The organism is Paenibacillus sp. cl6col (assembly GCF_900102125.1).
GTDB classification, from domain to species: Bacteria; Bacillota; Bacilli; order Paenibacillales; family Paenibacillaceae; genus Paenibacillus_B; species Paenibacillus_B suaedae.
In genome coordinates this window covers 115,344-173,014 of record NZ_FNAZ01000009.1, presented here as the reverse complement: position 1 = coordinate 173,014, position 57,671 = coordinate 115,344, and the positions used below count along the sequence as shown (strand labels likewise).

55 protein-coding genes and 2 riboswitches (2 of these 57 cut by a window edge) are annotated in these 57,671 nt (G+C 46.4%); of the genes, 18 read left to right on the top strand and 37 right to left on the bottom strand.

Annotated elements, in window-relative coordinates; translation table 11 throughout:
* Nucleotides 1–376, bottom strand: the beginning of a protein-coding gene (locus BLS15_RS22030) for an alpha/beta fold hydrolase (protein WP_090513738.1). The gene continues 449 nt to the left of window position 1, outside the view; 376 of the gene's 825 nt are visible here — the first part of the coding sequence; its start codon is at nt 374–376; the stop codon falls past the left edge of the window.
* A gap of 14 nt (nt 377–390) precedes the next feature.
* A complete protein-coding gene (locus BLS15_RS22025; RefSeq protein ID WP_051613985.1) occupies nt 391–870 on the bottom strand; it encodes a GbsR/MarR family transcriptional regulator in 480 nt (159 codons plus the stop codon).
* 266 nt (nt 871–1,136) lie between these two features.
* Here BLS15_RS22025 and BLS15_RS30080 point away from each other — a divergent pair, with 266 nt between their 5' ends.
* Nucleotides 1,137–1,478 carry an MFS transporter gene (locus BLS15_RS30080; RefSeq protein WP_368087138.1) on the top strand — a complete coding sequence of 114 codons (342 nt, stop codon included), beginning with the start codon at nt 1,137–1,139 and terminating at the stop codon, nt 1,476–1,478.
* On the top strand, nt 1,364–2,323 hold the full coding sequence (locus BLS15_RS22015) for an MFS transporter (RefSeq protein ID WP_139170709.1): 960 nt from the start codon (nt 1,364–1,366) through the stop codon (nt 2,321–2,323). The genes BLS15_RS30080 and BLS15_RS22015 overlap by 115 nt, the downstream gene beginning before the upstream one ends.
* A 64-nt stretch (nt 2,324–2,387) precedes the next feature.
* Here BLS15_RS22015 and BLS15_RS22010 read toward each other — a convergent pair whose 3' ends face one another.
* Nucleotides 2,388–3,308, bottom strand: coding sequence for a VanW family protein (locus tag BLS15_RS22010; RefSeq protein ID WP_028531470.1), 921 nt, complete (start codon nt 3,306–3,308; stop codon nt 2,388–2,390).
* A 256-nt stretch (nt 3,309–3,564) separates the two neighbouring features.
* Here BLS15_RS22010 and BLS15_RS22005 point away from each other — a divergent pair, with 256 nt between their 5' ends.
* Complete coding sequence (locus tag BLS15_RS22005; protein WP_021253633.1) at nt 3,565–4,431, top strand: YitT family protein; 867 nt, start codon at nt 3,565–3,567, stop codon at nt 4,429–4,431.
* Between the two features lie 69 nt (nt 4,432–4,500).
* On the opposite strand, the gene BLS15_RS22000 is transcribed toward BLS15_RS22005, so the two are convergent.
* The 6 genes from BLS15_RS22000 to nrdI all read right to left on the bottom strand — a co-directional run bounded on the left by BLS15_RS22000 (nt 4,501) and on the right by nrdI (nt 11,646).
* A complete protein-coding gene (locus BLS15_RS22000) occupies nt 4,501–5,538 on the bottom strand; it encodes a glycoside hydrolase family 18 protein (RefSeq protein WP_021253634.1) in 1,038 nt (345 codons plus the stop codon).
* A gap of 46 nt (nt 5,539–5,584) precedes the next feature.
* The gene (locus BLS15_RS21995; protein ID WP_090513735.1) at nt 5,585–6,874 is read right to left on the bottom strand and encodes an alpha-L-fucosidase; all 1,290 of its coding nucleotides are present in this window, start codon (nt 6,872–6,874) and stop codon (nt 5,585–5,587) included.
* A 161-nt stretch (nt 6,875–7,035) separates the two neighbouring features.
* Nucleotides 7,036–7,872, bottom strand: a complete 837-nt coding sequence (locus BLS15_RS21990) for a YitT family protein (RefSeq protein WP_021260296.1) — start codon at nt 7,870–7,872, stop codon at nt 7,036–7,038.
* Between the two features lie 216 nt (nt 7,873–8,088).
* Complete coding sequence (nrdF, locus tag BLS15_RS21985) at nt 8,089–9,087, bottom strand: class 1b ribonucleoside-diphosphate reductase subunit beta (RefSeq protein ID WP_028531471.1); 999 nt, start codon at nt 9,085–9,087, stop codon at nt 8,089–8,091.
* A gap of 122 nt (nt 9,088–9,209) precedes the next feature.
* A complete protein-coding gene (gene nrdE / locus BLS15_RS21980; RefSeq protein WP_036590950.1) occupies nt 9,210–11,306 on the bottom strand; it encodes a class 1b ribonucleoside-diphosphate reductase subunit alpha in 2,097 nt (698 codons plus the stop codon).
* A complete protein-coding gene (gene nrdI, locus BLS15_RS21975; protein WP_021253639.1) occupies nt 11,275–11,646 on the bottom strand; it encodes a class Ib ribonucleoside-diphosphate reductase assembly flavoprotein NrdI in 372 nt (123 codons plus the stop codon). The genes nrdE and nrdI overlap by 32 nt, the downstream gene beginning before the upstream one ends.
* A gap of 615 nt (nt 11,647–12,261) precedes the next feature.
* On the opposite strand from nrdI, the gene BLS15_RS21970 reads away from it, so the two are divergent.
* Nucleotides 12,262–12,543 (top strand): hypothetical protein, encoded by a 282-nt coding sequence (locus tag BLS15_RS21970; protein WP_051613988.1) that lies wholly within the window; start codon nt 12,262–12,264, stop codon nt 12,541–12,543.
* A gap of 109 nt (nt 12,544–12,652) precedes the next feature.
* Here BLS15_RS21970 and BLS15_RS21965 read toward each other — a convergent pair whose 3' ends face one another.
* The 8 genes from BLS15_RS21965 to BLS15_RS21925 all read right to left on the bottom strand — a co-directional run bounded on the left by BLS15_RS21965 (nt 12,653) and on the right by BLS15_RS21925 (nt 20,735).
* Nucleotides 12,653–13,417 (bottom strand): alpha/beta fold hydrolase, encoded by a 765-nt coding sequence (locus BLS15_RS21965; protein WP_028531473.1) that lies wholly within the window; start codon nt 13,415–13,417, stop codon nt 12,653–12,655.
* Between the two features lie 533 nt (nt 13,418–13,950).
* Complete coding sequence (locus tag BLS15_RS21955) at nt 13,951–14,685, bottom strand: ABC transporter permease (protein ID WP_028531475.1); 735 nt, start codon at nt 14,683–14,685, stop codon at nt 13,951–13,953.
* On the bottom strand, nt 14,678–15,598 hold the full coding sequence (locus tag BLS15_RS21950) for an ABC transporter ATP-binding protein (protein ID WP_021253643.1): 921 nt from the start codon (nt 15,596–15,598) through the stop codon (nt 14,678–14,680). Before BLS15_RS21950 ends, BLS15_RS21955 begins: the two co-directional genes overlap by 8 nt.
* A gap of 75 nt (nt 15,599–15,673) precedes the next feature.
* The gene (locus BLS15_RS21945) at nt 15,674–16,714 is read right to left on the bottom strand and encodes a sensor histidine kinase (RefSeq protein ID WP_036590954.1); all 1,041 of its coding nucleotides are present in this window, start codon (nt 16,712–16,714) and stop codon (nt 15,674–15,676) included.
* Nucleotides 16,704–17,426 (bottom strand): response regulator transcription factor, encoded by a 723-nt coding sequence (locus BLS15_RS21940; RefSeq protein WP_090513732.1) that lies wholly within the window; start codon nt 17,424–17,426, stop codon nt 16,704–16,706. Before BLS15_RS21940 ends, BLS15_RS21945 begins: the two co-directional genes overlap by 11 nt.
* 202 nt (nt 17,427–17,628) lie before the next feature.
* Nucleotides 17,629–18,504, bottom strand: coding sequence for a metallophosphoesterase (locus BLS15_RS21935; protein WP_021253646.1), 876 nt, complete (start codon nt 18,502–18,504; stop codon nt 17,629–17,631).
* Nucleotides 18,505–18,688: 184 nt separating this feature from the next.
* Entirely contained in the window at nt 18,689–20,089 is a 1,401-nt protein-coding gene (locus BLS15_RS21930) for a sensor histidine kinase (RefSeq protein ID WP_028531477.1), read from the bottom strand.
* Nucleotides 20,082–20,735, bottom strand: coding sequence for a response regulator transcription factor (locus BLS15_RS21925; protein ID WP_021253648.1), 654 nt, complete (start codon nt 20,733–20,735; stop codon nt 20,082–20,084). The genes BLS15_RS21930 and BLS15_RS21925 overlap by 8 nt, the downstream gene beginning before the upstream one ends.
* Before the next feature lie 245 nt (nt 20,736–20,980).
* Between BLS15_RS21925 and BLS15_RS21920 the strand changes: the two genes are divergently transcribed.
* The 4 genes from BLS15_RS21920 (at nt 20,981) to BLS15_RS21905 (ending at nt 25,847) form a co-directional block, all read left to right on the top strand.
* The gene (locus tag BLS15_RS21920; protein ID WP_081676895.1) at nt 20,981–22,396 is read left to right on the top strand and encodes an MFS transporter; all 1,416 of its coding nucleotides are present in this window, start codon (nt 20,981–20,983) and stop codon (nt 22,394–22,396) included.
* 217 nt (nt 22,397–22,613) lie between these two features.
* Nucleotides 22,614–22,727: riboswitch (TPP riboswitch) on the top strand.
* A 90-nt stretch (nt 22,728–22,817) separates the two neighbouring features.
* Nucleotides 22,818–23,414, top strand: a complete 597-nt coding sequence (locus tag BLS15_RS21915) for an ECF transporter S component (protein ID WP_021253650.1) — start codon at nt 22,818–22,820, stop codon at nt 23,412–23,414.
* 64 nt (nt 23,415–23,478) lie between these two features.
* Nucleotides 23,479–25,062, top strand: a complete 1,584-nt coding sequence (locus BLS15_RS21910) for an ABC transporter ATP-binding protein (protein WP_028531479.1) — start codon at nt 23,479–23,481, stop codon at nt 25,060–25,062.
* Entirely contained in the window at nt 25,059–25,847 is a 789-nt protein-coding gene (locus tag BLS15_RS21905; protein WP_021253652.1) for an energy-coupling factor transporter transmembrane component T family protein, read from the top strand. The genes BLS15_RS21910 and BLS15_RS21905 overlap by 4 nt, the downstream gene beginning before the upstream one ends.
* Before the next feature lie 232 nt (nt 25,848–26,079).
* On the opposite strand, the gene BLS15_RS21900 is transcribed toward BLS15_RS21905, so the two are convergent.
* Complete coding sequence (locus BLS15_RS21900) at nt 26,080–27,015, bottom strand: DMT family transporter (protein WP_028531480.1); 936 nt, start codon at nt 27,013–27,015, stop codon at nt 26,080–26,082.
* A 180-nt stretch (nt 27,016–27,195) separates the two neighbouring features.
* Here BLS15_RS21900 and BLS15_RS21895 point away from each other — a divergent pair, with 180 nt between their 5' ends.
* Complete coding sequence (locus tag BLS15_RS21895) at nt 27,196–27,570, top strand: VOC family protein (RefSeq protein WP_028531481.1); 375 nt, start codon at nt 27,196–27,198, stop codon at nt 27,568–27,570.
* A gap of 43 nt (nt 27,571–27,613) precedes the next feature.
* Here the strand turns inward: BLS15_RS21895 and BLS15_RS21890 are convergent, their stop codons facing one another.
* The 3 genes from BLS15_RS21890 to BLS15_RS21880 all read right to left on the bottom strand — a co-directional run bounded on the left by BLS15_RS21890 (nt 27,614) and on the right by BLS15_RS21880 (nt 29,763).
* The gene (locus tag BLS15_RS21890; protein ID WP_021253655.1) at nt 27,614–27,958 is read right to left on the bottom strand and encodes an ArsR/SmtB family transcription factor; all 345 of its coding nucleotides are present in this window, start codon (nt 27,956–27,958) and stop codon (nt 27,614–27,616) included.
* Nucleotides 27,959–28,050: 92 nt separating this feature from the next.
* The gene (locus BLS15_RS21885) at nt 28,051–28,659 is read right to left on the bottom strand and encodes a DUF1697 domain-containing protein (RefSeq protein ID WP_254777387.1); all 609 of its coding nucleotides are present in this window, start codon (nt 28,657–28,659) and stop codon (nt 28,051–28,053) included.
* Nucleotides 28,660–28,692: 33 nt separating this feature from the next.
* Nucleotides 28,693–29,763 carry a hypothetical protein gene (locus BLS15_RS21880; RefSeq protein ID WP_021253657.1) on the bottom strand — a complete coding sequence of 357 codons (1,071 nt, stop codon included), beginning with the start codon at nt 29,761–29,763 and terminating at the stop codon, nt 28,693–28,695.
* Nucleotides 29,764–29,937: 174 nt separating this feature from the next.
* Here BLS15_RS21880 and BLS15_RS21875 point away from each other — a divergent pair, with 174 nt between their 5' ends.
* The gene (locus BLS15_RS21875) at nt 29,938–30,627 is read left to right on the top strand and encodes a DUF421 domain-containing protein (RefSeq protein WP_028531483.1); all 690 of its coding nucleotides are present in this window, start codon (nt 29,938–29,940) and stop codon (nt 30,625–30,627) included.
* 7 nt (nt 30,628–30,634) lie between these two features.
* On the opposite strand, the gene BLS15_RS21870 is transcribed toward BLS15_RS21875, so the two are convergent.
* The 6 genes from BLS15_RS21870 to BLS15_RS21845 form a co-directional block, all read right to left on the bottom strand.
* Nucleotides 30,635–30,937 carry an antibiotic biosynthesis monooxygenase family protein gene (locus BLS15_RS21870; protein WP_021253659.1) on the bottom strand — a complete coding sequence of 101 codons (303 nt, stop codon included), beginning with the start codon at nt 30,935–30,937 and terminating at the stop codon, nt 30,635–30,637.
* A gap of 34 nt (nt 30,938–30,971) precedes the next feature.
* On the bottom strand, nt 30,972–31,481 hold the full coding sequence (locus BLS15_RS21865; protein ID WP_021253660.1) for a hypothetical protein: 510 nt from the start codon (nt 31,479–31,481) through the stop codon (nt 30,972–30,974).
* 213 nt (nt 31,482–31,694) lie between these two features.
* Nucleotides 31,695–32,225: a GNAT family N-acetyltransferase gene (locus BLS15_RS21860; protein ID WP_021253661.1), complete on the bottom strand. Its 531-nt coding sequence runs from the start codon at nt 32,223–32,225 to the stop codon at nt 31,695–31,697.
* A gap of 166 nt (nt 32,226–32,391) precedes the next feature.
* Nucleotides 32,392–33,744, bottom strand: coding sequence for a branched-chain amino acid transport system II carrier protein (gene brnQ / locus BLS15_RS21855; protein WP_090513729.1), 1,353 nt, complete (start codon nt 33,742–33,744; stop codon nt 32,392–32,394).
* A gap of 105 nt (nt 33,745–33,849) precedes the next feature.
* Nucleotides 33,850–35,199 carry a TldD/PmbA family protein gene (locus BLS15_RS21850; protein ID WP_021253663.1) on the bottom strand — a complete coding sequence of 450 codons (1,350 nt, stop codon included), beginning with the start codon at nt 35,197–35,199 and terminating at the stop codon, nt 33,850–33,852.
* A gap of 3 nt (nt 35,200–35,202) precedes the next feature.
* A complete protein-coding gene (locus tag BLS15_RS21845) occupies nt 35,203–36,591 on the bottom strand; it encodes a TldD/PmbA family protein (protein ID WP_028531487.1) in 1,389 nt (462 codons plus the stop codon).
* A gap of 410 nt (nt 36,592–37,001) precedes the next feature.
* On the opposite strand from BLS15_RS21845, the gene BLS15_RS21840 reads away from it, so the two are divergent.
* The 3 genes from BLS15_RS21840 to BLS15_RS21830 all read left to right on the top strand — a co-directional run bounded on the left by BLS15_RS21840 (nt 37,002) and on the right by BLS15_RS21830 (nt 41,328).
* Nucleotides 37,002–39,092 carry a serine hydrolase domain-containing protein gene (locus tag BLS15_RS21840; RefSeq protein ID WP_021253665.1) on the top strand — a complete coding sequence of 697 codons (2,091 nt, stop codon included), beginning with the start codon at nt 37,002–37,004 and terminating at the stop codon, nt 39,090–39,092.
* A 126-nt stretch (nt 39,093–39,218) separates the two neighbouring features.
* A complete protein-coding gene (locus BLS15_RS21835; protein WP_021253666.1) occupies nt 39,219–39,908 on the top strand; it encodes a response regulator transcription factor in 690 nt (229 codons plus the stop codon).
* Between the two features lie 16 nt (nt 39,909–39,924).
* Entirely contained in the window at nt 39,925–41,328 is a 1,404-nt protein-coding gene (locus BLS15_RS21830; protein WP_021253667.1) for a sensor histidine kinase, read from the top strand.
* Between the two features lie 58 nt (nt 41,329–41,386).
* Here BLS15_RS21830 and BLS15_RS21825 read toward each other — a convergent pair whose 3' ends face one another.
* From BLS15_RS21825 to aspA, 7 genes are all read right to left on the bottom strand, one after another.
* Entirely contained in the window at nt 41,387–41,866 is a 480-nt protein-coding gene (locus tag BLS15_RS21825) for a C40 family peptidase (protein WP_227774794.1), read from the bottom strand.
* Nucleotides 41,867–42,256: 390 nt separating this feature from the next.
* A complete protein-coding gene (locus BLS15_RS21820; protein WP_028531490.1) occupies nt 42,257–43,402 on the bottom strand; it encodes an AI-2E family transporter in 1,146 nt (381 codons plus the stop codon).
* Between the two features lie 3 nt (nt 43,403–43,405).
* The gene (locus BLS15_RS21815; protein WP_028531491.1) at nt 43,406–43,984 is read right to left on the bottom strand and encodes a hypothetical protein; all 579 of its coding nucleotides are present in this window, start codon (nt 43,982–43,984) and stop codon (nt 43,406–43,408) included.
* 53 nt (nt 43,985–44,037) lie between these two features.
* Nucleotides 44,038–44,295 carry a hypothetical protein gene (locus BLS15_RS28725; RefSeq protein ID WP_139170708.1) on the bottom strand — a complete coding sequence of 86 codons (258 nt, stop codon included), beginning with the start codon at nt 44,293–44,295 and terminating at the stop codon, nt 44,038–44,040.
* A complete protein-coding gene (locus tag BLS15_RS21810; RefSeq protein ID WP_090513726.1) occupies nt 44,235–47,423 on the bottom strand; it encodes a bifunctional cytochrome P450/NADPH--P450 reductase in 3,189 nt (1,062 codons plus the stop codon). Before BLS15_RS21810 ends, BLS15_RS28725 begins: the two co-directional genes overlap by 61 nt.
* A 180-nt stretch (nt 47,424–47,603) precedes the next feature.
* Nucleotides 47,604–47,822, bottom strand: a complete 219-nt coding sequence (locus BLS15_RS21805; RefSeq protein WP_021253672.1) for a cold-inducible protein YdjO-related protein — start codon at nt 47,820–47,822, stop codon at nt 47,604–47,606.
* Between the two features lie 157 nt (nt 47,823–47,979).
* Nucleotides 47,980–49,398: an aspartate ammonia-lyase gene (aspA, locus tag BLS15_RS21800; RefSeq protein ID WP_090513790.1), complete on the bottom strand. Its 1,419-nt coding sequence runs from the start codon at nt 49,396–49,398 to the stop codon at nt 47,980–47,982.
* Nucleotides 49,399–49,616: 218 nt separating this feature from the next.
* On the opposite strand from aspA, the gene BLS15_RS21795 reads away from it, so the two are divergent.
* The gene (locus BLS15_RS21795; protein WP_021253674.1) at nt 49,617–50,261 is read left to right on the top strand and encodes a metal-dependent hydrolase; all 645 of its coding nucleotides are present in this window, start codon (nt 49,617–49,619) and stop codon (nt 50,259–50,261) included.
* 160 nt (nt 50,262–50,421) lie between these two features.
* Here the strand turns inward: BLS15_RS21795 and BLS15_RS21790 are convergent, their stop codons facing one another.
* Nucleotides 50,422–51,300 carry an AraC family transcriptional regulator gene (locus BLS15_RS21790; protein ID WP_021253675.1) on the bottom strand — a complete coding sequence of 293 codons (879 nt, stop codon included), beginning with the start codon at nt 51,298–51,300 and terminating at the stop codon, nt 50,422–50,424.
* A gap of 211 nt (nt 51,301–51,511) precedes the next feature.
* On the opposite strand from BLS15_RS21790, the gene BLS15_RS21785 reads away from it, so the two are divergent.
* Nucleotides 51,512–53,722 carry a GH92 family glycosyl hydrolase gene (locus BLS15_RS21785; RefSeq protein WP_028531494.1) on the top strand — a complete coding sequence of 737 codons (2,211 nt, stop codon included), beginning with the start codon at nt 51,512–51,514 and terminating at the stop codon, nt 53,720–53,722.
* Nucleotides 53,723–53,829: 107 nt separating this feature from the next.
* Here BLS15_RS21785 and BLS15_RS21780 read toward each other — a convergent pair whose 3' ends face one another.
* Nucleotides 53,830–54,504, bottom strand: coding sequence for a DUF1232 domain-containing protein (locus BLS15_RS21780; RefSeq protein ID WP_028531495.1), 675 nt, complete (start codon nt 54,502–54,504; stop codon nt 53,830–53,832).
* A 342-nt stretch (nt 54,505–54,846) separates the two neighbouring features.
* Here BLS15_RS21780 and BLS15_RS30075 point away from each other — a divergent pair, with 342 nt between their 5' ends.
* Together BLS15_RS30075 and ytaF are read left to right on the top strand one after the other, a co-directional pair.
* Nucleotides 54,847–55,059: a DUF3973 domain-containing protein gene (locus tag BLS15_RS30075; RefSeq protein ID WP_021253678.1), complete on the top strand. Its 213-nt coding sequence runs from the start codon at nt 54,847–54,849 to the stop codon at nt 55,057–55,059.
* Between the two features lie 77 nt (nt 55,060–55,136).
* The gene (ytaF, locus tag BLS15_RS21770; protein WP_028531496.1) at nt 55,137–55,778 is read left to right on the top strand and encodes a sporulation membrane protein YtaF; all 642 of its coding nucleotides are present in this window, start codon (nt 55,137–55,139) and stop codon (nt 55,776–55,778) included.
* A 122-nt stretch (nt 55,779–55,900) separates the two neighbouring features.
* Here the strand turns inward: ytaF and BLS15_RS21765 are convergent, their stop codons facing one another.
* Nucleotides 55,901–56,821 (bottom strand): DMT family transporter, encoded by a 921-nt coding sequence (locus BLS15_RS21765; protein WP_028531497.1) that lies wholly within the window; start codon nt 56,819–56,821, stop codon nt 55,901–55,903.
* A gap of 103 nt (nt 56,822–56,924) precedes the next feature.
* Nucleotides 56,925–57,104, bottom strand: a riboswitch (FMN riboswitch).
* Between the two features lie 238 nt (nt 57,105–57,342).
* On the opposite strand from BLS15_RS21765, the gene BLS15_RS21760 reads away from it, so the two are divergent.
* Nucleotides 57,343–57,671, top strand: the start of a protein-coding gene (locus tag BLS15_RS21760; RefSeq protein ID WP_028531498.1) for a GNAT family N-acetyltransferase. 853 nt of this gene lie beyond the right edge of the window; the window shows 329 of its 1,182 coding nt (coding positions 1–329); its start codon is at nt 57,343–57,345; its stop codon lies beyond the right edge, outside the window.

The window sequence follows — 57,671 nt, the reverse complement described above, 5'->3', positions numbered from 1 at the left end:
TCGGCATTTCACTATAGCTGTTCGATATGACTAGCTTATCTATATATTGTGGATACCGGATCGCAAGCAGGGTCGCCAATTGTCCGCCCTGCGAGACACCGATGACATGTACTTTGTTCAGCCCAAGCTCATCCAAGAAACACTTCAAATCTTCAACAATCACGTAATGATCATATTTGCCTTCTGGAAATTCCTTAGTAGAATCGCCATGCCCCCTATAATCCGGCATTATCATGCTGTACCGTGCTGAGAAGGCTTCGAATTGCGGTTCCCACATTCGCCATGATGATCCACTGCCATGTAGGAATAAGACAGGCAAACCCTTCCCCTTACTCTCATAATGCATGAGCATCCCATTCACAGCTGCCTTCGGCATGATGTTGTCTCCCCCTAGTTATGACTGTCCTTATGTTGACGTTGTTCCTGCCACTGAACTAGAATTTGCTTCATTTGGTGGACGACAAAATCAAAAAACTCGATGCTTTCATCCATTTTCATTTTTGCTTGTTCATCCGATGCGATGGACTTCGCCCGCCTCACGTAATTCCCCATCATTCCCCCTTGCGCAATGCTCGTATGCAAAATCGATGTCCAAGCATCCGGATGCAGTTCGTAGTAATCCCGTTTGCTTCCAGGGATACCTACTTTGCGAAATAAGGATACTTGAACCCCTTGACGGACAGATAAGGATGCTGTGCCTTTACTAATCTGCAAGTCCAGCACCATTTGATCAAGCGAACGCGGTTCTCCTGCTAGCAGCAGATAGCCCCATATTTTCCCGAGTGAGCGCGCACCCCCTGATGATTCGATATACGTTCCGAAATCCTCGATCAAAGACTGCTGAGCATCGTTCAACTTGAAATTCCCCATGACAACACCCTCTAATGTTTAATTAATTTAATATATATTAAACACAGAAAACAAAAAAAATTCAATCTTCTTTTTCTTTTTTCGACGTAACAATCATGAGTGAAGAAAATATCTGGTATAATTCATAAAAATAAAGGTGAAACAGTCCATTGCGCGATAAGAACTCAAATTAGATAAATACAAATTAGATAAATAGACTGATTGGGGTGAATGTTATGAAATCCGAACTGTGAGCGATTGATTATTCGCATCCCAATAAGCGCAGTATGGGGTATACCATTTTATTGATTCTATCGTTGTTTCTCGTATCTACAAATTTGCGAGCCGCTATTACGTCCATTTCCCCGCTGCTGGAAGACATTCAGAAAGATTTGGGAATGAACGGGATGTCGGCTAGCCTGCTAACGACCATTCCACTGTTCTGCATGGGAATATTCGCTCCTATGGCGGCCAGCTTGAGCGATCGATTGGGAATGGAAAGAGCGATCACCGTGTGCATCGGACTAATCGGCATCGCGACGGCCGCTCGCTTCTTCGCGTCACCTCCTTCCTGCTCTTGCTTACCGCATTGCTTGCCGGTATCGGGATTGCGGTTGCCGGTCCGCTGATCTCTGGTTTCATCAAGCATCATTTCCCTGCTCACGCCTCATCGATAGTCGGCGTCTATTTAACCGGCATGGGCATCGGCGCTTCGATCAGCTCCGCCTTCGCGATACCGATTGAGCGTGCCGCACACGGATCATGGAGCACGGCGCTTGGCATCTGGTCCATTTTCGCGGTTATCGGGATACTTGCGTGGTGGCCGATTATTCGAAAGCATGCGTCAACTGACCATCACGACGCATCGTCTCGCAAGCAATCGAGCAAGCTTCCGTGGAATAATAAGCAAGCATGGCTATTCCTCATTATTTTTGGACTGCAATCCGGCATCTACTACACCGCTGCTACCTGGCTTGCCCCCCGTGCTCAGGAGATTGGGATGGATGCGGCAACTGCAGGGACGCTAGTAACAGTATATTCGATCATGCAGATGATCGCAGGCTTGGTGACGCCTCTTATGTTGAATCGTACCACTTCTCGCAAGTCATGGCTGTTAGCCTTTTCCATATGCAGTCTGGCAGGATGCAGCGCGCTTTCTTATTTTCCTGCCGAGGTGAATCCATTTCTGTCGGCAGCAGTGATGGGGATTGGAGCGGGCGGCCTGTTCTCGATTGCGTTAATCCTGCCTCTCGATGTAACAAGCACTTCGCGCGACGCAAGTCTATGGACGGCCATGATTCAGTTCGGCGGATATTTGATAGGCGGATTACTCCCCTTGGTTTCCGGAGTCTTTTACGACATCGGCGGAAGCTATCAAGCCTCCTTTCTCACTCTAATCTTCACCAGTCTGATTCTTATCGCGGTATCCGTATTCTACCGCGGCAAGCGGTACACACATTATTCGCAACAATAAGACGGTTGCTCTTCCATCAAGAGGAGCAACCGTCTTATTGTTGATTATCGTACCCTTACCTGCATTATTCTTCCTTGTCCACATCGATATCTTTCACTTCTTCAGGCAGTTCCTTCGAAGCACCAGGTACATCACGTTGCTTGTAGCGAATATCTTCCGATGAGTAAACGCCAATATGTACGGTTCCCCCGTTGGCAAAGGCTCGGATCAATATCGGTTGATTGTAAATATTATGGAAGGTAAAGTCGGGTCCATTCCAGCTTACCGTTGCATCACGACCAGGCGGTACATAGGTTACATTCCTAGAGTGAGAGTAGCGCTTCACAATCTGTAGCCCTGCGCGGTCGACAGCGTTGAACAGGGTGGATGATATCTGACATATGCCGCCCCCTATTCCTTCTGACAATTCCCCCTTCACGATGATAGGCGCACGCACATACCCTCTCTCTTGCGTGCGCTGCCCAACAACTTCATTAAAGGAGAACGTCTCTCCTGGAAATAGGACGTGATTGTTAATCGCCTCTGTAGCAAGCTTTATATTCATAGAACGGTTTTTATTGTTCGTATTATAGAAGGTTGTGTAATGACCAATTTCCTTCTCACGAATATGCGATAGGAGTTCACTGTCTACTTTTGGATAGACAATCTGCATCGGCACCTCTATCCTCATCGAACCGCTGTTGACGATGTATTTATAAAACTGCTCGATAAATGCTTCTCGATCCAGCCTCATTCCATTTTTCTCGGGAATAATCCCACCATAACCATTCAATGCTGCATTAATCGGAGCAATGGCTACTTGGCGATCTATCGCTTTCATCAGCTTGTCTAATTGTTGCTCGTTCACAATAGCAGCACCAGGAAGTAAATAATCCGCACGGTGAGCAGATGCAATTTGTTGGCCATGATGTCCAATAAGGATTGGTTCCGATACGGTTGGCCGTGGGAGCAGCAATAGCACTAACCAGAGAAGTTGCAGATACATATTATTCTCCTTTATGACAATTCCTCATCCTTGAGGCACATCTGAACCCATTCCACTTGCATGAAATAATTGCCGCTACCTTATCCTTTTCTTATTCCAAACGATATATACATGCTCTACCAGTTCGCGCTGAGTTTTGCATTTTATGACTGTTATTTTCATGAGTTTGGTCACTTTATTGTTCATGTTTCATGAAAATGATATGATATACATACGTAAAGTTAGTACTAACCTATAGACAGAGAGGATTTGTTGCATGGCTAGAGTTCATAAGAAAATGTCCGTTCTAGACATCTTGAAGAGATTCATCTTCATCACGTCTGGTGCAATTCTAATGGGGGTCGCGTTGGAATTGTTCCTCGTCCCTAACAGTGTGATCGATGGCGGAATAACAGGTATCTCCATCGTAATATCCAAGCTAACCGGAATTCCGCTAGGCGTGTTCATCTTCCTTATTAACCTTCCGTTTCTCATCATCGGATACAAGCAAATCGGGAAAACATTTGCATTTTCCACCTTGTACGGAATCATTGTCATGTCTGGAACGACATTTTGGCTGCATCCTTACAGCGCATTCACGAATGAGAAAATCTTGGCGGTACTGTTCGGTGGCTTTATTCTCGGTCTCGGTGTTGGTCTCGTTCTTCGCTTTGGCGGATCACTAGATGGTACTGAAATCGTAGCCATTCTCGTGTCCAAGAAGACTCGGGTGCCAGTTGGTCAAATTATTCTCATTATCAACGTATTCATCTTTATCATAGCTGGATTCGCATTCGGCTGGGATTCAGCCATGTACTCCATCTTTACTTTCTATATTGCTTCGAAGGTGATGGATATCGTCGTTGAGGGCTTGAATGAGTCGAAGTCGGTAACCATCATATCGCAGGAATATGAGGAAGTATCAGAAGCAATTCAGAGCCGCTTGGGTCGAAGCACGACCTTCATCTACGGCAGAGGCGGTTACAGCAAGGAAGATACCCAAATTATCTATTGTGTCGTTACCCGTCTGGAGCTAGCGAAGCTGAAGTCTGTTGTCCAAGAGATTGACAGCAAGGCGTTCATCGCGATCGAAAGTGTATCGGATGTACTCGGCGGCAACTTCCAGAAGAACGATATCCACTAATCACAAATCCCCTGCATGTCTCAGCGCTTCGCTGACGTATGCAGGGGATTCTCTATTTTACATCCCTAATTAGCTTGTGTAGGCACGGTACATGGCATCCAGCAACGTATGCGTATGGTCGCAGCTATATTCCCAGAACATAACGCCAGCAATTCCCTGCTCCATCACATACTTGCACTTGTGCGTTAAGGATTCTGGATCGTCATACGTAATAAAGTTATGTCCGTCGTACAAATATGGAGATTTCGCTTCCTCATCCCAATGACGAACGAATCCATTCTTGTTGATATACTCCGCAACCAGCTTCGTATAATCAGGTCCATACCCACCCGATCCAGGCGCCATTTGCAAGTAGCCATTATTCGTATTCGGCACATCCTTCCACATTCTTGAATAGAAGGCAGCACCGATGACAATCTTCTCTCTAGGCACTCCTGCAGCAGCGAATAAACGTACAGATGCATCTACGCTAATGCGGAACAAGTCGCCAGTCGATGTGTACAAGTTCGTGTGATGACCGGTCAAGGTTTGGAAGCCGCCGCGCATATCGTATGTCATGAGCTGAATGAAGTCCAAATACGAATGGATCACATCCATTTCTGTACCATCGATATAGTATTGGTCTGCCCCTGCTGCAATCGTCAGCAGATAGTGTTTTCCGTCTGCTTGCCCCTTGGCGTCAAGCACCTCGCGCAGTTCCTTGAGAAGCAAGGTGAAGTTCTGCTTATCATTCGGGCTGGAAGCAATTCCTGCCTCCGAATAGCATGGGTACTCCCAGTCAAGGTCGATGCCATCGAACGGTGCTGTCTCTAAGACTCGCACTGCAGACTCTGCGAACAGCCGTCTTCCTTCTGCTGTCGACGCAGCCTCAGAGAACCCGCCTGCACTCCATCCGCCCACAGACAGTAGAATGAGCAGCTCAGGGTTGTAAGACTTCAATACTTGCAATTGAGACAAATTCTGCAAATGATCAATCGTAATGCGGTCGTTCTTCACATGACCAAATGCCACGTTCAAATGAGTTAGTTTCTTCGCATCTTCTGCTGTAACATTCGGCAGTACAGGATCACCTGCATAACCCGCTAAAATCAGCTTGTTGCTGCTCATGCTGTCGTCTTCCTCTCTACGTTGTGTTCTCTATGATTGCAACTCCCTAGTTGTGTGTAACCACGGCACCGGAACCGCCGTACATATCCAGTTCGCCTTCCAGTTCAATCTTCAATACCGTTACATTCTCATGCGCATCTTCCTGCGTCATATGTATCCATGTTGTACCCGGAATATTGAACCACGGCACACCGCCTTGAATCTCATAAGTTAATTCCTTGCCAGAATGAAGCACCGTAATCTTTTTAATTTTGTTCGAGAGACCTTTTAAGCAAACGCTTTCTTTCGGATCATCATATACGAACAAATATAACGTCTGACGATCCTTGGACACGGTACTGCCGCCCAAGTAATAACGAGCATGAATGCCTTCATCCGTCTCATAAATAGCCTCTTCATGCGTCCGAATCCAGTTGCCCAGACCAATGAGCGTCTCTTCCTGACGCTGCGGAATTGTTCCGTCCTCCATTGGCCCTACATCCAACAGCATATTCCCGCCCATCGTAATGCAGTCACAGAACATTCGGATAATTTGATTCAATGTTTTATAATAATCATCATCGTGCTGGTAGCCCCAAGAGCTGTTAATGGTCGTGCAGAACTCCCATGGCCCTACTGGTCTTGTAATTGGCAAGCCCTGTTCCGGAGTCTTGTAGTCCCCATGCCCTTGAAGCCTGGAGTTAATGATAAGCTCAGGGTTGAACGATAGCAGGTAATCCTTGAACGCTGGCAAATTCCACTGTTCTGCGCTGCGTTCCCAATCCCCGTCGAACCACAGCAGATCCACCTTGCCATAGTCAGTAAGCAATTCACGCAATTGATTGTTATTGAATTCAAGGAAGCGCTGCCATGCCTCTTCATCCTGTACACCATCGGTCGGACTGCAGAAGCGGTTCACCTTGCTCAAATCCTCAGGCACCTTCCCGCCTTCGTACACACTTGCATAATCCGGATGTGACCAGTCTATCAAGGAATAGTACATACCAAGCTTAATACCGCGATCTGTAAGCGCCTTGGCATACTCTTTGATCAGATCACGCTTGGCAGGCGTCTTCTTCACAACGTTCAAGTCGCTGTACTTCGTATCCCACAATGCAACGCCATCATGATGCTTCGTTGTCAGAACTGCATATTTCGCGCCAGACTTCTCGAAGAGGTCTGCCCACTTGTCTGCATCGAACTTGCTTGCCGTAAACCCATCGAGCTGCTTCATGTAGTCTTCATACGACACTCTTCCATTATAGAAAGACCAGGATTCTGAAATCCCATCGACCGCATAAATGCCATAATGAATGAAAATCCCAAGCTTCGCTTTCTCAAACCACGGTTGTACCATTGTTGTGCCCTCCCATATTCTAGTTGTACAATTCGTATTATCGCACACTTTGGCAGAAAAGTGTTAGCGAAAACATTCCGCGCCACACCTAACTTTTTCACAGTTAGATGTGGCGCGGAATCCAAGTGGCAGACACGCCTTATTTGGTTGTTTAAGCCTGATTATTTCGTAATATCAATAAAGCCTTCTCCGAATACATCCCTAACATCATGAATCGTAATAAATGCATCCTTATCTGTTGCTCGGACGATTTTCTTCAAGGTTGATACTTCCTGCTTACTAATAACAATGTACAGTACTTGCTTCCGATCCTTCGTGTAATAACCATGTCCTTCGAGCACCGTCACTCCACGATCCATGACGACATTCACTTGCTCCGCGATCCGATCATGCTCCTCGGAGATAATCGTAACCGCCTTCTTCGGATTCAATCCTTCGATAATGAAGTCCATCACCTTCGTCCCTACATACAGCATCGCGATAGTTAGCATCAAGCCTTGCGGACCAATGATGAAGAACGACGCGAATGCCACGATGAGGTCGAAGAACAACAATGCGTAACTTACATTCCAATCCAAATACTTGTTCATAATACGTGCCAAAATCGTCGAGCCTGCTGTTGTGCCCCCAACTCGGATGATGAGACCGATCCCGACACCTGCGAAAATACCGCCAAAAATCGCATTGATCATGAGCTCATTGGATGCAATCCTCCAGCTCTCCGTCAAATGCAGGAATAATGAGTTGAACACAACTGCAATGATGGTATAGATCGTCGTATTCTTATCCAAGAATTTGTAGCCAACGACAAGCAATACCGCATTTAAGATCAAGTTCATCAACCCTGGTGACCATTCAAACAGATAGTAGAGAATAATGGTAACCCCTGTTACCCCGCCCTCACCGAAATCATTGGGGATGACAAACAAGTTAACTGCTAATGCAAAAATGAAAGCGCCTGCGATAATGATAGCAATATCCGTAATTCTTTTTTTCATGAAAGCCCGTCCTTTATGTATGAAAATCATCTGTCCGAATTATCTCATCAAACTAAAGCAGTGAAAATTGATTCATGAATATACGGGTGTTCCCCTAGTATGGATATACATGCAGCCGGTACATTAAGTATTCCGCTCTTATGACACGACAATACAAAAACAACTGAGCGTTCCCACTCAGTTGTTCTTGCATCATTCCTAGCAATCCTTATCATCTTATGCAAAGATATCGGATTGTTTGACACGATCGTTCAGCATTGTAAAGTCTTTGTCTTGCAAAGGCTCTACCTTGCCCTTTTGATACCCGCTTCCCTTCGTGGAGAAGAAGTCATGTGTACTTGTTTCGGTACGGATACCGTTCAAGACAACGGGGTTAACATCTTCTTCTGGGAAGTATGGCTCAAAGCCCAAGTTCATGAGCGCTTTGTTGCCGTTGTAACGAATGTACTTCTTAACTTCATGTGTAAGTCCAATTGCATCATATAGCTGCTCAGTGTATTCAAGCTCGTTCTCGTACAATTCAAGCATCAGCTTGTTCACGAATTGGGACAACTCACGCTGCACGTCCGCACTTTGCTTATTGTAAATTTCCTGTGCAAGCAAGCCTACGAACACGCCATGGACGCTCTCGTCGCGGATGATCAGCTTAATGATCTCGCCGCTTGCTACCATCTTGCCTTGTCCAGCCAAGTACAGTGGATAGAAGAAGCCGGAATAGAACAGGAAGCTCTCCAAGAATACCGATGCCACCATCGCTTTGTACAAGCTGATTGGATCGTTGTCTTGAATGCCTTTATATAGGCCGTCAATGATTGCTGTCTTCTTCTGTAGGTGCTTATTGTCTTTTACCCAATCGAATGTCTCATCAATCATTGCTGTGCTAGCAACCGTCGTAAAGATGGTGCTGTAGCTCTTCGCATGAATTTCTTCCATTGCCGCTTGGAAGATCAGAATTGCCTTCTTCTGCTTCCCATCTACATGCTGCGCAATAACTGGCATTCCCACGTTCCCTTGTTCTGTATCCAGCAAGGTCAAGCCGCCAAGCACATGCATATAGGCAAGTTTCTCATCATCGGACATTTTCGTCCAAGACTTCAAGTCTTTCGAGATTGGAATCTCCGTATCAAGCCAGAATTGGGACGTATTTTGCGTCCACAGCATTTCCATATAATCCGATTCAGGTCTGTTCCAGTTAACAGCTTCAAAGTTTCTCATCTACGAATCTCCTTCTAGAGGTAATTCAAAAAGACCGCTTTTTTATCACGAAGTAATATACACAGTGCTCGGTGCTGAAAACCATCCTTTTTGAACTCTCATTTAATGCAGGTTGCGCTCAATTAGACAACGCAGCTTACACACTCATCGATTGTTTTCTTCTTCGTACGTGTATAGTAGAGCGTCTTAAGCCCCTTCTTCTGTGCGTAAATATAATATTTTGCAAGATCACGAGTCGTCAGATCATCCTTAACAAACAGTACCGTTGAGATCGCTTGGTCAATATGAACTTGAACATCCGCAACCAAGTCAATCAGGTTGAACATATCCATGTCATATGCTTCTTTGTAATAGAAGTAGTTCTCATCGTTAATGTAAGGCATTGGATAAATCGTCTTGGAATCTCCGTACTCACGCTCCTCGATGCGCTGAGTAATCGGTGCGATCGAAGCTGTAGACGACTGCAAGTACGAGATAGAGCCTGTAGGTGCGATTGCCAGACGGTATGCATGGTACAAGCCATGCTCCATCACTTGCTCTTTCAAGCGAGCCCAGTCTTCCAATGTAGGCATCGTGTGACCTTCGAACAATTCCTTCACGCGATCTGTCTTCGGAGTGAAGTCCGTGTTCAAGTATCTATCGAAATATGCGCCGCTCGCATATTCACTCTTGTCAAAGTCCGTGAACGTCACGCCGCGCTCTTTCGCAATCAGCATGGAACGTTCCAAGGAATAGAAGTTCAGCATCATGAAGAACGCACGCACGAAGTCTCTTGCTTCCATGGACTCATATGCAATCTTGTTCTTCGCCAAGTAACCGTGCAAGTTCATTGCACCAAGGCCTACCGAATGAAGCTCACGGTTCGCCTTCGCTACGGATGGAACGATGCTGATATTGCTGCGGTCAGATACTTCTGTCAGTGCGTCCATAGAACGATGAACCGTATCACGCATCCGCTTATTCTTCATGACATTAACAATGTTAAGTGAACCCAAGTTACAGGAAATATCGCGGTTAATCTCATCCTCAATGCCGTAATCGTTAATCGTGGACACTTCACTAAGCTGTGCGATCTCACTGCACAGGTTGGAGAATTTAACCTTACCGATTTCTTTCAGGGCATGGTATTCATTCGTATTGTCTACGAACATGATATATGGGTAACCAGATTCCATCTGAATCTGTGCAATTTTCAAAACTAGGTCGCGAGCGACAATTTTCTTTTTGCGTACTTTCGGATTGTCTACGAGCTCATCATACATTTCGGAGAGATCCATATCATCCAAATGCTTGCCATATGCTTGGAATACCGTGTGCGGATAGAACAAGTACATGTCTTTATCCTGCTCAACAAGCTCGAAGAACTTGTTCGGAGCAACGACGCCGAGCGACAAAGTCTTAATGCGGATTTTCTCATCACTGTTGATTTTCTTCGTATCCAGGAATTCATGGATGTCAGCATGGAATACGTTCAAGTATACAACGCCGCTTCCGTCACGCTGTCCCAGTTGGTTCGCGTAAGAGAAAGCATCCTCGAACAATTTCATAACTGGCAGTACGCCGCTTGCTTTACCGTCTAGCCCTTTGATCTGCTCGCCTGCACCGCGAATCTTGCTCAAGTTCAAGCTCACACCGCCGCCAATTTTACTTAACTGAAGTGCGGAGTTGATCGCAAATCCGATCGAGTTCATGGAATCGTTCACTTCGAGCAGGAAGCAGCTGACAAGCTCTCCTCTGCGCTTCTTCCCTGCATTCAGGAAGGTTGGCGTTGCTGGCTGATACTCTTGTGCAATCAACAGATCTGCATATTCGAATGCTTTGTTCATATCTCCGCTCGCTAAGAACAAGGATACAACCGCCAGTCTGTCTTCATAACGTTCCAAGAACTTCGTATCATCATTCGTCTTCATCGCGTAGTTATTGTAGAACTTGAACGCGCTCATGAAGGATGGGAAGCGGAATTTCTTCGAGTACAGGAACTCGTACAATTTCTTAATATCTTTAAATTCATATTGGTCGAAAATCTCTTTCTCATAGTAATCATTTTCGATCAAATAATGAATCTTCTCTTCAAGGTTATGGAAAAACACTGTATTTTGATTGACATAATCGACGAAATAGCTCTTTGCTGCCTCGTGATCCTTGCCAAATTGAAATTTACCGTCCTTCTGAACCATGATTTCATTGTTAAGCTGTATCCATTTTGGTATCAAAGTCATGGACCTCCCGAATAAAGTTGTCTACATCTCGTTTTGTCCCGCTGAGTTCAAACTTCATCAGTACGGGGACGGAGTATTCTCTGGAAATATGGTCAGCTGCAAGCCCATACCGAGTGCCCCAGTTCATGTTGCCGCTGGCCGCGACACCTTGGAGCAAATGACTGTGTTCTTCCAGAAACTCTTGCGTGGACTGTGGAACTTGTCCGAACCCGGTCGTGTACGTAATCAGGATAAAGGGTTCATTAAGCTTGGTGTCAGGCGTGACACGAACACACTCCAAATCCAATTTATCGACGAATCGTTTCACGTTACCCGTCTTCGAATCGTAAGCGATAAGCACGTGATCCCTCCGTTGTTCGACTAGTTTGCAAATGGAACGAACAAAAAATGCTCATTCAAAAACAAGGATCAAAACGATCGACACGTTGCGTACCATTATCGTGTATGCTGTCGCTTTAATCTCTCAATCTCTGAATAGGCATGTCTTAGAATCTGGCGCGTTGCGCCGCTCGATTCCAATTGCTGTCACAATATATAGTGTATGTATCGCATTCAAATAACTATATATAGTTCGCTATAGAATCATATACAATTTTAAGAGAAATGGCAAGGTCCATTTTATGACGCGTTCTCTATCAAATTTCATGTCGACTATTGGCACAAAACATTACTATCGTACCACACCTCAGACGAATATTGGAGATCATTTATTTTGGAATTGTAGAGAAATACATGATAAAAAAATTCGATTATTCCCCTTCTCCGCGACAGGATGGCGATCTCCCCAATCCCAACTCTTTTTAATTAATCCAGACATAGGAGTCAAATCAGCACATTTTTTGATTACCACATACACAATCCAAACATCCGATATGAACAAGCATACGATAATTGGAAGTGATTACTAGAAGTGATTCATGTCAATTCATTTTGAATAGACGGAGGGAAACATCCGATGAGCAAATCTAAAGCACTACGAACATCGAGATCATCTGATGTGGTAAATCAGGTGTATTCAAACCGGGTACTGCGATCTGAGTTTGATCGGAATTGGAGAACGGAAATATCAAGAAGTGGTTATGTCATTTACATTGCAACTGCAAACCGGGCTCAAGTTGAGGTAATACTGTCAGGCGGGATAAACAAGCGATTGGTGTTTCCGAGAGGCGGAAGAGTGATAGTCGGTGGTGGCGGAACATCGCATTATAGCAAACCACATCGCACGATCACGATCTAATGATGATTTGTTAGCTAGACCCGATACGAATACAGAAATAGCGGCAGTACAAGACACCGGAATCGTGTCTAACTGCCGCAGATTCGTGAAATGTCACGGAATTTGTAGCTTACGATTTATCCGCTGCTTCCAAAAAAGATAGAATGTGCGGTGCCATTTCTTGAGGGTGCGTCAATGGGAGCATGTGGTCTGCACCCTCTATTTCGACGAAAGCAATTCGTGGTATCCGCTTGAACTCCTCCGCGATCATGCGCATATCGTCCCACTCCACTGTCCCGTACATAAACAAGGTAGGAACCGCGATTTCCTCCAACTGTTCGATCGCAGGTGGCTGAGGCCATATCACCTCAAAGCTGCGCCACTCTGTGAAGACACGCGTAAAGTATTGGGTGTGCATATCAATAAAGATATCACGCTGACCGCTAGCCATCACCGTACGATAAATAGGCCCCTGCAATGAAAACTGTATCATCTTGCTCACATCCGGAGCGAGTGAATTCAATTGCTGAATCCAGCCCCGATACGTCTCTGAGAAGATGAAACCTGTCAAGGATGGAGCAACAGCGATCAGTCGAGCGACTCTATCTGGAGAGGATAATGTAAAGTTAGTAGCCAATTCTCCGCCTATAGAATGCCCAACTAGGGTCACCTGTTCCAGCTTCAGGTCGTCCAGCAGTTGACGTAAATCTTCGACAAGGTTGAGCGGTACTTGCGGTGCGGGCGATCGTCCCGTACCACGAGCATCAAAGGTAACGACCTCGTGAGTTCTTGCGAGAAGTGGTACTAGCTCCCCCCATGCCCTTGAATCGACGCCTCCGCTGTGAATCAGCACAATCGGCTCTCCTGTTCCATAAATCGAGTAGCTCAGATCCATTCATGCTCCCTCCCATGTGGCTTTCTATTGATTGTTTCACCTCATATATTAGATATGGATCAATATTCAGATCAATGATTTTTTAGTTTTTTCCTTGCCTTATCTTTCACAGAAGCACTGCGATTCCATCCTATTCGATCATCGCCAATAACTAGATGGAGAACCGACCTGATATGGTTCTTTTCCTAACTCAATGGAATTTCCCCGACAACACTTACTCATTTCCCGGGCTCACACTCTCATTTCCCGGGCAACCGCGCGGTTTCGAGCCATTGTGACAGTGAGGTTCAACATAATTACAGAAAAACAGAGTCTGCTCCATGCCGAACATCACTCCTTTTTGTCTCTTCAAGCAGCAATGTGCATAACCATGCAAAGGATGATCCGCTACGGAAATAAGAAATATCATTTTTGCGCTGCCAACCTATTCCCCATCTCATTCATATTAATTGTACATCCATCACCTATAGAGAACATAAAAAAGACCGACCATGAGGCCGATCTGCATCATTTAACTTCCTATATACTTCACTTCATTTAATATCCATTCTGTTGAAATACAGAACGCTTGCAACTAAGCCGAATAGCGAAGTGATACCAACCGCGATAAACGAGTATAGCGGTGGATAATCCGCTACATAACTTTGGGTTACAATTACATGTGCAGCTGACCAAGGGAACAGCGCCTTGTAATCGGAACTGATCACGGTAACATTCCCTAACGTGATCACCGCTGTGAACATGATGGTCGGCACATAATTTTTGAATAAGAAGGTTACCCAAATCGTCGGTGTGGACAACAGGAACATAAGGACAGCACCTAGTACATAGTCACCCAATGAAGACACCAGTACCGCGGCACTTACCCCGTCTGATTTGATAAAAAATCCGAATCCCAATGTAAGCACCCAGGCTACCATCGTCAATAAAAGTATCCATATGAACAGCATGAGCATTTTGCTCGCGATTAGAGCACCTTTTGAAACCGGGATTGTAAGCAGGTTCTTGAGCGTATCCTCCACAAATTCTCGATTGAATAAATATGCAGTAATAACTCCGTACAACAGCACTCCAAGCAGCAGCATCACATTCAGATTCGTGTTATAAAAGGAAATTTCGAATGGGATTACTTCCTCTGGATCACGCTTCATCTGACTCAAATAGGCAATGAACATCATAATCGGTGCGGCAGACGCCCCAATTATACTCACGAGAAACATCTTCGATCGTTTCAGCTTCAATAATTCGGTATAGAGCAAATTAACCAATCGTACCACCGCCAATCCGCTTTACGAAATAATCTTCAAGCGTGTCCTCGTGGAGCGTCATTTTGTACACATCAATGTCGTTCTGAACGAACATCTTATTCAGCTTGTTCTGTTCTCCAATCCGTGAATATACACGTATCAATCCGTCACCATGGATTTCATAATCATGGACGCCCGCTTGCGACTCAAGCAGCATCGCTGCCTTATTGTCATTGGACACACGGAACTCGATATATCTGCGATTTCGTTTATGCAGCTCTCCAATTGAAATTTCCTCAAGCAGCTTCCCCTCATGGATAATTCCAAGCTGGTCGGCAAGCTGTTCAACCTCAGATAAAATATGACTGGATATAAGCACAGTAATGTTTCGTTCTACCGCTAATGACTTAATGAGCTTGCGCATCTCCTTAATGCCAATCGGATCAAGACCATTCGTTGGCTCATCAAGAATAAGCAGCTCTGGATGATGCAGGATCGCTCTGGCAATACCGAGACGCTGCTTCATCCCCATCGAATATTGACCTACCAGCTTCTTCGTCTCTTCCTGCAGCCCCACCGTTTCTAGTGCTTCCTCCAACGCATTTCGTTTGTATACGCCCATCAGCTTCGCATTAATGAGCAAATTTTCATATGCCGTTAAATTCTCATAGAATCCGGGATGCTCCACCATCGAGCCGATTCTGGATAGGATTTCTCTAGGCTTAGCGTTTAATCGCTGCCCGAATAGTTCTATCTCTCCTTCTGTTGGCTTGATTAATCCGAGCAGCATGCGGATAGTCGTTGTTTTGCCAGCGCCATTGCGACCGAGAAAGCCGTATATTTCGCCCTGCTTCACATGCATGTTCAGATCATGAACAGCAATCTGTTCCCCATACTGCTTCGTGAGCCGGGTCGTACGTATGATCGTGCTCATGCAGCACCTCCTGAGTAAGTAAGTCTACTATTATCGTAAGGGGATGATTTTAAATACTGCTTAATGAGTTCTTAACTATCTCTTAATTGGTGGCAATGTCGTTCGAATTGGTATATTGACGATAAAGGCAGTTCGGACATGCGGCTCGCTCAATACGGAGATGTGGCCGCCAAACTTATCGACAAACGCCTTCGTAATTGCTAGTCCTAGCCCGCTACCGCCATGCAGCAAACTCCGTGATCGTTCGGAGCGGTAAGTGCGCTCGAATATCTTCGATAACTCGTCCGCTGGAATGCCCGGCCCTCTATCCCATATCGTTATGGCAATGCTCGACTCATTCCGCTCTAGCTCCACCCCTAACAGCTGACCTTCCTTGCCGTACTGTATCGCGTTTTTGATTAGGTTGTTCAAAATTCGTATGTACCCATAGCGATCCATTGCAACCATGCAGGACTCCTCAGGAATCTGAACCGCTAGATCCATACCGTTCTTCTTCAGCTCCGGCAGAAATGAAATCAACGCTTCCCTCAGCAGCTCTGCAGCATCTAACGACTCCCATCTCATCTCGACTTCATCGGCATCCAGCTTCGCCATCTGGAAGATATGATCAATCAATTCCTTAAGCGCTTGCGCCTTCGCTGAAATAATTGCAACACACTCATCCCTCTCTTGCTCTGAAGAGATATGTTCATCCTGCAATGCATCGACATAACCGATAATCGAAGTAAGCGGTGTCCGTATATCGTGCGAGATATTAGCGAGAAGCCTCTTGCGGGCAGCATCGGATCGAATTGCATTCACTTGAAGCTTCTCCATCTGCTCGATTAATTCATTAATCGAAAAGAGCATCTCATCATACGCCTCAGATTCATTCGCCAGCAGTCTCGTATTGACATTGCCGCGAACAGCACGCTTCACGGCGGCAGCATGGCTCCTAACCTCCGCTATAAACCGAACACGTCTGTAGAGCAGCAGCGCAGCAACGGTGAACAGTACAGCAAACAGCCCCCACCTGTATATACCTAGAGGCTGTATTGTCATACTATCGATGACGAACCATATAGTTAATCCCATTAATAAAACAACAAGCATTAGACTGTTTTTGTCATGCCTCATCTCGTTCACCTGCAAACTTATAGCCAATCCCCCATACCGTCTGAATTAGCTTCGGATCAGAGGGGTCTGTTTCAATTTTCAACCGAAGCTTACGGATATGAACCATAACTGTATTATCGTCCTCAATATATTCTGATCCCCACACCTGTCTAAAAATTTGCGTCTTCGTAAATACCTGCTCAGGATGAGAAGCGAACAATCTCAACAACTCAAATTCCTTGGCGGTCAGACTTATTTCTTGCCCCTCGCGGATAACCATATATTTTCTAGTATCAATTATTAATCCCTTAAATCTCATGGTTGCAGAACTTTCTTCTGCAAGACTGCTGGCTTCACTGCCTAAGATCATGAATCTTCTCAGCAATGCCTTGCTCCTTGCAACCAGTTCATGTATGCTGAAGGGCTTCGTCATATAATCATCAGCCCCGATACTCAGACCTACAATCTTGTCCATCTCTTCGTCTTTCGCCGTCAGCATCAAAATGGGCACATTGCTTCTCTCCCGAATACGACGGCACACCTCTACTCCATCTATGTAAGGCATCATTAAGTCGAGAATGATAAGATTATATTTATGCTGCTCGAACAATCGCAGCGCTTCTTCACCGTGAGCTGCTGTATCTACCGTGTATAATTCCCGCTCTAAGTACTTCTTCAATAAATCTCGAATCTCTCGCTCGTCGTCGGCGACAAGCACGCGAATAGGCTGCATCGTTCCGTTCTCCCCTTATATCTATCGTAGATTACCCATATCTGATTCGCATTCTACAATCCTTCCTTGCAAATGTAAGTGTAACGAATCCAGCAGCCAATTGCACGTGTTTGCCAATTTCTATCCGCTCGTGTCCCTTCATCGGGATGCAAATGGATAAACTAGTGCCCTAGCTGTTCTCCAAGCATTGCTGTGAGAGTTCTCACGAACGCATCAATGTATGAACCGTAATTTCAGGCTTGCTTAGGAAACGGACAGGCAGTTCTGTCGTCCCGATGCCTCGATTGACATAGAGTTTCATTGGCTTGTTCAGGGTAGTTGTTCCCTCGATTTTATACATCCCCTCAACATACTTCTTCGCTAATGGCGGCGTGTATATCGTGCCGTACCACGGCAATTGAACTTGGCCCCCGTGACTGTGTCCAGATAATTGCAAGTCGATCGGATAATCAATGGCTTGATCGGCAACATCCGGCTCATGCACGACGAGCAAATTGAAGTTGTCAGGTTCTAAGTCTTTCAGCGTTCCATGTATATTGGGCGTACCTAACAGGAAATCATCAAGCCCGCTAATGGTGATATATTCATCATGATTCGGGAGATGGATTTGCTTCGTATCGTTAACGAGCACAGTAAAGCCAGCTTTCTCCATATAAGACTGATAAACTCGGCTTCCGCCCCCACCTCGATCATGATTGCCGAATACGGCATACTTGCCTAATGTTGCTTGCAGCTGTCCTAGTATTCGCTGGGAACGGTCTCTCCGATTTCCATACGCATTGAAATTGTCAACCATATCTCCCGTAAACACAATAATATCTGGATGTTCTTGATTAATCCGATCAACAAGTTCAAGCAGCTGAACATCATTGAAATGATCCCCCAAATGAACATCAGAAAAATGTACAATCTTCATCCCATGAAAGCTTGGAGGGATATACCGATTTAGTATCATCTGCCTCGTCACACTTAAGCTGTTCGGTTCCATCTTCATGCCATAAAATAATGCTCCTGCAAGCAGAAACAATACAATCAGAGTCACACGAATCGAATGCTTGCTCCATTTCTTGTCCTTCATGATCTCACCTCAACCCAATCATAGGAGACCAATGTTACGCCAATATGACAAAATGAAAACAGACATCAAGAAGCCTATCTGCGTGAACATGAGCATCTAGATAGCAAGAGCATGGAAGTTATTGCCTACATACAAAAAACTGCCTTTCAGCAATAAAATTGAAAATACCACTTGAAAGGCAGTCTTACATCTGCTCCCCCTGCTTGCATAGAGGAAGCGCAATATGAAATTCGATATCTCCAGTATGCAGTCGCACGCCATAAGCCGCCTTGTGCTTCTGCAGGATCCCCTTCACAATAGCCAGACCAAGCCCTGTACCACTAAGCTGCTTGTTCCGCGAGCTCTCAGCAACGAAGAACGGCTCCCACAATTGCTTCAGCTGCTCTTCAGTCATGGAGAACGTACATCCATTCCGAATGAACAGCACTAATGCATCATCCTTGTTCGTAAGATCAATCTGAATTTTCCGATTCGTCGTGTATTTCATTGCGTTCGATACGAGATTGTTCAGCACCATTTCAAGCTTGACCCTATCAGCCTGGACGCAAAAGCTTTCCGCATTCTGATCATTCAAGGTCAACTCAATCGAATGCTGCTGCAGAGGTAGCTCATATTTCGCAATGACTTGCTCAAGAAGATTAACGACATGAACATTCTCAATGTTCAGCTCTTCCGTCTGCAAGCGAGACCATTCCAACAGCTTCGTAACGAGCTCGGACATATCATCCGTTTGCGACTGTATGACATCCATGTAGGTGCCGTCATCCAGACCATCCTTCACCCCTGCGGAATATGCCTTGATCACGGCAAGCGGTGTCTTCAGTTCATGTGAGATGTCACGAATAAGGACACGCAAGTTCCGGTTCTTCTCCTCCAGCTCCAGATGCGCTTGCTTCAACTTATCACTCATCGTATTAATGCTGTGCGCAAGCTCCTCAATCTCATCTCCTGTTCGGATGTCCACTGTCCGGTATCGTCGTTCGGCGATATCCTCCGCCATATTCTTAAGCTGCTCAATAGGCTTCACCGTTCGCCTGGAAAACCAAGCAGCGAGCAGAAGGGCTAGTGAGAGCGCACCTACCGCAATAATCAAATTGAACTGATTGACGATACGTATCGTCTCGCCTGAATTAGCCACCGATTCGCCTACAGCGAGAATCATTCCTTCTTTCATGACAAACGTAACGAAAACGCTCGACTTCAACTTCTCCTGCTGATACGACTTCGTAACTATCCCGCCGCGCATTAGCTGTGCAAGGCTCTCTTCCGTGAGCCAGAATTTGCTCATCGCAATCCGCTCCCGCGTAAATTGTTCGCGCAGTGTCCAGTTTAAGCGGTCAATGTCATGGTCGTAGGGGGTATGAACGATTGTGAAGTGGTAATCATCCGCCACCCGCTGAACTTCTTCAAGGAGCTGCTTCGACTCTATGCTGCGCAACCTCTCCACCGCTTCCGTCAACGCAGCACGCTTCTGATGGACAAAATAATTTGGCATAAAGAACGTATTCACACAATACGAGAGTCCGAACACTACGACAAGAATAAGTGCAATTTGCACAAACAGCTTGCGACTAAGCTTATTCATGGCTATTCGGATGCTCGAAGCTGTAACCCATACCACGGTGCGTCCGTATCCACTCCTCGCCGATCTTCTCCCGCAAGCGGCGTATATGCGTATCTACCGTACGTTCCTCGCCGAAGTAATCATAGCCCCATACATGATCAAGCAGCGCTTTGCGCGTTAAGACCTGCCCCTTATTCAGAATAAAAAACTTCATCAATTGAAATTCCTTCTTCGTAACCCGCAGATCAATTCCACGCTTGCAAATCTTCTGTCCTTCCATATCTACCTGGATATCCCCAAATAGATATTGTGCCTGCATCTTCAGCAGCTTCTTCGCCCTCGCCAGCAAAACCCGAGGATCGAACGGCTTCCGCATATACTCATCCGCTCCAGAATCAAGAGCTGTCAGCTCATCTTCATGCTCTCCCTTGGCCGTTAGCATGAGCACCTTTAACTTCGAATTCGATTTGATTTCTCGACACAACTCAATCCCGCTCATCTGCGGCATCATCCAATCGAGCACTGCCAAGTCCAGCGGCTGGTTGTAATAGATCTCAAGCGCTTGATGCCCGTTCTCTGCCGTAAAAGTTCGAAAGCCCTCTTTATCAAAATAAGCCGCTAAAATTTTCAACATATGCGGCTCATCGTCTGCAATAAGTACATTCATTTACTTTGTATCTCCTTATTCTTACCCTTGTCTGTCTTGCATTGAGTGCAGTCTATATTATTGCATTTTTAATTGAATAAGGAAAATCCCACTGCTATACTGGAAGCAACAATAATTGGGAGGCGTTAAGATGAAGTGCGTAACATCAATTGGGGCAGGTAATAATCGGGGATAACGCATAACACCCCTGTAAACTGCGCAATTCCCCTTTAGCAAGAGAAAGGGGATTCCTATTCGTGGAACAAATGAACAATGACAACCGCATCGAGGCGGCAGAACAAGAACAACCCGTATATGCCTTTCCCAATGTGAAGAAATCGATCGCGTGGTTAAGCTTTTTAGCATTTTTCAGTGTGTTGAATGAGACTGTGTTCAACGTATCCTTGCCCGACATCGCACACGATTTTAGTATCACTCCGGCCATTGCGAATTGGATCAACACATGCTTCATGATTACCTTCGCGCTCGGTTCCATCATTTATGGCACCCTGTCATCCCAATACGGCATTAAGAAGCCGCTGCTCATCGGTGTGCTCATCTATGGTAGTGGCTCGTTGCTCGGTTTCTTCGCCCATGACTACTTGTCGGCTGTATTGGCAGCCAGATTGATACAAGGTGCCGGGGCTTCGGCTGTGCCCGGACTCATCATGGTTATGGTCACTCGCTACGTTGGAGAACAGCATCGAGGCAAGGCGTTTGGCATGATTGGCTCTATGGTAGCGCTTGGTGAAGGGATTGGCCCAGCTGTAGGCGGTGTACTGGCAGATTATGTGCATTGGTCCTACCTGTTTGTCATTCCGGTAATGACAATAGTCAGTCTCCCCTTCTTCTTGACCGCACTGCCGCAGGAGCCTTCTCGCAATGGGAGAACAGATATCATCGGCATTGCCTTCTTGTCAGCAGGCATTATTCTATTTACCTTGTTTACTACGACATATGTCTGGTTCTATCTGGTCTGCAGTATGATTCTCGTTCTTGGGTTTGCTTTGCATATCCGCCGTATTCGCGAACCGTTTATTGCTCCGTCCCTGTTCGCTAATCGCCCATATGTACTTGGCACGCTTGCTGGTTCCATTTTGCTAGGAACGGTAGCTGGATTTATTTCCATGGTTCCTTACTTCATGCGGGATGTACATCAACTTTCGACCGCTGTTATCGGCAGCGCGATCATTTTCCCAGGGTCACTCAGCGTTATTCTGTTCGGCATACTCGGTGGAACTCTCGTTGATAAGAGAGGAACTTCATTTGTATTTGTCGCTGGAATAGGTCTTGTCACATTCAGTTTCGTCACGCTCCTTGCGTGGGGGAATGATTCTCCATGGCTGATGACGTTCGCCCTCGTGCTCGTGTTCGGAGGGTTGTCATTCATCAAGACAGTTATATCTGCATCCGTTGCAGAATCGCTAGCACCTGACCAAGCAGGAGAAGGAATGAGCATGCTCAGCTTTGCATGCTTTATGGCTGAAGGCATCGGCATCGCTGTAGTCGGCGGTCTGCTTACACATAGTTGGCTGTTGACTTCACTGACACCTACCGTTGCCAAGGAAGCTTCATTTGCCTTATACAGTGGCCTGATTATTCTGCTCATAGCAGTTCTTGCATGCGGAGGGATCGTATACAGCTTGTCATTGAGACGACATTCTACAACTTCACACGATTAACAATTCATGAGGATCAGGACTTCTTCCTGATCCTCATTTTGTTCTATTCTCTCTTCAAATCTCCTAACACGCTCCTTATCTCCTTATTCCTCTCTTCGATGTTGTCTAGCGAACGATTACAATCATTGGCTTCTATCCCTATCCTATTTTTATGTTTTTTGTAAACATTTCGTTGTCAACCTATCATGAATATTGTATGATATGAGCAATTGCATAGTCATACAAATTCGGGGGCTTGAGGAATCAGGCTGAGATTGTAGATGAGTATACCGCTACTGACCGTTAATCTGATCTGGATAATGCCAGCGTAGAGAATCTGTATTTGTCGTGTGATCATGCTCTGCTGTGATCTAGGACTCTTCTACCGTCTGGTTGCCAGACGGTTTTTTTGTATGCTAGCTATACAACAAAGGAGAGGGTTATGTTGCCAGAACAACAGAGAAGCAACAAATTAAAGTTTACGGATATTCTCATTACCGTGATGATCGGGGTCGTATTTGGTGTGATCTTCAAAATGTGGGAGAGCGTCTACAGTCTCGCAAAGCCGTTGTTCCCACAAGCAGGACAATTAACATATGGCATGTGGTTTATGGCTGGCCCATTCGCGTACCTAGTCATTCGCAAGCCCGGCGTCTGCTTCCTTGCAAGTCTTGCTGCCGCTAATTTATCGGCTATTCTTGGCTCTGCTTGGGGACTAGAGACGATTGTGTATGGCTGTGTACAAGGTCTGGCGGCAGAATTGGCATTCGCCTTGACTGGATACCGCAAGCACAGCATCGTCATCGCAGGCATCGCTGGCATTCTGTCCGCAGTCGGCTCATTCATTATCGATCTCGGTTACGGATATGCAGATTACGAGACATGGGTGCTCGTCTTGAAGTACGGACTTCGTGTCATTAGTGCGTTCATCTTCGCTGGCGTATTTGCCGGCTTGCTCGTTCGTGCATTGGAAGTGACAGGGGTAACCAAATCCATACGTCCTGTGTCCAAAGAAGATTACGCGGTACTTAATCAATAGCACGCATAATATGAATAGATAGAATTTGTGCGTACGCCACAAATTCGGAATAAGGTGGTTACACATGCAACAGGAATCTCATGCGAATTCGTCTGCATTTGTTGACCGCTTGCGCCTAACATTTCCAGGAGAGGATTCCTTGCTGTTCAAGGACCTCTCCTTCCACATTTCTACCGGTGAGAAGGTACTGCTCCTCGGGCCAAGCGGTTGCGGCAAATCAACATTGCTGCATGTATTAAGCGGAATTATGCCCCACTCTATCGAAGTGCCGATGAAATACGATCAGATTAAGCTTCCTTCAAGCTGGGGCTTCGTATTCCAAGATCCGGACAGCCAGTTCTGCATGCCATATGTAGATGAAGAGCTCGCCTTTGTACTGGAAAATCTCTCGATCCCCTATGATCAAATGCCAGCATGCATGACAGGCATACTTGAAAGAGTGGGATTGCAGTTCAACAATCTGCATACAGAAATCCATACGCTATCCCAAGGAATGAAGCAGCGGCTCGCGCTTGCGTCCGTCCTGCTGCTAGAACCAGAGGTGTTGTTCCTCGATGAGCCTACAGCGCTTCTTGATCCAGAAGGAACGAAGCAAGTCTGGGACACCGTGAAACAAGCTGCCGATTCCTCCACCATTCTAATCGTGGAGCACAAAATCGAGCATGTTATCGACATTATCAATCGTGTGGTGCTATTCGACAGCACTGGACAAATCATTGCGGACGACGAGCCGAAAAATGTATTTCTACATCATAAAGATAAGCTCATTGAATATGGTATTTGGTATCCCGGTGTATGGCAGGACTACAGTTATTCAGAAGCCTACCAAGCCATAACGCAGCAACGAACGGCGAACGGATATCAACAGCCTCATTGCAAGCAGGACGGCGGGCTCACCTACACGCGTCTGCAAGCCGTGCAGCCACTGCTCTCTTTGCGTGATTTTAGCGGATACTATGAAGAAATTCGTCGCATATCCGTCCCGAGCGTAGATATTTATCCGGGGGAATGGATTACGATTATCGGAGAGAACGGCGCTGGCAAGAGCACACTATTGTTGTCTCTTATGCAAATTCTGCGTACTACAGGCATGTATCTTATTGAGGGTCAAGAGCTGCCAGCACAGGCTCGCAAGCGATGGTTCCCACGATTCAGAAATACGGGAAAGCAGCCTCCAGCCGAACTCGCCTTCGTATTTCAGAATCCTGAGATGCAGTTTCTAACGGATTCGATCTATGATGAGCTTGCTTATGAACCTAGGCAGAACAACTGGGATGAATCGGACATTGCACATAGAGTGGAACAAGTCATGGAATCATTCGATCTGAATATCGGACGGGATCGGCATCCGTATCATTTGTCACTTGGTCAGAAACGCAGATTAAGTGTCGCCACAGCGATGATGCGTAAGCGTCCAATCCTGCTCCTGGATGAGCCAACCTTCGGGCAAGACGCTAAAAATACATTTGCTGTATTGGAAAAGTTGAACCGGCTTCGGACAGAAGGAACCGCCATAGTCATGGTGACACATGACATGAATATCGTGGATCGTTTTGCAGATCGGATATGGCATGTTGACAAAGGCCAACTGATCGAAGTAGAAGCTTCCCCACGTGGACAGACAATGCGGGAGGTGCAGATGAAATGAAGCTGCTCGCTCCCAAATCTGAAACATGGCTTCATCAGGTTAACCCTGCGCTCAAGCTTCTCGTCTTTCTCGCCTTGCTCATTATTGCGCTGCTAACCCGAGAGCTTGATTTTGCATGTTATCAGCTAATCTTCTACACACTGCTGTTGTTTCTATGCAGCGGCCACTCTACGAAGAAGCTGCTGTTCGTGACAACACCGTTCCTTCTCCTGTTCGTCTCGACAGCATCCACGATGATCTTGTTCGGCAAGGGGGAGCATGAATGGTGGTCATGGGGAATAATCCGCATCACCGAGGAGAGCTTCTACCGCGGACTTGTCATCGGAGTGAAAACACTCTGCTTCGGCATGCTTGGCATCACATTCGCCTTCACGACGAAGCCAATATTGTTATTCTATGCGCTGATGCAGCAATTCCGGCTTCCGCCGCAATATGCGTATAGCTTCATCGCCTCCTTGCGGCTGCTCCCTGCGATCTGGGAGGATTACCGAGTTCGCACGCATGCCCTGCAAATCCGCGGCGTTCAATACAGCAAGGGATTAAAAGGGATATATGAGCGTCTACGCATGTACGCCCTGCCACTGCTCGCACAGAGCATTCGCCGTGCGCAGCGAGTCGCTGTCGCAATGGAGGCGAAGCGGTTCCAGATGGGCCAATCACGTACCTACTATTATATTACACGCTGCCATCGGCGCGATGTATGGTTCACTCTGCTTATGGCTGGATTAATTACGCTCGCCTATATGGCCGCACTGCACTTCCCGTTCACCGGCCCGACCGTCTAATTGGCTTCAGATACAATCTGATAGGTAATTTAATTTTTATCATCAAAGAAACTCTCCCAGATCTAATAAGGAGAGTTTCTTCTCTTTCTTCTCTTTCTTCTCTAGCAGGGAGATAAGATTCTCCAATAGTCTTGTTGAACGCTGTCCAAGCTGGCTGATCGCAATCCTTCAGAGTGTTGCATATTCATTATCTACCTTCGATTTACGGTATATGACCACGTCTCATCTTCTATCACTTCACCGATTGACCGATGATTGATGTTCTAGTTCTTCGTCTCGGCTGAATGGTTGCCAGGCATACACCTGCCAGCACGAAGACAAGACCCACAGCAATCGACCACGTCATGCTGTCGCCGTACAGCCATACGGACAATAGTGAGGTTACGATTGGCGTCAAGTTCAAGTATATGCTCGCCTTGCTCGCACCGATTTGCTGCACGCCAAGGTTGAAAATAATATAACCAATAAGTGTACCGCATACGACCATATACGCCATCTCCGTCCAACCTTGCAGAGACATATCGGGAACTTTACCCCAACCCCCTTCAAATAGCGAACTGACTCCCAGAAACAGAGAACCTAACAAGGTCATTACTGTAGTCGTGAACAAGGGAGAGACATCATGCACTACCTTTTTCCCAACAAGACTATATATGACCCCGCACATTAATGCTGCCAGAAACAATAAATCTCCTTCGTTGAAGGACAAGCTAGCTAATCGGTGCCATGAGCCCTTCGTAATTACGATAACCACACCGATGAAGGACAGCACAAGGCTAATCCCAAACTTGCCGCTCCATCGTTCCTTGAAGAATAACATCGCACCAAGCGATACGAACAGCGGCATCGTCGCAATGATGAGTGAACCGTTAATTGCAGACGTATAATGCAGCGCCATAAAGAACAACGCATTGTATCCGAAAATTCCCGTAAGCGATACAATGAGAAGCCCCTTCCAATTATCCCTCCATGCACGGATATTCCACTCTGATCGCATCGTGAGCAGCACCGCTAAGATCATCCCTGCCAATGCAAATCGAATCGTTGCGGCTACGAGTGGAGGAATCTCGGTAATGACATGAGCTGCTGTAGAAAATGATCCACCCCAAAATAACGGCACGAGCAGCATAAGCACATAAATGCTTCGGTTAGACTTTTGATTACTCATGATAATTGTTCACCCTTTAATTAGATAATATGTTTAAACATTTAAACATATTTAGCAAAAAAATAAGCACTTCTTGCACAGAAACACTTTACCCATTGGATCTTACATCTTGATCCTATATAATAGGATTAGGAAATTGAAACTGTGTTCCACAGAATGGAACAACAAAGGAGGTTACTCATGTCCCACATCTTTCTTGGTCTTGACCATATCCAGTTAGCCGCCCCCGTCGAATGTGAATCCGTAGCACGGAAATTCTATCACGAATTATTGGGCTGGGCAGAGATTCCGAAGCCCGAAGCTCTTCAGCAGCGTGGAGGTGTATGGTTCCAATGCGGAAATCACCAAGTCCATATCGGCGTGCAGCAAGACTTCATTCCTGCGACAAAAGCTCATCCCGCCTTCGTTATTACCAATCTTGAATCCTTACAGTCCCATCTCCTGCAGCATCATATTGAAGTGACCGACGACTCCGCCCGGATAGAAGAAGATGTAATTCGCTTCTATGTAAACGATCCATTTGGAAATCGACTTGAATTCATGGAGTACCTGTAACACGATACGCATTCTTCTATCCGAACCAATATGCCTTCATTGGTTATACTCCCGCTTCAATGGACAGCATCAACTCTTTAATCGTCGTCATAAATCCCCCTGCACGCAAGGAATACAGCTTCTCATTCGCCTGCTTGTCGAACGTGATGAGCCCGGCTTGTCTTAAGATTTTCAGATGGTGCGAGACAGCCGGTCTCGATATCTCCATATGTTCGGTGATTTGGTTCACATTCAGAGCGCTATGTTCAAGCAGGAGTATAATGATCTGCTGCCGATTCGTGTCTCCAAGCGCTTGAAAGATGGGTGTCGCCTGCTGGAACTTCTCCAGCACCTGCTCTTTGTTACTGCTGCAATCATATTGTCCGTGCTCAGTCGCGATGATTCTCACCTCGTATGTTTATATGTTTAAACATTACATATTATGATGTGAAAATACCCATTTTGTCAATAGAGTAAATCTCCATCGCACGAACCAATAGATTAATCATTTCCATTGCCATTCTCACGCTGCAGGAAATCATCAAGTTCACCCGCAAGCGCCGCAAGTTTCGTCATGGTATTCCAATTCCGTGTCGTTACATTCGATCCTAACTTTTGAAAATTATTTGCCAGCTTCGAATCTAGGACACTCTGGCGATACAAACAATATATCTCACGGCCTTGTATCTGGAATTCATCAACTTCTTGCATACCCTTAGACAATATACTGGCGGTGTCAGGCGAAGGCTCGTCCTTGCACATTGTAATCTGAATACCCTCTCCTTCCTTCAGCACAGCTGCATCATACGGACATTCAGCTACAATAGCCTTCATTTCCTGGGTCGTCCGCAGCATGACGTTCGGCTTGAAGCCAAATGCATTCCCTATTTCCTCCTGAATTCGTGCTTCTAGCCATTCCCTTGCTTCTGATGAAGCAAATACAACATTGCCGCTCTGCAGCAGCGTTCGTACATGGGTAAGTCCCATATTTTCAAGAAGAAGCTTCAAATCTGCCATTTTTATCTTGTTTTTGCCACCTACGTTAACTCCACGCAGTAACCCGACATACATTTGCATCGGTCCGACCACATCCCTCAGTATCTTCTTCATTTCCATAACTACTTCACACAAAACTTCAAACCACTACTTCAAATAAATGCCGAGCGGTAAATTGGATTCCCCTGCCGTCATCAATTTGCATTGAAAGGTACGAACACCAACAGGAGCCACAACCTTCGCAATCAAGCATACATTCGTGTTGTCCATCATGAGCGGTACACCGATTACTTTTCCATCAACGAATATAGCCCCTGCGAATGCTCCCCCTCGAGGATTTACATAAATGCGAACAACCGCTTCTTCCTCCGTATCATTATGCAGCGGAATATCCACCAAGTAAATAGCACCGAATTGACCGGTATTATCAACCGCACCTTCCCGTAATTCGCTTGCACTTGCGGCAAACAAAAAGTCAGAAGCCATTTCTCCAGTCATCTTCTTTCGGGCACATACACGGTATACACGCTCTGTCCCTATAACATAGGCAGGCATACTAGCATGAACCTCGGCATAAGGCCAGCTTCCTCTAGGATGAGTGCCGTACGGAGTCAACGGATCTGAATGAATGAGTCTTATATCGGCAGTGACGTCCCGACTTGCGACTGTACGGATCGCATACTCCATCTCCCCTGCCCCTGAATCCCGTTCTATCGTGAACTCATAGATGAACCCTGCAAAATAGTTGGTATCCAGCCTTACCGACTCAATCATTGCTGTGCTAGTCACATCTGCGTGTTGGTCTACGGAAGTATAATGATCCAGCGTTCCGCTTAAACAAGACTTTGCAAGACATTGTCCTACTTGAATCATCTGATCTGACACTGGCTGAATATGGATATCCCTGCGGATATGCTGAATGGCTATCCGGGTAGATGTAGACAGGTTTTGTACAGTCACCCCCAGCTGCAGCGGCTGTCCTGTTTCATTGCGATGCCATCCGAATAGGCGATGCGTGACAGATTCCTCATCGGAGCACACGATATCATGCCATAAGGTACACGCTGTCCCCGGGAATGAGGACTCATTTAATATCTCAGGATTATCGCTAACCAGTAAGCGGCGTTGATCACTGGCGAACGCACTTTCTACATCAACAAATACAGAAGTAGGTACATTTATTATATCAACGGTCAAATCTTCTTGTTGACAAGCCATTATGTATATCCCCCTCATCTATAGCAGCTTCAGCAACCCTATATCCTATGTAGATGGATGATCACTTAGCCTTTTGCTGCAAAGAACGTACTCTATGTATCCGTAGTCAGGACTTATATTCGAATAATATCAAAGAGGGTGGGACAAACTCCAATTACAAAGGAGCGTGCATCCGTGGACATCATAGCTCGTACTATATTTGCTTTCATCTCTTTGCTTGCATTTAGCCGATTGCTAGGCAAAAAACAAATGAGCCACATTACTTTATTCAACTACATCACTGGAATCACATTCGGTTCTATCGCTGCGGATATCGCAATTGAGACTCATATTTCCATTGTTGACGGAATCATAAGCTTAACAGTATGGAGCCTGCTGACAATAGGGATCGGTAAGCTGTCCTTAAAGTTCCCACGTATTCGCGTACTCTTAGACGGTGAACCTACCATTGTCATTAAAAAAGGAAAGATTCTCGAAAAAGCAATGGCGTCCATGCATCTCAATATGGACGATATTAGCATGCTGCTTCGCGAAAAGGATGTCTTCTCCATTCAAGATGTTGATTATGCAATTCTGGAACCGCATGGACGAATGAGTGTGCTCAAAAAAGCCGAAAAAGAGTCCCCTACGAAAGAGGACCTGAAAGTGTGCGTGCAGCCTACATTGTATATGCCTACCGAGATTATCGTTGATGGCTCCATCGTCTATAAAAATCTCCTTGACCTTAACCTGACGAAGGAATGGTTAAGCCAAGCGCTGCGTAAAGCAGGATGCTCTCCCGAGCAAATCGAGGAAATCTTCTATGCGGAGATACAACGTGACGGCACGCTGTATATAGACAAAAGAGTAGACAACATGAAATGATAACACACTACTTCAAGTGAACCGGGATTTGCACATAATGCTCCACCTGTGGAGGTGACTCATAATAAGCTTCCAGCAGCGCATTCCATTGTTCATATTGCACGGTATGACGAAAACCAACCGCATGCTCTTTCAAAGAGTGCCACTGCACAATCACCATGTATCGATCGGCTGCCTCTACACATTTATGCAATTCATGTGTGATATACCCTCTTGCAGCTTCCAATATCGAAGATGCATGACGGAAGGCGCTTTCGAAATCATTGCGCATACCAGCCTTAATGGATAATGTTGCAACTTCTCGAATCATTTCAGCGCCTCCTTCCCTAGCATATCCTATCTTGTTAAATCCACGTAATGAAGTATGTTTGCTTCACGGGAACGCCATTGCGTTCCGCCCACTTCAGAAGCTCATCATTTCCACGCTGATCTCCCTTCGTGAAGGAAAAACAACATTTCAACGGAATTATATGCTTCGATTTTAATTGTATACCGATTGCAGGGGAATTGACGCCTTTTATCTTAATGGATTCGATCTCATTTGCATGATACACATTGCCATGCAAGCGAATCGTGTCTGAAGTTGGATGGATTTCGACTGTCCGCTTAACCCATGTCGCGTATGCTCCCGCTATCAATGACATTATGACAATGCCAATAACCGCCATCTGCATGAAGAACAATACAGGAAATGTCCGCTCTGTCATGGCCGCAATTTGCAGCATTCCGGCACTGAATAACAGAGAGCCACCCAATATCGCTTTTGTTCGCGTAGGAACCTTCACCTGATAATTCATTTCATCCGCCCCATTCTGATATGCATGATAGGTTGTATGAAGTTTCTTTGTTGTCATTCCTTATTATACCATTAACGTTAACGGAATTGACACATATTTTTCACATTAAAGACACATTTATGTTCAGGGTCGGTAATTCTACCTTACGAACACATTTATTAGAGCGAATCGAAAACACATGCTTCAACACAAAGGCACTATTTCAGCGCAACAAAAAAAGCCTTCCTTATGAGAAGGAGGCTTCACCTAGCCGTTATGTATCCCTTGCAACTAACGCGAGAACTTATAATACCAAATAATCGCTCTTTCCTTCGCAGTTGCAAAATTCGCATACATCATATTGTCTACTGCGCCAATGACAAAGCCATACTTGGCATATAAGCGACACGCTTGAATGTTCACATCCTGTGTCTCAAGCATAAGACCCGCACAGTTATTTTGCATCGCCCATTCCACAGCCGTCTTCAATAATGCAGTTCCAATTCCCTTATGCCTCCAAGCTGCTGCAACTTGAATATGTTCAATGAGCGCAAATCCATTCCAGTTTGAACAAATTTTCATTTGTCCGACGCAGCTGTCCTCCCCGTAATAGAAGAACACTGCCTTATCTTCGTCCTCTATATAACAGTTATCAAATTCTTCCTCTTCATATTGCTTGAAATACGGCTCATCAAATCGTTCTTCTGTATAAGACCATGTGTCATTTTTATAGGTGGGAACAATCCGACCAATCACAGTAAATCCGTCGTCGTTTGGCTTATTGTAATCATCCCTATTCGAATGTGTCATTTTCACGATCATCGTATCTTGATCCCCTTTCTTACATACTGCCTAAGCAAATGCTCGACAACATATCCTGATTCTATTCGCTCCCCGTTCGTGTATTCCTTCTGCTAATTCATACAGCGAGATGAAAAAAAAGCTTAATCCCCTAACTAAGGAAATTAAGCTTATACTCACTCTACTATTATTCAATTGCTTCCGTTGCTTCCGTTGGCTGACTATCCTGTGATTCCTTGCGAGCAAATGCCCACAAATAGCCGATAAGTGCCCCCGCAATGGCAGGAACGACCCAGCCAAGTCCAGCCGTATACCACGGGAGATGGCTGTACAGTCTCTCCACCGCCCCCATTTCGAAATTCGCCTGCTTCAAGCCATCCGCAATGCTGATTAATGCAGTTGCGAGCAAGCTGCCAATATATACGGCTGAATGTCCATGGAACATGCGATGAAGCAACGCCAAAATGATAAGAACAATGGTAAGTGGGTAAATGGCGGACACGATTGGCGCTGAAAATGAAATAATCTGATCAAGCCCCAAATTGGTTACGGCTACACTTACGACACATAAGATTCCAATCCACTTGTTATACGAAATCCGCGGCATAATGGAATGGAAGTACTCTCCACACGCTGCCAACAGGCCGACCGAAGTCGTTAAGCAAGCAAGAAGGAATACAATCCCAAGCAGTACGGTGCCCCATTTGCCAAATAAGAATAGCACGATTGCAGTCAATATTTGACCGCCATTCGCAGCCCCTTCGATTACAGAATGGCTCGTGGATCCAAGGTACCCGATCATCATGTAAATGATGGCGAGACATACTCCTGCGATCAGCCCAGCCTTAATCGTGATGGCAGACAGCTTCTGTGTGTTCGTAACACCACGCTTGCGTATTGCCGATACGACGACACTACCAAGCAATAGAGCAGACAAGGCATCCATCGTTGAGTAACCATCTATACCACCCTTAAAAGCAGCATATTGTGCATACCCTTCTGCAGGCACACCATAGTCCCCGAGCGGATGGAATAAACTCTGAATGAAGACGATAATAATCATCACCAACAATATCGGTGTCAGTATTTTTCCGATGCGCTCGAACAGCTTCGATGGATTCAAGCACAACCAATAGCTGATGACAAAATAAATCACGGAATACGTCAATAATGACCAACCGCTTGTTCGAAGCGGCTCTGGAAGGAGTGGGATTGTTCCCATCTCAAACGCTACGCTGCCGGCACGCGGAATGACGAGAAACGGCCCTAGCGCTAAATACGTAATAAGCGTAAACACAAACCCAAATCCTGGATGGACGCGATTTGTAAGCGACTGCAAATCACCAGATTTAGCGATTGCTGCAACACCTAGAATCGGCAGTCCTACTGAGGTAATTAAGAACCCTACCATCGCCTGCCATACACTTGAACCTGCCGCATATCCCACCGCAGGTGGGAATATGAGATTACCTGCACCAAAGAATAAAGCAAATAACATTAACCCAAAAACAAACGTTTCTTTTTTTGATAGTTCAGTCATGCTGCATCTCCTGCTGTTATCTACCGACCTTATTATAGAAATTCATTATAGAAAGCGGGCTTCTTTCCTGTCAAATCCAATTCCTGTGTTGCATTTGCTTCAGATTTATGCTCCTGAGATCGTCAAGCCCTTTACCTTCAGTGATGGCGCATTACATCTGCCTGTGAATCGGATATCACTGCCTACAACCTCTATCTGCTTCAACATCTCGAACAAGTTGCCGGATACCGTGATTTGATTGACAGGACGTACGACTCTCCCCTGCTCGATAAGGAAGCCGGTGCAGGATAACGAGAATTCGCCGGATACGGCATTCGTCCCCGCGTGCAGACCTTGGAGTTGTACAATCATTACACCTCTCTCCATGCCTGCAATCATGTCCTCAAGCGCCGTCGAACCTGGAAGTACATACATATTGTGAGGCGCAATACCGATTTTACCGCGGTACCCGCCCTTAGAGGCATGACCTGTCGAGACCAAACCTGCCTTGCTTGCCGTCTTCCCATTATGCAAATAAGTGAGCAGCTTGCCTTCCTTAATCACTTCCGTACATGTGCAGGCATACCCCTCTGCATCGAACGAGCAAGCACCCAGAACGCCATTCATGAGCGGGTCATCCACAAGGGTGACATTACTTCCCGCTATCTGCTCGCCGATCTTATCCTTCAAGCCTGAGAAGCCCTTATTTACCGCCTCTGCTGAGAAGATGGACGTATAGGAACCTAGCAGCTTGCTGGCTGCATCATGGCGGAAGATGACTGGATATTGATCAGACAATATGGTATCCGCCCCCAGCTTCGACACCGCTTCCTCAACTGCCTTGTGAGCAATAGCCTCGAAGTCAATATCCTCGAAGCGTTCCATGGAGTAATCGAACCAATCGCCTGTCGTCGTCTGGCCAGATTGTGTCGCCACAACGGATAGGCTGCCAACTGCAGTGCTGTATGATGCGCTACAATTCAACCCCTCTGTATTAGCGATCATGACCTCATTCTCAGTGAGCGTAACAGAAGAGCTTCTCACTAAGGTAATCCGTTCATCGGATGCTAGCGCGATTCGCTCCATGTCAATTGCTGCATCAATGAGAAGCTGTGGTGCCGTAAGCAGCAGCTCCGCTTCATGGGTTTTGACCTGCTGATAAGTGGGTGCTCCAGGGAACAACTTGTCTATTTCGCTGCTTTCGAGTGCATGCGCATTACTTCTTGCTTCTTCTATCAGAAATGCAATGACATCCGTTTCTAATTTTTCCGAATAGGCATTGCCCATTTTGCCGTTGAATTCGCCGCGAAATGAGACGCCGCCCGTCTCCTTAATTGTAAATGCGTCGATATCTCCCTTAGAGACACGCACAGAAGTTGAACGAGTCTGTTCATAATAGACTTCCATCTTCACGCAGCCTTGTTTACGCCCTTCTTCAAATAGATGCTGTTGAAATGCTGCAATCTCCAATGCCATCGTTTATTCCCCCTTTCTTCCGCCGACCGTCATGCTAGATACACGAAGCATTGGCTGACCGCAATTGACGGGAATACTGCCGCTCAATGAGCCGCACATGCCTTGACCGTGATCTAGATTGTTGCCTACCATATCAATTTTCTGGAGAACATCGATTCCCTTGCCGATGAGCGTTGCACCTTTGACCGGTTCTTCGATCTTTCCGTTGCGCACGATGTAGCCTTCATTGACCGCAAAATTGAATTCACCTGTCGCTGTATTCACGGAGCCTCCGCCCATTGTCTTGGCATACAGGCCATACTCTGTATTGGCAATAATCTCTTCTGGTGTGGAATGACCTGCTGCAATGTACGTGTTATTCATGCGGGAGGTCGGTGCAAATTGATAGGATTGCCGGCGGCCAGATCCCGTTGACGGCATTCCCATCTTGCGGCTGCCCAGCTTATCAATCAGATAGCCCTTCAGCACCCCATTCTCGATGAGCACATTACGCTGTGTTGGCGATCCTTCATCGTCGATATTCAGCGAGCCCCAAGCATTCGGAATCGTCCCGTCATCGATCGCGGTTACAAGTGGAGACGCCACTTGTTCACCGAGCTTGTCGGCGAACACAGAAGCCTTCTTCGCAACAGCTGTCGCCTCAAGTCCATGTCCGCATGCCTCATGGAATAGGACACCACCAAAGGCATTATCGATAATAACCGGCAGCTTGCCGCTCGGCGCATAGCCGGCGCCTACCATCGTAGTCGCGATGCGGGACGCTTCTCTAGCGTACCAATCAATATCCATCGACTCGATTAACTCCAGACCCGCGTGAGCACCAGGAGCGACGTATCCTCCTTGCTTGACGCCCCCCGCTTCAGCAATTGAGTTGAAGCTCATTCTCGTGTAGGTTCTGCGATCTTCCACCAACAGTCCTTCGGAATTGGCAATGCAAATATCTTGTACCCAGTTATTCAGTGCTATCGAGGTTTGCGTAATCGCTGGGCTGTATGCCATGGATGATGCATGCGCACGTCTCATCCATTCTATCTTGCGTCCCTTTCCCACTTCATTCGGTGGAATAAGAACCGGATGATGATCAACGATGCTCGCTCGACGTAAATCAATCACAATATCTCTGGTTTGACCACGGATCGCTTGTGCAGCTGAAGCAGCTACCTTGATCAGATTATCTGCGGTGCAATCATTCGTATACGCATATACCGCGAACACCCCGTTGAATATGCGTATGCCGACGCCATAATCTCGACCGCCAAGTGCATGTTCTACGATCCCACCAATCATCCCCAAGCTAGACGTCGTCTGATCTTCCATAAATACCTCAGCAAAATCCCCGCCAGTTGCTAAAGCGGCGGTAAGCACATTCTCAATTAACGACGGATGAAGCATAAACTGTGCCCTCCTTGTAAGCTAGATTTCTTAGTTGCATATGTATGTATGTCGAAGCAGAGGATATCCCTAACGAACCATTTTCGTAACATCTCCGATGACGCGTAGCCTATTAATTCGTGTAGCTCGACAGGTAACTCGATGAATGCCTCTCTTCTATATGTAAATGATTATACTATGATTTCTATCATAACCAACTCAAACCAACAAAAAAAAGAATGGTTAACCCACATTAACTCCATCTATCTCCTTCATGCAAGTAAGAAAATTTTCAGCATGAGTCTCATATTTATTAAAAGCAGCGCAAATAGATGCTCAGCAATTGAAGTACCGTGCAAGAGTGACACAGTCTCATATGTACTCGCAAGTTCAGTCTCCATTAATCCTTATCCATATTGGAGGAGAGAAACATGCAACCACATTCTTCAGAAAGAACATCTGCCAGCCCTAATCCGAATCATCGTCGTGCTCGGAAGCTGATGATAATACTCTCACTTGCCGTGGCACTCACAACTGTCGCTCCTGCGTATGCGGCTGATTCGAGTACAGAATCTTCCCCGTCCGCAAGCACAGTAGTACGGAACACACAAGCCTCGAACCCATCAATCGTGACTAACGGCCCCTCCGATCCTAAGGAGGTTGAAGCTTTTGCTGACAAGTTATTTTCTTCACCTTCATTGAAGAAGCTTCCGGGAGCTGTCTTTATCGTCGTCAAGGATGGGCAAGTCTTATTAAGCAAAGGGTATGGCTATGCAGATGTAGAAACCAAAAAGTCCATGGATCCCGATCATACGATTCTAAGATTTGCTTCCATAACGAAGCCCTTCGCATCATTGGCCCTGCTTCAGCTCGCCGAGCAGGGTAAGATTGATCTGAAGAAAGACATCAGCGCGTACATGGGGGATGTCGCCATTCCTCGAAAAGTCGAAGGGTCATTAACAGCTGAGCATCTCATGACGCACACGACTGGTTTCGATTACCCTGAAGCTCCGGACGACATGGCAGTCAAGACGAATGCTGAGTATATTCGCAAGTATATGCCAACGGTTGTACGCAAGCCAGGCACTGTATACAGCTATGACAATTTCGCCTTTCGCCTTCAAGGCTATCTCGTTGAGCGCATAACTGGAGCTCCTTTCCATGAATATGGCATGCAGCATATTTTGCAGCCTCTTGGAATGACGAACAGCAGCTTCGTGATGACGCCTGATGCTAAGAAGGATCTAGCGACAAGCTATAAGAAGACAGGTGAAGTTCTTCCTTATTACGAGGTATCTCCCGCAGACGGCCCCGACGGGAGCCTTGTATCAACCGGTGCGGATATGGCTAAATTTATGATCGCGCTTTTAAATGGCGGTACGTACAAGGGGCAGCGAATCTTACAGCCTGAAACCGTACGCGAGATGGTAAAAATCCGTGTATCCGCTCATCCGAAAATTCCGAATACGACATACGGCTTCGAATCCTTGTTTCAAGAAGCCTATCATGGTGAAACCGTCATAAGCAAGGGTGGAAATCTTCCAGGGTTCGGCTCTTGGTTAAGTCTCTTGCCAGAACAAAATGTCGGCTTTTTGGTCGCATACAATTCCAACGAAGACTCTAGTGTAGATTATCGCAACACGGTTTTTCGTTCCTTTATGAATCACTATTATCCGGACAAACGCCCAGCCCCACCGCAAACAGAGCCCTCGCAAGAGATGAAAAGCAAGCTAGTTGGCCACTACCGTAATCTTCGGATGGGCATCCAGGTCGTTCAAATTGCTGAGCAATCTGACAAAAAATTATCCCTTATCGATCCATTCTACGGAACCCATACATTGACTCAGATCGAACCATGGCTGTTCCGTACGGATCATGGAAAGTTAGTTGGCTTCAAACAGGAAGACAATGGGGAAATTTCCTACATGGATAACAGCAACGTAGCATGGTTCGAGAAGCTCACTGTTCCTAAAGTCCTCTATTCAGATATCGACAAGAATCATCCGTATTATGGATACATTCAAGATATCATGATGAGGAGTGGAGTATCCGAACATCAAGGACAGTTCCGTCCCTCCTCTACCATTACGAGGGCTGAATTCGTCTCCATGCTCATGCAGTGCTTGCGCATGCAGCCTTCGTTGAACGCAGTCTCCTTCACCGATATGAAAGGCCACTGGGCTGCCAAAGACGTTCAAACGGCGTATGAGCTGGGGCTTATCACCGGAGCATCAGGTGAGCTCTTCCGACCTGATCAACCCATTCAACGGCAAGAAGCGGCAATGATTGCGTGGCGAATCGCCCAAGCGTTCGGATCTCCAGTGCAAGAAGCGAAACTGGTTGGTGATACTGACGTCTGGGCATTAGACGGTGTCAAGTATGCTGCCGCTATGCACAAATACGGGCCCGAAATTAAAGCTAACGCAGACGGCACTCTGAATTATGAATCCAAACGCAGCATGCTCAAGCAAGAAGCAGCTGCCTTGATCAGCACATTGCTTGCTCAGCCGATTCCGCGCTAACCACAAGATAGCTCTCGTCGAATCTCTACGTTGCGACGAGAGCTATTTCCTTTTCCAGCAGTCTAGAATGCATTCCCAACCCCAAGGTCATACTATAGGAAAACTTTGTGTAAACGTGGTGAACACATGTCAGCCCACTCCATATTACTAGTCGAAGATGAACAAAGTGTATCTCAATTCATCCAGCTTGAACTTGAGCATGAAGGGTACGAGGTACTTGTCGCTGTAGACGGGGAACAAGCATTAGAATTCTTTCAACAAGGCGAGTGGAGCCTCATCCTGCTAGACTGGATGCTGCCCAAGCTGAACGGCCTTGAAGTATGCCGGAGAATTCGGCGCGTCAGTGATGTCCCAATTATCCTCTTATCTGCTCGTGATTATGTTGGAGATATCATTGCTGGTCTCGATACAGGTGCAGATGATTATATTACGAAGCCGTTCGAGATTGAGGAGCTGCTTGCCCGCATACGCACCGCTTTACGACGCCCCAACCATGCCGCTAATCCGGAAGAGAAGGAAGTATACCAGCTCGCCGATCTCATCTTGGATGTGAAGAAAAGAGTTGTAACCCGTGCTGGGGATCGAATCGAATTAACGCAGCGTGAGTTCGAATTACTTCAATACCTAATGGAACATCTCGGTGAAGTGATTGGCCGTGAACAGCTATTGTCCTCTGTGTGGGGTTATGACTTTGTTGGTGAGACGAATGTCGTCGATGTCTATATCCGATATTTGCGCAACAAGCTGGATCGCGGCTATCAGCATAAGTTAATCCAGACCGTTCGCGGTGTCGGATATGTGCTGCGTGAACCATAAGGAATCAGAAATGATCATGTTCAAGTCACTTATCCAGCAGCTTAAGCATTCTGCCAATACGTTAATGTTCCGCTTCACGATCTGGTATGTTCTTAGCCTATTAGCTGTCATTCTGTTAATCGGGATCTCTATTATGGGTGCAGTCACCCATCTGTTGCTCCAAGACTCCAAGCAGGAACTTTTCGCCGTCGAACGCAAACTAAGGGAAAGTATTCAAGATGGCTTTCTGGAGTGGCAATCCCTTCTCGATGAACTGCTATACCCCGATCACGCGAACTATGATGTTCAAATTGTGTCCTCTGATGGACGCATATTAGCACAAACTCGCAACTGGGACGAGGCTTTCCTCGCCGAACAGAAAAATCGATTCCGATGGTTTGATACCGTGCAGTGGAACACCGATTATGGACTGTTCATCAGAGATGAAGTCATATGGAATCAAACCAATGGGCAGGTCGGTCGAATCTATATTCATGTTCAGCTCCACTCCATTGAACGCATCTTGCTCATTATTACTAAAGTACTTGTCATTACTGCACTTGCCAGCTCAACAGCAGGATCGCTGCTTATTTATCAAATAACAAGAAGGAACCTCTCCCCCCTGTTCAGCATAATGAATTCAATTGTTCAGATGAAGAATTCACCGAATTTAAGGCAGAGGGTTCATGTCCCGAAAACGCCGGTGGAGCTAACGAAATTGGCGGAGCGCTTCAATCAGTTGTTAGATGAGCATGAAGAACTGATTGAACGGGAGATGAACTTTATTACAAATGCTTCACACGAGCTCCGTACTCCGCTGACCGCGTTTCGTGGTCATGTGAAGCTGCTGAAGCGCTGGGGGAATCAAAATGCTGAGGTTCTGCAAAAATCACTGGATTCGCTAGACCTAGAGAGCCAGCGCATGCAGCGGCTTATTGTTCAGCTACTGACGTTAGCCCGTTCAGGCAAAAGCCCCTCACCGAAGGAACAAGTGAATCTTACCGACATTGTCCGAGAAGCAATAAAGCAGCTATGGAAATCCGATTCCAAAATTTCCTTGCGTTTGCATCTGAATAAGGCTGCTTATGTACATGGGGATAAGGAACAATTGCGCCAGGTTGCCATTATTCTCATTGAAAATGCCATAAGGTATACCAATGACCTGGGCTGGATCGAAGTTGCCGTCTATCAAGAGAAAGAAAATGCATGCCTTCGAGTATCGGATTCCGGAATTGGCATACCCGAAGAAGAATTAGATAAAATTTTCGATCGATTTTATCGAGTCGATAAGGCTCGCTCTCGCGTAACGGGAGGCACGGGCTTAGGGCTACCCATTGCGAAGGAGCTCGTAGAGCAGCATCATGGCACCATTCGAGTTGAGAGCACGATCGGACAGGGCAGCACATTTATTGTGTGCATACCGTACTCGCACAACGCCTGAGAACATACAACAAGCCTAAAGCAGTACATCGTATTGCTTTAGGCTTGTCCATTATAAACTATTTAATTACACGACGAACTTTCGTCAAGCGGGACTCCCACTTGCTCAAGTTGTCAATTCTTACTCCGCCCTTGCCATAAGTGTGTAAGATTTTTCCATTGCCCATATAGATTCCTACATGATGAACCGGAGAGTAGAAGAACAGGAGATCACCCTTCTTCATATTCTTTTTGCTAACTGCAACCCCAACCTTGGATTGCTGCTTCGATGTGCGTGGAAGCTTGATTCCGTGTTTGCCATATACATATTGTGTGAACGAAGAGCAGTCGAATGCTTTCGTGCTTCCCGACTTGGCACCGAATTTATATTTAACACCTAAGTATTTTTTCCCTGTTGCTATAATTTTGTCTGCCTTGGAGCTTTGCGATGTAGAAGCCGCGCTAGCTGTTTGAACAGGCATTACTGCACCTGCTGACAGTGCAAAGGACAATGTTAATGTTACGCATACAAATATTTTTCCAAACTTCTTTTTATTCAACAATATTCTCATCTCCCAGAAAAATGGATAGTGCTGATGTGCTCACCAGCGACGTTACATACCATAACACATAATTTTTATCCATTATTTTCTAGAGAAGAGCTGAAACATTGCTGTTGTTTACTTTTTTGTAATCTATTAGAGCAACATTATAAATTTCTCATCTCTCTCTTCTTGACAAATAGGTCGTTGTGATCGTCCCTCCTTTGGCAGGATAAAAAATAAATAGATTTGATACTAGATCATCAAAATTTTGCGATGCAGCAACTGCCGTTATCTCAGGATGCAGAATAAGCGATGAACACATGAAACAGCGCCATCTCATCGCATACAAACGTTGAAATGGCGCTGCATATGAATTTTATCAATTGCCCAAGCTGCAGAGTCAACTTACATCGTAAGATGATCGTCATAGAGATTAGAGCGGCGCTTGAACCAGTCAAATAAATGCGTAACAACAACCTTGAGCACTGCATACCCAGGCACAGCCAGAATAATGCCCACTACACCGAACAGGTTGCCGGCTGTCAGGATGACGAAAATGATCGTAATCGGATGAATGCGGAGTGTCTTCCCCATAATTTGTGGCGAAATGAACTTCCCTTCCACCAATTGGACAATCGTCCAGACGATGATCATTTTCAGCAGCATCATCGGTGAAGTGACAAGCGCCACGATCATCGCGGGTGTGATTGCAATTGCAGGGCCCAAATACGGTACAATACTCGTACAAGCTGCAATTACTGCTAGAATTAGTGAATATTCAAGCCCAATGATTAAATAGCCCGCATACAGTAAGATGCCGATGCAGAAGCTTACAATAATCTGACCCCGTATGTAGGAACTGATTTGATTATTCATCTCGGACATCACTTGATGGGATTGCTTGCGCAGCGTAGTCGGCAAAAATGTAAGGATATAATCAGGCAGCCGCCGGCCATCCTTCAGTAAATAGAAAAGAACGAATGGAACGATGACAAGGCCGAGAATCGTTTCGGTGACTGCACCTAGAAATCCACCGATTCCATTGAATGTGTTGTTTAAGAGCGAGGTAGCCCGCTCGGACAAGGAGCTTACGAAGTTGCTGGAATTAATATCGATGCTCTGCTGGATACGGTTGAAGAACTCACTGCCGATCATGTCGCGGAACAACGTCTCAATCTGGGTGCTAAACCCTGGAAAGTTGGCAATCAAGTCCATAACTTGCTTCTTAATGACAGGAATAACAGCAAGAACGACGACCGTAATAATGCCGATAATGAGAATATAGAGAATGAGAATGGATATGAATCGTTTGACTCTCCATTGTTCCAGAAGATCAACGATCGGATTCAGCAAGTAATAGAGCACACCTGCTAAAAGCACTGGAAACAGTACTGTCTTAATGAAAATAATGAATGGAGAAAAGATAAATGAGATTTTCGTGAAAAGTAACACGTTCAAACTAACTAACAACACAATCAACAAAAACGAGATCAATCTATGATTCAAGATGAACGTTAACATTCGGCCTGGCCTTGTTGATCGTTTCTCCATGCATTAGCTCCCCTCAGTGTTGGATGTAATCTTAATCACGAATTGCCCCTTCCCATGCGGAATGATTGTTAAATTCCAATCAAATGCTTGCGCAACCCATCGTACTTGTACATACAGTTGGCCGTCTCGGATGATTGGTCCGCGGTATGACTTCTTCAACACTCTACAGACATCCGAGTTTGGAGCACAATCCTGATCTGGTTGATAAACATGGGTGTAATCTTCGTACTCCTCCTTGCCATTCGGATGTGTGCTGACCCAATATCCACGATAGTCATTCCCCCAAACTTCGACTGTCTTGGTCTTCTGCGGTATAGCGTATACATGATAATCATATAATCCCGGTTGAAAAGCATAGGACATGTCGAGCCCCATAGAACCCGTTATTGTGGATAGTGGAACTAGGATCATCCCATGCTCATTCAATATCTCATTTTGTGGTACCGTTGCATTTCCTAGCTGAACTGCATATTTTGATTTCGCAGCAGCAGCGGTATCATCAATATTGACACTCCATCCCAGCAAAGCAAAAACAAGCAGCACACCAGCAAGAAACTTTCTTTTTATGTGATGTACAGTCAACTCCATTCCTCCTTTTTTCGCTTCTCAATTTCAATTGCACACCTACCCACATATTACCACAAATAATTAATCAGTTGAGAAAGACATTTTGAAGCATTTTCTGCATTAAAAAAGCAATGACATGCAACGACAACATCGTCGTTTTCTCTGTCATTGCTAGTTGTTTCTTTCCTCTGCGCAAATTCCCAACCATCCGATGAAATGGTGTATATCCAGACGACCATAGATGGTGCAGCCTTATGGTCTGATGCTACAAACCAGACCACACATCCTTTGCGAATTTCCCTTCCGCTTGCAAACGTTCCAGCCAATGCTTCGCCTCCTCCTCATGAACACGATGCACGTTCTGAAAAGCTTGCCGCACAGCAGCTTCCACATCAGGCGCCATTTTGCTTCCATCTCCGCAGATATATAAGTGGGCTCCCTTATCCAGTAATTCTACGATTTGTTCCGCATGCTGAGCTATAATGTGCTGGACATACGTTTTAGCCTCACCTTCTTTACGCGAGAAGGCGGTATGCACGGTCACAATTCCATCCTGCACGAATCTCTCCAGTTCCTCACGATATAAGTAATCTGCTTCATTCCGGCAGCCGTAATAGAGGATCGCTTGTCCAAGCGATTTTCCTTCTTGCTGCAGCGCCTGTCTAGCCTGCAAAAAGCCGCGGAAAGGTGCCACCCCGGTTCCAGGTCCAACCATGATGATCGGCGTTGCAGGATCGGCAGGGGGCTGGAATTTGGATTCAGGTGTCCGTACGAACATTAGAATCGAGTCGCCGGCTTCACGCGAAGCCAAATAATTGGAGGCAACTCCACGATATTCTCCCATGCCGCTCCAAGCCGGGCCGAGGACGACCCCGACCGTGATGCTCGCCTGCTTCTCCTGAATGTGAGGTGAACTGGAAATGGAATAGTATCGAGCCTTGAGCGGAGGCAGCAGTTCTAAAAAACGCTCGAACGGCATCTCGCAAGCTTCGTATTTCTCAAGCAAATCAAGCATGGAAACCCGTTTGCGCAGCACTTCAGCTACATACTTATCGTCGTCTAGAAGCGATTCCAACTCACGTCTATGAGGCGGGCATGCTGTATAAGACGCCAATTCACGAAGCTGAGCCCGGGTCGCAGCTTCCTGCAATTCTACACTATGACTAAACAAATCGGACAGGCTAACCGGTTGGCCTGTAGGCAGATGAGCCGCACTGCGTCCGCTTGCATTAACGATCAGATGATCGCTGCCGTTCAGCGCGAATCTTTGCAGCACGCGATTCACCTGAGAAGTATGATTGCGCGGCAGCACTCCCAAATGATCGCCTTCCTCATAGGTGACTCCATCAGGGAGTGCGATCTCGATATGACGGGTACTGCGCCCGCTTCCTGCCTGCTGTAACTCACGATTGCTTACAACCTCGGCATGAACCGCTTCATACGAATTGGCAAGCCTGCTGCCTGCATAATCCTTTACGAATTCCACGGTAAGCGTGCTGCGAACGGCTTCAGATTGCTTGCTCAGCTGTAATCCTAGCGCATTCATCATATCTGGCCACAGCTTGGAACGCCAGCTCTCGACATTCAGCTCAAAGTCGCCGCTCGCATCCCCTTCGCCCCGAATCATCAGCCGTTCAGCACCCTTTTTCTGCATCTGCTCGTCAACGAATCGCGGTACATCTTGATAGGTGCTGGCCCAGTTATGATCCCCACATCCAAATACGGAATAGCGGACACCTTCCAGCTCGCCATCGTCAATCTGCTCGAGCCACTCCACGAATGCCTGTGCATTGCTTGGCGGCCTGCCGTTGTAGGAAGAGGTTACAATGAGGAGGGCCCCCGTCTTCGGGAGCTTGCCTACATAGTCATTTAGTGGAGCGACCTCACTGCGGAATCCCTGGTAGCGTCCCTCATCCGCCAGCTCGCGGGCAATGCCCTCGGCCGTTCCGAGATTGGAGCCGTATAGGACGAGCAGCGGAGTGTCGTGGGCTTCGGCCAATGGAGCCTGTTGTTGAGCACTTTCATGCGATTCTGATTCGCCACCCAGCCCTCCTTTTGCAGACAAAGTCCCTGCCCCCAGTTGTTTCCGCAGCCGAATGCGAATCCGAAAATCGTCAGGCTTCAGCGTCAGTGCTTCCTTCACCTTCAGCTGATAGTTGGTATGATCGATTATCTCAAAATGCTTGAGCACCATGCCCAAAACGAGCGCAGCCTCTTGCAGCGCGAACTGCTGCCCGATACACGCGCGTTGACCATTGCCGAACGGCTTGTAGGCATGATGAGGAATTTGGCTCGGGTCTTCAAAGCGTTCGGGTCGGAATTGCTCTGCATCCTCACCCCATACAGCACGGTCTCGATGAAGCCTCGGTACAAGGACATTCACACTCTCGCCCTTTGCAAGCGGGTATTTGCCAGCCAGCAGTGTATCCTCCTTCGCGAATAGTGAGAAAGCCGGGGCGGTCGGCCATAAGCGAAGTGATTCATTAAGTATCATCCGTATGTATGGCAATTGTCTCACTTGTGCATACGTCGGAACAGGATCCGTCAACACACGATCCACTTCCTTGTAAGCCTTCTGCAAGCATTCGGGATGCTTCAGTAAGTAATAGATTGCGAACGACAGCAGGCCGCTTGTCGTCTCGTGACCCGCGATTAGAAACGTAATAATCTGGTATCGGATATTCTCGTCATCTAATGACTCCCCGGTTGCTGGATCTTTTCCGTTAAGCATATGGCTCAACAAATCCTGACCAGCTTCATCCGGCTGCTCCTTCCGCTCCGCAATGATTTTGTCTACGAGCGAGTACATAAACTGGATGTCATGCCGATACTGCCGCTTCGTGACTACCATGAGCTTATCTTGAATATTGAGGCGCTGAAGCTGATGCATTGCTTCGCTTAACGCGCGAACCATGCTTGTAATAAACGGATGGGGCTGATCGCGATAGAAGCTGTTGAATCGATAATTGAATCCACAGAGACCAATCGTATCGAGTGTCAGACGGGTCATGTCTTCAGGCACATCGATACTTTCATCCGGATTCAGCCTCGACCATTTTTGGATAAGCTGCACCGCAATATCAACCATCATCTCATGGTAACCGCGCATAGCCGATTGGCTAAAGCTCGGCAGCAATATATTGTGCGCCTTCCGCCAGTTCGGCTCTTCTGTTTCGCTTGTGAACAGTCCGTCGCCGGTAAATGCCCGCACACTGCGCAAGGGCGCCCATACGTTTTTATCGAAGCGCGATTCGTCGCACGCATCCTTTACCAACTCATGACCAGAGATAAAAATTTCGCTCCTCCCCGGCAAATCAATGCGAAATATAGGGCCATACTCCTCAGCCAACTGTACCATGGATTGAACTGGAGCTTCTAAGTTCAGCTGCGGCAAATTTCCCAGCAGACCAAATGTCTTCGGCTGAGGAATATGGGATGAATTTGATTCTGACATTGCGGTATCTACTCCTTACTAATAGACATATCAAAGCGTATATCCTTTCAGTCTATTATTTGCAATATCGCATCACTTCATCCCAATAGCAAAAGAGCCACTGCAAAACAATAACGGTTCCCCGAAATTATCTTCACAGAGGCTCTTTTACCTAGAGGCTATAAGTGCAGCTTCGCTTACTTACCACAGCTCTTCTTTCTTTTTCTTAGGCTGACGCTTTATTTTATTCTGAACAGCAGGCAAATGCTTCATGCTTCGAATCATTGGTCCTTTGCAGAGTGGACAAGATTGCTCACCAGAAGCAAACTCGTCTCTTACCCATGCTTTGCATTCCGGATTTCTGCATTTCAGAATTTTTGTGATAATCAATTTCGGTTTGTCGTCTTGACTCGTTGTCACTTTCCAGTACATCCCTTTCCAATCAGCATTCATTTACCATTAGGCCGATAAAATATATCATTACTTAGCGTCACCTGTCAAAGCAAAATGTATGCTGATCCGACTATAGAAAAGAGACATCTCACGTGAGATGTCTCTAACATTCTTCAATATACAATTATTCCCGTTCGAACAAGGCAGCACCAGCAATTCCTGGCTTCGTCATTTCATGTGCATCCAGAATCGTATCCAGCTCTTCTTCCGTCAATACATTGTAGAGCAGGCACAACTCTCGAACGGACTTGCCGTTCTCCGTCGCTTCCCGTGCAATACGGGCTGACACTTCATAACCAAGGTGAGGGCTCAGCGCAGTGATAATGCCGACACTGTTCTCCACTAACTCGCGGCAGTGGTCTTCGTTTGCTTCAATTCCTTCAAGACAGTGCGTCCGGAATACGGTGAACACATTTTGCATCATGCTCAGCGATTGCAGCAGGTTGAATACAAGTACTGGCTCCATGACGTTCAATTCAAGCTGACCCGCTTCCGAGGCAAGACAGATCGTATGATCGTTGCCAATCACTTGGAAAGCTACTTGATTGACAATTTCGCACATAACCGGATTCACCTTGCCCGGCATAATGGATGAACCTGGCTGGCGTGCTGGCAGTCGAATTTCACCAAACCCAGCTCGTGGACCTGAAGCAAGCAAACGCAGGTCATTGGCCATCTTAGACATATTCATCATACATACCTTGAGCGCAGCAGATACTTCCGTATACGCATCCGTATTCTGCGTTGCATCAACAAGATGCTCCGCATGCACGAGCGGCAATTGACTGATATCAGCAAGCAGCTCAACAACACGCTGAATGTATCGCGGATCTGCATTCAAGCCAGTTCCTACAGCCGTTGCGCCCATATTCACTTCATATAAATGCTGCTTCGATTGCTCAATACGGTGCATATCTCTCGCGAGAACACGACTGTATGCTTCGAAGGACTGTCCCAAGCGAATCGGAACTGCATCCTGAAGATGTGTGCGCCCCATCTTAATGACATGATCGAATTGCTTCGCCTTGCTGCAGAATGCGCTGTGAAGCTCCTTCATAACAATGAGCAGCTTATCTACGAGCGTTAAGACAGAAATATGAATTGCAGTAGGAAATGCATCGTTCGTCGATTGCGAACGATTGACGTGATTGTTCGGGCTTAGGCTTGCATAGTCGCCCTTCGCTTTGCCAAGCAATTCAAGCGCTCGGTTCGCAATAACTTCGTTCGCATTCATATTCATCGACGTGCCTGCCCCGCCTTGAATCGGGTCAACGATGAATTGATCATGCCACTGACCGCCAATAATCTCATCAGCGGCTTGTACGATTGCATTGCAAGTGTCTGTTTGAAGCTGCTTCACCTCCATGTTGGCTAGGGCAGCAGCCTTCTTGACGATAGCCAAGCCACGAATCAATTCTTTGTTCATCCGCGTGCCCGATATTGGAAAATTCTCTACGGCACGAAGTGTTTGAATGCCATAGTAGGCTTCGGCTGGTACTTCTTTTTCCCCTAAAAAGTCTTTTTCGATACGAGTCGGGTTCATAATCATTGGATTCCCTTTCCTTCTCTCATGAGTAGTAGGTTCATGTATAAGACAGAAAAAGCAACGCTCGCTTTGATTGTAATACTGTTTCACTAAATGTTCAATTTCTCATTTGGAAAATCATTATATTTAATTTTTTTATTATTCGCTATATAATAGATTAGCAAACATATGTTTGTATGTATGTGTACCATGTGCACGTATAGAAAGGAGATTGTATGAAAGGTTCAACACACCTTAGTATCGGTGTGGCTATCGGAGCCGCAGCTGCGGCGCATTACCCGTTCTCCATTCAGAATGCGTCCATCTACCTCGCAGTTGCTGCGTTATCTGCGCTAAGCGCGGATCTTGATGGCCCAAGCATACTAAGCAGACGAATTGGCAAGGCTGCCAAACGGGTACATACTCTATTGATGTGGCTTGGCGTATGCTGTGCTGCAGGTGCCATCTATCAATATGGAGCGAATGGTTCGTTAAGCCAAGAGGCCATCGTTCTTACAATTGTCGTGCTTCTGCTCGGATTTGTAGCGAAGGAAGGGTTAATTCGCAACATCATGGTCAGCTGTGTCGGTGGGAGCATGCTCATAGGCGGCATCCTGCTTGGATGGAGCTGGCTCATCGGCCTGGGCGTATTCGTTGCCTGGGTGCCATGGCTGAATCATCGGGGATTATCCCACACCATTTGGGCTGCTCTTTTATGGGGAGCTATTGGCTGGGGATTAGAACAACACTTGGAGCTCGAAGGAATTGCGCTCGTATCCTTACTTGGCTACGGTTCCCATCTCATTGCAGATACCTTAACCCCTCGTGGTGTGAAGTGGTTTTATCCACTATATAAGCGGTCGATTAAGCTGCGTCTGTAATGGCGCTGTCTCTTAGACGGTCAACCCGTTCCGTATCATGACAATGATGTGATGTCCCATGCAACTATGTTAATAGACATCCATAGCCTTCATCATTAACTAGGCGAGGAGCCTCTAAGCGGTTGTACAATAGTACTTATCGCGATAGAGGCTCCTTTTCTCATGATTTTAGTAATGCGATATGATTTTGTTGTCGGTACTTCGTTGGACTCGTCTCCATTCGATTCTGGAATACCCGATTGAAGGTCGGATATGAACGAAACCCTGCCTCAAATCCTATTTCCGTTATCTTCATATCCGTACTGATTAACAAGTTGCAAGCATGTGCCACTCGTATCCGCTCTAAGAAGGAGTAGTAGTTCTCTCCGACCATTTGCTTGAAGGCCGTGCTAATATAGGACGAGCTGTAATTATACTTTTGCGCTAAGGACTCAAGCGTAATCTCTTCTTTGAAATTTTGGTATACATAGTAGACAACCTCCCACATTCCCCTTCGCAAATGATCCTCGCCAGTATGGGCGCCCTCATGAAGGTGGGAGATACGATATCGGTCGAACCACACGAATAGCTCGGTAAGCTTCGCAAGATAGATCATCCGGCTCCAAGGCTTATGCTCCTGCATTTCCTCAAACATGTCTTGAAGCAGCAGATGAATGCGCTCAGCGGTGCTTGGATCCAGATGGTATGTCGTATTGCTGTCGCCCTCTGCGCCTTTGAGCAAGCTGTGAAGCGCAAGCAGAGATTCTCCAGCCCCAAAGAAGGCCTTCAGCCCAATTGCCCCAACATACAGCTTCAGCTCCTCACCTTCCCGTATATCCAACTCGTGAACCTGATGTGGGAATACAAGGGTGAAGGTTCCTGGAGTGAGCTCCTTCTCTACCCCATTGATTAGCTCCTTGCCTGAACCCTCTATGACGTATGTAAACTCAATAAAATGATGCACATGTGCGGGAACTGATGCTTCAAGATGATGGATCTTCAATGTGAACGGAAAGTCTCCGTATATCTCCTCATCCCCCTGTAAATTGTATGGATACATCCGCTCACCACCTCTTATCTCTTCGATTGTTTGTCATGATTATTGTATCATAAAAATTGAGAGTTTTTTTAAATTAATGATAGGAGATAAAAATGATTATGTCATATAATACATTGTGTAAGTCATATTTGATATAACATTTCACAAGTTGTGTCTGATGGGAGTATCCATTGCTCCTCCAGCGCAACTGTCTACAAAGGAGCGAACACCGATGAGCTTGCTATCTCACGTAAACCCACTACAAGGTACGGATTCGATATATCCTTATTCCAACGGGAACACATTGCCGCTTATTTCCCTGCCATTTGCTATGAATGCATGGAGTCCACAGACGACTGAAGCTGGTGGCGGCTGGTTCTTCAACCCGAATCACAATCGATTTGAAGGCATTCGACTTACCCACCAGCCGAGCCCTTGGATTGGAGATTACGGACATATGACATTTATGCCGCAATCCGGACCATTGAAAGCTTGGGCACCTGAGCGTTCTTCCTCTTTCCGCAGACAGGACATGATCGTGCGTCCTGACTATTTCAAGGTTCGGATGCTGCGCTATCAGGCTACATTGGAATTGACGCCAACGACGCGCTGCGCAAGCATGCGTCTGACCTTTGACCGTCCTGAGCAGTCTCGTCTAATCCTGTCTCCATTCCCTGGTGAATCTTCGATGAAGATTGATCCGAAGAACGGTACACTGACAGGCTACACGACGGCTAAGGCTGGAGGAACCCCTGACAATTATCGCATGTACTTCGTTGTGAAGTTCGACTGCGCAATCGATGCAGATGCAAGCGGATTGACAAACCATGAATCCAAGCCGGTTGCTGGCTTGTCTGGTACAGATGAGCGCCTCGGTGCATATGTAGGACTGCACGTGCCAGCCAACCGTATTGTTCACGTCCAGGTAAGTACTTCTTTCATCAGTGAAGAACAGGCCTTCATCAACCTCAATCGCGAAATCGGCGAGCGCAGCTTCGATGAAGTACAGAAGCTGGCTGCAGATGTATGGGAGAAGCAGCTAGGCGTCATTCAGGTCGAGAGTGATGACAAGGACAAGCTGGATACGTTCTATACTTGTCTGTATCGGACTTCCCTGTTCCCACATCAAATCCATGAATTTGATGCGAATGATAAGCAAATCCACTTCAGCCCGTACAATGGAAAGATTGAAGATGGCCCTCTCTTCGCAGATATTGGATTCTGGGATACGTACCGTACTTCGTTCCCGCTGTACAACCTGCTCTATCCGTCCTTCATGAATGAAATGATGCAGGGCTGGGTGAATGCTTATAAGGAAGGCGGATGGATGCCGAAATGGGCTTCCCCAGGTGAGCGCAGCATGATGCCTGGTACGTTGATCGACGTCAGCTTCGCAGATTCCGTAGCCAAAGGCGTTACTGGTTTTGATGTTGCCACTGCCTTCGAAGGTTTGTTGAAACATGCGATGACTGTAGCGGATGATCATCGTGTAGGACGCAAAGGAATGCAGGAGTACTTGAAGCATGGCTTCTTGCCTGCTGACATCCATACCCATGAGAGTGTCTGCAATACACTGGATTATGTGTACGGTGACTTCTGTATTGCACAAATTGCGAAGCATCTGGGACGTGATGCGGAGTATGCGCAATTGATGGAACGTGCCCGCAACTACAAGCACCTGTATGATCCAACAATCGGTTTCATGCGCGGTAAACTCGAAGACGGAAGCTGGCTGGAGCCGTTCGACGCTACAGAATGGGGTGGCCCTTATACGGAAGGTGGAGCATGGCAGAGCAGCTGGGCTGTGCAGCATGACCTTCTTGGATTGGCAGACCTGATTGGCGGACGCGAGAAGTTGAAGGAGCGATTGGATGCCTTGTTCGCAGCAGATCCAGAATTCAAGGTAGGGTCCTATGGCTTCGAAATTCATGAAATGTCGGAAATGGCTGCAATTGACTTCGGTCAGTTCGCGATCAGCAATCAGCCAAGCTTCCATATTCCATATGTGTATACTGCGTTAGGCTACCCATCCTTGACTCAATATTGGGTGCGCAAGACGATGGACGAACTGTTCAGTGCTCAGCCTGACGGCTTGCCTGGCGATGAGGATAACGGCAGCTTGACAGCTTGGTATGTATTCGGTGCAATGGGCATCTTCCCTCTTACACCAGGGGTACCGCAATACGTACTAGGGACACCAATGTTCAAGAAGATGACTGTCAACTTGGACAACGGCAAGCAGATTGTCATTGAGGCACCGAACAACTCTTCGGAGACGAAATATGTTGCAGGTGTACAAGTAAATGGCGAGCACGTATCCAACCTGTATATTGATCACGATCAGTTGAAGAATGGGGCCTCGTTGTCCTTCACGATGGCAGCAGAACCGCAGCAGCAGCAATATGAAGAGACAGCCCTGCCATATGCAATGTCAAGAGCATAAGGATGTCATATCGTCTCGAACGTAATTAAGCTCGTTGCGTAGATATTAACGAACAAGAATGAAACAAGACTAGGGGTGCTCCGGTCAACATCCGACCTGGAACACCCCTATTTCTCTACAATGCGCTCTGCAGCCTGAAGGGCCGTCAGTCTCTCCATCGCCAACTGCACTGCCATCACATCATCAATATATCCAATTGGGAACAGATAATCTGGAATAATGTCTGCCGATAAAATGAAATACAGCAGTGCGCTCCCTAATACGGCACGTTCTTCTACTGTTCCTTGTTCGCTGCAATATTGGGTGTACGTATCATTCAATTGATCGATAAATGGTCCCCAACCGCTTACTTCCTTCACCTTGGCATGGAAATTGTCGCGAATCATTCGATCTCCTTCATTGGTTTGCGCGTATTGCTCGTATTTATCCAGTTCTAGACGTACATGCTCCTTCGTGAATGGATAATCAAGCAGCTGTATGGACTTGAGTATGAATTGAAGGCTATCCTCCTGTAATTCATCTCCAATCGGTACCACTGGTACCGTGCTCAATTTGCCGAACTCGACGCCAACCGCCTCCATGAGCTGTTCAACGGGAATTGATAAATGCTTGGAAAATGAAGTTAGATGGTGTATCTTAGCGGGCTGCTTGCCGTTAATAATTCGAGAAATCGTAGCGGTATCCATTCCAGTCCGCTCCCCCAATTTGCGCATGGAGAGCGAATGCTCCTTCATCGATTTTTTCAACATGTCACCGAGTGGGTTGTTCTGTTCGATGGTTATCACCCCTTGTCGCAGTCATATTCTACTGCCCATTCTCGCTCTGTTTATGACATGTATATGCACAAGTTCGCCTAGCCTACCCCATAAATTTGACATCAACGTATGACCAAGTTTGAATGAGGAAGGCCACAGATGTAGACAGATAAGCATTCATTGCAACCACCTCAACACATCTCCCATCAGCATGCGGTTGATTCTTATCACAGGCCAATCAGCTTGCTGTTGATTTTTTTTCAACATTTCGGCGATTCCGGTTCACAACTCTCAACATCGTGACATATGATACCTCAACAGTGCTGCAAGCGGCACCGGATTATACCCACAATAAGGAGTTGAACAGCTATGTATTACTGCCTGCAATGTTCCAAAGTCCATCAAGAGGATGGCACATCGGTAGTATTTCGGAATGTGTTCTATGTAGATGAGATGAGCAAACGCAAATTCCAGCTTGGAGATTGTCATTCGAACCCCCCCCTGCCCTATTCAGCAGGAAGTGAGCATCAGCTAGTGTTCGTGCCTCCGAGGGAAACTGTGCTGCAGATGCTTCACGATTGACAGGACGGCAAATGACATTCAATAAACAACCATTTATTACTTCGAATCAAGGGAATTAACCAAGGGAGAGATTCATCATGCAATGGATTATGATTATAGGATTAGCAGTCGCTTCGAGTATAGATAATTTAGGGGTGGGAATATCGTACGGAATACGGAAAATACGAATTGGAGTGCTTTCGAATCTATTCATTTCGCTCATCTGCTTCATTTTCAGTATGGCCGGTCTCATGTTCGGTCAATGGATATCGCAGGTTCTTCCTGGTATACTGCCTACCTTGCTTGCCGCACTCATCCTGCTTATTGTCGGCATCCGCATTGTTCTACTGACCTCTCACCATGGCAGCTCGACGGAGACCACAGCAGTAGAAGCAAGCAGTGAAGCTAATTCAAGCTCTTCACTAGAACGAATGCTGCAGAGACCAGAGGAAGCGGATAAGGATAAATCGGGGACGATTAACTTATGGGAAGCAGCTGTGCTTGGTGTTGCACTGTCTGCCAATGCGCTTACAAATGGCCTAAGTGCTGGACTTATCGGATTATCACCGCTCGCCATATCCCTAACCGCAGCGATCGGCAGTTTTGTCACATTGTGGCTGGGTGCCGTGCTTGGGCAGAAGATGGCCAACATTCGCATAGGACGCTATACAGTAGGACAATTCAGCACGGTGCTAAGCGGAGCTATCATCATTCTTGTCGCTATCAATTCCTTCTTCTAACCTAACTAACATAAGAGACCCTGTCTGCTATGCGTTCAAGGCATAGCAGACAGGGTCTCTTATCATTTATGGAAGACGATTGACAGCAACTTCATTAAGAATCATTGCACTGCCACCGCCGATTAATTTTGTCTTGATACCATATACAACGCAATCCAGATGAGAACGAAGCCTGAAATTTGCGCTGCAGTGACCGCCTGATGGAACACGAACCAATTCATCATCATCCCTACCAATGGGAATGACAACTCAGCCAGAGTCGCATATGAGGCCTTGGTAGTCGATAGACCGCGATAATACAGCAAGAGACTAACCAATCCTGGAAGAAGAGCCTGCAAGAAGATGTAGAACGACAGTGTCCCCCATTCTGATGCGGCGAAATTCCAGCTTGGTGACTCCCATGATGTCAGCACGATGAGCAGAGGGAGTGCCATCAAAAATCGCAGCGATGTGACCGTCTCATATTCCATTCTGTCGAGAAGCAACCGTCCCATAACTGTGGAACCGCCCCATAGGAACGCTGCTCCAAGTGCCAATAGACTGCTGAAGCCAATGACTTCATTATAATGCCCAATTGGCAAAGACCATCCAAATGTCAATAAATACGTACCGATAATAGCAAGAATAAGCAGTAGCGAGAAGCGACGCGGAAGCGTCTCCTTCAACAACAGCCGCGCTAAAATAATTGCAAAGACTGGTTGCAGCTTCTGCAGCAGCAGTACGCCATTCGCATCACCATGTGCAAATGCTTCGGTAAACATAATGGTCGCTACTACTGAGCCGCCCCATGACAGGAACAGCAATGCCAGTACATGCTTCCATGTGCAGTTGCGCAGCTCTTTCCGGTGCATCCATAACACCGGGATCGCGTACAAGGCGAGCATCAGATGCTCAATCAATACAATTTGGGTCGAAGTCATAGACTCCATGACCCATACCCGGAACAGTGGGCCAATTCCCCACAGTGCCGCTCCCATCGCAACGAACCATACTCCTCTCGCGGAGCTGCTCATGCGTGTGTCGGCCTGGATACGATGTTCCATATTCAATAACCTCCAAGGTTGTTGAATATAGGATCTAGACATGCAGAAGAGAAAAATTCGCATTAGACCTGTTGTTGTATGCAGTTGTACCAAACAACGTGTGCGAGATCTTCTTCCATCCGGACTATACCGTCGGCCTTGGCTTTTCACCAAGTCAGTCGCTGTTCTCCGTTCGATGCTTACATGTTACAAGTAACCGAGTAAGCGAACAACGAGTCGCGGGCTCGGGTGCAGCTGCACCCATACCGCCGGTCAGGAATTTCACCCTGCCCTGAAGATCCATATTCAATCCACATAGTAGCATGCTGTTGCTTCCTTGACATGCCCTGACTTCATTATATCTAGATTTTCAGATTGAGCAATATGACATTTCGCATTTTCATGAAAGTTTTCACCATTTGCATATATTACCATCCCGACTTTTCAATCGACCCTTCTTCATTCAATCGTTGCATCCCTGTCTATTTCATCTACAATAGATCATATACAGCGGCACAATCATTTATTGAGGGGGATTGTCAATGTCAATTGTCCGTTTGAGCAAGGAACAGTTTACTGAAGCCATATCGCTATCCGAGTATGCTTTCCAGTACAGCGTTGATCCTGAAGACTATGATAACTATTTGCATAAGTTGGGGAAACATGAGATTTTTGGTGTGTACGATGAAGGCAAGCTCGCTGCGAAGCTTCATATCCTTCCTTTTCACATCTATATCGGCCAGAATAAGCTGAAGATGGGTGGAATCGGTGGGGTTGCCACCTATCCTGAATTTCGACGCAAAGGATATGCCAAGCAATTGCTGCACCACTCACTGCGCGTGATGCAGGCCGCTGGAACTTCTATATCCAT

Bases quoted from the DNA above. Each gene is read 5' to 3' on its own strand.
- BLS15_RS21785 (WP_028531494.1), top strand. From the start codon at position 51,512: ATGAGCTTGCTATCTCACGTAAACCCACTACAAGGTACGGATTCGATA.
- BLS15_RS22000 (WP_021253634.1), bottom strand. From the start codon at position 5,538: ATGAGCAGCAACAAGCTGATTTTAGCGGGTTATGCAGGTGATCCTGTA.
- BLS15_RS21885 (WP_254777387.1), bottom strand. From the start codon at position 28,659: ATGAAGAAGATACTGAGGGATGTGGTCGGACCGATGCAAATGTATGTC.
- BLS15_RS21870 (WP_021253659.1), bottom strand. From the start codon at position 30,937: ATGATTCGAGAAGTTGCAACATTATCCATTAAGGCTGGTATGCGCAAT.
- BLS15_RS21965 (WP_028531473.1), bottom strand. From the start codon at position 13,417: ATGGATCTGAGCTACTCGATTTATGGAACAGGAGAGCCGATTGTGCTG.
- BLS15_RS22005 (WP_021253633.1), top strand. From the start codon at position 3,565: ATGGCTAGAGTTCATAAGAAAATGTCCGTTCTAGACATCTTGAAGAGA.
- nrdE (WP_036590950.1), bottom strand. From the start codon at position 11,306: ATGACTTTGATACCAAAATGGATACAGCTTAACAATGAAATCATGGTT.
- BLS15_RS21915 (WP_021253650.1), top strand. From the start codon at position 22,818: ATGTTGCCAGAACAACAGAGAAGCAACAAATTAAAGTTTACGGATATT.
- BLS15_RS21820 (WP_028531490.1), bottom strand. From the start codon at position 43,402: ATGGAGAAACGATCAACAAGGCCAGGCCGAATGTTAACGTTCATCTTG.
- aspA (WP_090513790.1), bottom strand. From the start codon at position 49,398: ATGAACCCGACTCGTATCGAAAAAGACTTTTTAGGGGAAAAAGAAGTA.
- BLS15_RS21930 (WP_028531477.1), bottom strand. From the start codon at position 20,089: ATGAATAAGCTTAGTCGCAAGCTGTTTGTGCAAATTGCACTTATTCTT.
- BLS15_RS21865 (WP_021253660.1), bottom strand. From the start codon at position 31,481: ATGACAACAAAGAAACTTCATACAACCTATCATGCATATCAGAATGGG.
- BLS15_RS21940 (WP_090513732.1), bottom strand. From the start codon at position 17,426: ATGCAGCCTATTCGCGTGCTTGTCGCCGACGACGAGCGAGAGATTCGA.
- BLS15_RS21860 (WP_021253661.1), bottom strand. From the start codon at position 32,225: ATGATCGTGAAAATGACACATTCGAATAGGGATGATTACAATAAGCCA.
- BLS15_RS21905 (WP_021253652.1), top strand. From the start codon at position 25,059: ATGAAGCTGCTCGCTCCCAAATCTGAAACATGGCTTCATCAGGTTAAC.
- BLS15_RS21795 (WP_021253674.1), top strand. From the start codon at position 49,617: ATGAAAGGTTCAACACACCTTAGTATCGGTGTGGCTATCGGAGCCGCA.
- BLS15_RS21935 (WP_021253646.1), bottom strand. From the start codon at position 18,504: ATGAAGGACAAGAAATGGAGCAAGCATTCGATTCGTGTGACTCTGATT.
- BLS15_RS21945 (WP_036590954.1), bottom strand. From the start codon at position 16,714: ATGAGGCATGACAAAAACAGTCTAATGCTTGTTGTTTTATTAATGGGA.
- BLS15_RS21840 (WP_021253665.1), top strand. From the start codon at position 37,002: ATGCAACCACATTCTTCAGAAAGAACATCTGCCAGCCCTAATCCGAAT.
- BLS15_RS21830 (WP_021253667.1), top strand. From the start codon at position 39,925: ATGTTCAAGTCACTTATCCAGCAGCTTAAGCATTCTGCCAATACGTTA.
- BLS15_RS22025 (WP_051613985.1), bottom strand. From the start codon at position 870: ATGGGGAATTTCAAGTTGAACGATGCTCAGCAGTCTTTGATCGAGGAT.
- BLS15_RS21995 (WP_090513735.1), bottom strand. From the start codon at position 6,874: ATGGTACAACCGTGGTTTGAGAAAGCGAAGCTTGGGATTTTCATTCAT.
- BLS15_RS21810 (WP_090513726.1), bottom strand. From the start codon at position 47,423: ATGTCAGAATCAAATTCATCCCATATTCCTCAGCCGAAGACATTTGGT.
- BLS15_RS21910 (WP_028531479.1), top strand. From the start codon at position 23,479: ATGCAACAGGAATCTCATGCGAATTCGTCTGCATTTGTTGACCGCTTG.
- BLS15_RS21790 (WP_021253675.1), bottom strand. From the start codon at position 51,300: ATGTATCCATACAATTTACAGGGGGATGAGGAGATATACGGAGACTTT.
- BLS15_RS21845 (WP_028531487.1), bottom strand. From the start codon at position 36,591: ATGCTTCATCCGTCGTTAATTGAGAATGTGCTTACCGCCGCTTTAGCA.
- BLS15_RS21835 (WP_021253666.1), top strand. From the start codon at position 39,219: ATGTCAGCCCACTCCATATTACTAGTCGAAGATGAACAAAGTGTATCT.
- ytaF (WP_028531496.1), top strand. From the start codon at position 55,137: ATGCAATGGATTATGATTATAGGATTAGCAGTCGCTTCGAGTATAGAT.
- BLS15_RS21850 (WP_021253663.1), bottom strand. From the start codon at position 35,199: ATGGCATTGGAGATTGCAGCATTTCAACAGCATCTATTTGAAGAAGGG.
- nrdF (WP_028531471.1), bottom strand. From the start codon at position 9,087: ATGAGAAACTTTGAAGCTGTTAACTGGAACAGACCTGAATCGGATTAT.
- BLS15_RS30075 (WP_021253678.1), top strand. From the start codon at position 54,847: ATGTATTACTGCCTGCAATGTTCCAAAGTCCATCAAGAGGATGGCACA.
- BLS15_RS22010 (WP_028531470.1), bottom strand. From the start codon at position 3,308: ATGTATCTGCAACTTCTCTGGTTAGTGCTATTGCTGCTCCCACGGCCA.
- BLS15_RS21920 (WP_081676895.1), top strand. From the start codon at position 20,981: ATGAACAATGACAACCGCATCGAGGCGGCAGAACAAGAACAACCCGTA.
- BLS15_RS21895 (WP_028531481.1), top strand. From the start codon at position 27,196: ATGTCCCACATCTTTCTTGGTCTTGACCATATCCAGTTAGCCGCCCCC.
- BLS15_RS30080 (WP_368087138.1), top strand. From the start codon at position 1,137: ATGGGGTATACCATTTTATTGATTCTATCGTTGTTTCTCGTATCTACA.
- BLS15_RS21970 (WP_051613988.1), top strand. From the start codon at position 12,262: ATGAGCAAATCTAAAGCACTACGAACATCGAGATCATCTGATGTGGTA.
- BLS15_RS21765 (WP_028531497.1), bottom strand. From the start codon at position 56,821: ATGGAACATCGTATCCAGGCCGACACACGCATGAGCAGCTCCGCGAGA.
- BLS15_RS21925 (WP_021253648.1), bottom strand. From the start codon at position 20,735: ATGAATGTACTTATTGCAGACGATGAGCCGCATATGTTGAAAATTTTA.
- BLS15_RS21950 (WP_021253643.1), bottom strand. From the start codon at position 15,598: ATGAGCACGATCATACGTACGACCCGGCTCACGAAGCAGTATGGGGAA.
- BLS15_RS21990 (WP_021260296.1), bottom strand. From the start codon at position 7,872: ATGAAAAAAAGAATTACGGATATTGCTATCATTATCGCAGGCGCTTTC.
- BLS15_RS21880 (WP_021253657.1), bottom strand. From the start codon at position 29,763: ATGGCTTGTCAACAAGAAGATTTGACCGTTGATATAATAAATGTACCT.
- brnQ (WP_090513729.1), bottom strand. From the start codon at position 33,744: ATGACTGAACTATCAAAAAAAGAAACGTTTGTTTTTGGGTTAATGTTA.
- BLS15_RS21900 (WP_028531480.1), bottom strand. From the start codon at position 27,015: ATGAGTAATCAAAAGTCTAACCGAAGCATTTATGTGCTTATGCTGCTC.